This window comes from Paraflavitalea pollutisoli, from assembly GCF_029360705.1.
Taxonomy (GTDB): Bacteria; Bacteroidota; Bacteroidia; order Chitinophagales; family Chitinophagaceae; genus Paraflavitalea; species Paraflavitalea pollutisoli.
The window spans coordinates 1962279-2019949 of sequence record NZ_JARKMX010000008.1 but is presented as its reverse complement, the minus strand read 5'-3'; the positions used below and the strand labels follow the sequence as shown (position 1 = coordinate 2019949).

The following is a 57671-nucleotide window of genomic DNA, read 5'->3' as shown; positions in this document are numbered from 1 at the left end:
GCCGCGGCTCACGGTATTCAGTTTGGAGATCGTGTAGTCGTACGAATAGCCGGCGATAATGCCCTTGGCCACATGCAGGCCTGCCATACCGGCAAAGCCTTCTTCGTGCCGGTAAGCAGCGCCTACCCATACCAGCTGTTTGTATTGAAGTTTGGCATTCACATCTACGCCAAGCGGCATCGGCGATACATACCGCACCATCACCGAGGGCAGCAGGCTGAAGGCATCACCCAGCCAGAACCGGTAACCCGCCGTTACAAACGTATGGGGCACCAGCTTGCCTTCCATCGGTACCACGTTGTTGTCGGCCCAGGATATCTTCGAGGGCACGAGTTGCTGTACCGAAGCGCCTACAAAGAAATCCTGTCCGTATAACCACAATCCGGCATTCGCTTCCGGCTTCAGCTTGTTGATGGTACCCTTGCTCGTCACGGCTGGGTCAACCGTTGCGTCACCAAAATCAAGATCCCCCTGCCGCAGGCTCAGTTGCGATACACCACCACTGATACCCATGGCCAGCGATAGCTTGGTGGATAGCGGCACATGGTACGCAAAACTACCATAGGCCGTAAAACGATTCAAGGGCCCCGTACGGTCATTGAGTACCGTCAGCCCAATACCTGCATGGGCTGGCGCCGCCTCGTAGGTGCGGAAATAAGGATCACCCAGCACCGATTCATTGGAGGGAGCATACCCCGTCGCCGTAGTACGTCCATAGTCATCTTTCTTGAGGGGCGTATGCGCCGTAAAATACGTGGTGACCGGCGCGCCCTCTAATCCGCTCCATTGATGCCGGTGGCTCAGGCGGATATCGGTGTAGTTCTCGATGCCCGCCAGGGCCGGATTGAGGATATAATTGTTCAACACATACTGTGTATAATGCGGCAGCTGCTGGGCATCCGCGGGTACGCTGCAAAAAGCCAGCATACACAACGCCAGGTAGAATGGGTAGATGCGCATAGTGGTTATTTTAGAAGGGTGACAGCACCCGACAATTTCGGTTGTCCGTTTTTCAGATCGATCACATAGTAGTAAGTACCTGCCGGCAACACATAGCCCTTGTAGGACCCATTCCAGCCTTTGCCACGTTGGTAGCTCGATGCCTGGTACACGGGTTGTCCCTGCCGGTTGAATACCTGGATATCCACCTGCGCCACGGCACCCAGGTCGGGAATTTCCCAGGTATCGTGAATGCCGTCGCCATTGGGGGAGAAAGCATTGGGCACCTTCACCGTCTCGATCACCGATATCGTCACGGCATCTGTCGCCAGGCAACCTTTGGCCGTACTGGCTTCCAGTTGGTAACGGGTGGTGCTGAACGGACTAGCCACCGGTGTCGCAGTCGTGGCATTTTGCAGGCTCGACACGGGCGTCCAGCTGATATGCGTAACATCATCGCTGACCCTGCCCTGCAGCAAGGTCGTTTTCCCACGCAGGATCGTTTTATCGGGGCCAGCATCGATCACCGGCAGGGCATGAATGGCCAGGACGATCTCGTTGGAGGTGACCGAAGCTGGCGAGGCACAGGTCGCATTGCTGGCGAGCACACATCGTACGATATCACCGTTACGCAAAGAAGCGCTGCTCCATTGGGCGCCCGTGCCCGTGGGTTGCCCATTCACCTGCCATTGGTAGAAAGGCTGGGAGCCACCCTGCCGGGCCTGTGCCGTAAATTGAATGGCGACACCGGTACAGGTATCGTTGTGACTGGCATCGATCGTCAGGGAAGGAACAACGCTGGGGTTCACCGTGACCGTCACGTCTACGCTGTCGCGACAGCCAATAGGTGTGGTGCCAATATAGCGGATCACGGCATTGCCAGCCTGCACACCACTGACCAGGCCGGTATTCGAGATCGTTGCCACGATGGTGTTCAAACTACGCCACGCTCCGCCAACACCGGCCGTTGCATTCGCGAGTTGCGTGGTGGCGCCGCTACACAAAACGGCATTGCCCGTGATGGGTAATAGAACGGGCGGTTGCCCTACCGTGACCATCACAGCCATGCTGTTGATCGTAGGCGAGGAAACACAACCCGCATCTGCCGAAGGCGTCATCACCACGTGTACTACGTCACCCTTGACCAGGGTGGTGCTGCTGTAGCTGATACCGGCAGTGCCGGTGGGTTGATTGTTTTTAAACCACTCGAATGTCGGGGTAGTACCAGCCGGACCCGCATTGGCGGTAAACGTCACCCGGTCGCCCTGGCATATGGCGTTGGCTGAAGTAGACACTGAGAGCGTAGGCGTATACAATCCACGCACCGTTACGGATTGTTCCACACTATCCTGGCAACCCGCTCCCGTAGTCGCTACATAGCGGATCAGGGCAGTACCGATACCATTTCCCAGCAGCTTACCCGTACCGTCTATCGTTGCTATGGAAGGCGATAAGCTTTTCCATACACCACCAGTGCTGGCAGTTATGAGTTGGGTACTGCTTTGTAAACAAATATCGAAAAGCCCTTTGATGGGCGCCATCACGGGCAAGGGATGGATGGTAGGCGTAGCGGGGGCGCTTTCGAAACTGGCTTTGGCGAGACAGCCGGCATCCGGTGAAGGTGTCAAGATACAGGTGACCACATCGCCCTGCTGGAGATCGCTGCGCGTGTAGGTGACGCCGGTGGCGCCTGTTGGCGCTCCATTCACTTGCCAGGTATAGGTAGGCGTGGTGCCGCTGGATTGGCTCGAGGCCGTAAACAGCAGCGGCTTTCCCGTGCAAACAGCATTGGCACCCGGTGTCACGGTGAAGGTAGGCGTGACAATCGGACGTACCGTCACAGCAACAGGTAAACTCCTGAACGATGGCGCCGAAACACAACCGGCATCCGGAGACGGGGTCAATACGACATGCACCAGGTCACCTGGCTGAAGGGTGGCATTGGTATAGGTGAGCCCGGGTTGCCCTGTTGCCACATTGTTGACAAACCATTCCAACCGGGGCTGGTTACCAGCCGGGCCCGCCACAGCCGTAAAAGTGACCGGTTCTCCAGCACAGATCGTTTGGGCCGATGCCGATGCCGACAAGGTGGGTGTATACAGACTTTGTACCCCCACACGTTGTTCTACGCTATCCATACAACCCGCCGCCGCGGTCGACACAAACCTGATGAGGGCATCTCCTAAACCAACGGCGGTTATTTTTCCCATGGCATCGATCATAGCTACCGAGGGGGCCAGGGTTTTCCACACGCCCGCGGCGCTGGTAGTCGATAATTGCGTACTGCTATTGAGGCACAACACGAAGTCGCCGGTGATCGGTGCCATGACCGGCAGCGGATGGATGGTAAAGGAGACGGGCAGGCTTTCAAAGCTCGCTTTGGCCAGACAACCTACCTCGGCAGAAGGTGTTAGTACACCAATCACCACGTCACCAGGTTGAAGATCATTGCGGGAATAAGTGGTGCCGGTAGCACCTGTCAGTACGCCGTTTACCTGCCACGCATAGGTGGGGTTGATGCCACTTTGCTGACTGGTCGCCGTAAATACCAATGGCTTGCCTGCGCATACGGCGGCTGCGGAGGATTGGACAGTAATCGTGGGCGTTACCAACGGACCTACAGTTACTGTCGTCTGCACGCTGTCTGCACAGCCGTGAGCAGATTCGGCAATAAACCGAATAACAGCCTGCCCGGCGCTGATACCGCTGACTTTACCCGTGTTGTCAACCAGGGCGACGCCAGGGTTCAGGCTTTTCCAGGTATAGGTGGCATTGGTGGTGCTGTTGGTAAGCTGGGTCGTACTTTGATCGCAGACAGCAGTAGTGCCCGTAATGGGGGCTACCACGGGTAGGGGATGCACCGTTACGGTAATGGGCGTACTGGTAATGGAGGGACTGGCCTTGCAGCCAACATCCGGTGTTAGGACGATCTGTACCACCGCATTGTCTTTGAGGGTGTCGGCAGAAAAGCTTGTACCGGTAACGCCTGCAGCAACACCATTGACCAGCCACGCATAACCCGGTGAGGTGCCGGTGTTGGTGCCGCTGGCTGTAAAGGTCATGATCTTGCCCTTGCAGGCAGCCGTAGTACCAGGCAGTACGGTGACCGTCGAGCTGATCAAAGCAGCTACGACAATGTTGGCATCTATGCTATCGATACAGCCATTGGTGGAAGTGGCATAATACCGGATGGTAGCCGTGCCGGCGCCAACGCCCTGCAGCAGCCCGGTAGGGGCATCGATGGTGGCGATGGTGGGGTGTAAGCTGGTCCAGCGATGACTGGCTTTTACAGTGGCATTGGTAAGGGTTTCATTGTCGTTGAGGCAAATATTGGTTCGGCCCTGTGTGGCCTGCATCGCCAGGGCAGGATGCTGTGCCACGGTTACCAGGTTGCTTGTTGCGGTAGTGGCGGTTAGGCAGCCTGCATCATCATCTGGCTCCATCACCACACTGATCTCATCGCCGGCATGCAAGGTTGCCGGACTATACACAGCAGCGTTTGTTGGTGGTTGATCCACGCCGTTCAGCTTCCAGGTATAGGAAGGGGTGGTGCCACCAACCGTAATCGCAGCGGTAAACGAGGTGGTAGTACCCGGACAAAGAGTGGGCGCAGTGGGAGTGATGGTGACGGTAGGCGTGTTGGCGGGAGGAATGATGATATTGTTCGAAACCAGGAGCGTGCCATCATCCAGGATGATCTCTGCCCGGTAGGTGCCTGCGACGGTAGGCGTATAAGTATTCACAATGGCCGGGGTAAACTTTTGCACGCGGTTATTGAGCAGGTCGAGTACGATAAAAGCATTGAGACCATCCCGGTATACCGCCAGGGGTTGATTGAGTTGGTCAGCAGTAGCACCTTCTCCATTGTCGATCTGCGCCACACCGGTAGTGACGGGGCCTGGATCGATCGCCCAGCCCATGATGCGGTCATTGTCAGAGTCGGCGATATACAGCAGTCCGCCGGCGTCTACAGAGATGCCTGTGGGAAAGTGTAGTTGATTGAGGCCAATGCCCCAACCCGGAGGCGCAGGATTGCCGGCTACCAGTATCCCTCCAGCCGCAGTATTGGTGGGATCCCAGCTGGTGACCCGATGATTGCGGTATTCCGATACCAGCAGCCGGTTATTAAACATCGTAATCGATACGGGTTGATCGAGTTGAAACAAGCTGGCACCATTCGCTCCATTACCTGCTACCATTTCACCTGCAGCAACAGAACCATCGTTAACCGGATACCGCATCACCCGGTGATTATCCCGGTCTGCTACATAGAGCCTGTTCGTACCATCGACGTATACACTCAGGGGGGAGTTAAGTTGCGTAAGACCTTGACCATAGCCCCCAATGCCAGCCACTACCACGCCATCGGTGAGCGAGGTAGAACCCGGGGGAAACTTCAATACGCGGTGGTTGCCCATATCAGCCACATAGAGGTATCCGGTAGCATCGACGAAGATGCCGGCCGGGTCATTGAGCCGGTCCAGGCTATTGCCTTGTCCATTGCCGCCTGCAACGACTACACCATTGATGAAAGATGTAGACCCTGGCGGAAACTTCAATACCCGATGATTGTTGAGATCACTGACGTAGATATTGCCCGTGGCATCGATCGCCATGGCCAGGGCGCTGTCAAATTTGTTGAGGTCGCTGCCTTCCCCATTGCCACCGGCCACCGTGGTGCCTTGCCAGGTAGCTTGAACAGTACTAATCGGTGCATTGTCTTTAAACCATTCAATGGTTCTGATAGAGCGGGGGGTATTGGTGACCGTCAAGGTGCTGCCGGGACAGGGGGAGCTGGTGGTTAAAGAAATGGTTTGGGCCCAGCCGTCATTTGCAGCAAACAACAGCACAAGCAACCACATGGGCACAAAGGATAACCGGCGGAAGGAGCGTTCCATCGCAGTTATGGCGGTTTTGGTGTAAACTGAAATCCCTGACTGTACCCCTAATTTAACTGGTTTTTCGCGAGATACCTGCGGTGTTCGGATATTTAAGTAGTGCTACTGGAATTGGCCCGTTATTGCTAATTTTAGCAAAGAACCAGGACCCCATGGAACAGTTGCTCGAACACCTTCAGCATTTTTACCACCTCAGCGAAGAAGCCCGTGAAGCCCTGCCCGGTTATTTTACCCGGGTGGAGTTGCCCAAAAATGAATACCTGATCACCCGGGGCCGGGTGTGCAATCAACTGTATTTTCTGGAAAAAGGATGTCTGCGGGGATATTACAACCTGGAAGACAAAGAGATAACGTATTGGTTTGGTTTCGAGAACGACTTCGTAACCTCCTTTCACAGCTTCATTACGCGTCAGCCCGCCGTCGAAAACATCCAGACCGTTGAAGGCTGTGTGTTGTGGGCCATTACCAAAGATCAACTCAACGCCCTCTTCAATGAGCACCACGAAGTGGAGCGCCTGGTCAGGATAGCCTACGAAAAATACTATATCCGCCTCGAAGAGCGCTTCGTCAATGCGCAGTTCCGTACCGCCGCCGAGCGCTACCAGCAACTGCTGGAAGATGCACCCCATATCCTCGAACGCATGCCCCTCGGTCATGTGGCGGCCTACCTCGGCATCTCCCAGGAAACCCTCAGCAGGATCAGGAGCAAGAAATAGGCAACCATTACGGCGCACGCAAGGCAAGACTTATACTTTAAGAATTGTTCTTCGGATCATATGCCCGGCCTTCAGGTCTCGGATAAGGACGATATATACCCCCGGCTTTAGGGTCGATGCATCATAATCGAACGTCGTCGTAAAAGAGGTTCCGGATAAAACAGTTCTGCCCGATGCATCGGTGATACTCACCCACAAGCGGGTAAAGTTACCGGAGTAACGAATGTGCAGTGCATCGGTAACAGGGTTAGGACCAACGGAGATGTTCCCATTCAGCGCCGGATCATTGATCCCCGTAGAGATCACCGCAACTGGCTCTGAAAGAACACTGGGACATTGAAAAGGGCTGGTCACCATGACGGCATAATTGCCAGGTGTGGCCGCAGTATAGCTTGCATAGTTGGCCCCCGCAATGAGTTGGCCATTCAGGTACCATTGATAACTTAAAGCAGATCCGGTTGAAAGGGTATTGCCAGTCTGTACGATCACAGGCTTGGGTGGTTGTGGGTAAACCGTCACCAACTGTCCCTGCACGGACCTGGCTATGCATCCTGCAATACTCCGTACTTCAACCTGGTAATGTCCGGGGAGTGTAGTGGTAAACTCTTTTGAAGTGGCGCCCGCTACCAAAACATTATCGCGGTACCATTGAAAACTTCCGGTAGCGGAAGTGATTAGCCTGACTGATCCGCCTTCGCAAAAATTAGACTGTCCCGCACTTACGGTAACAAAGGGCTCTGACAATGCAGGTGCTACAGAAACAATAACGGTGTCATAAGCGATACAACCACCAGGGTTGGTAGCCGTCAGGGTATAATAAGTTTGATCATTCGGATTGACTGTTGGCTGAGCCTGATTGGCATTGTTTAAGAAATAGTCAGGGCGCCAGGAATACGATATGCCTGCAACAGGTGCCGCGCCGATGACCACCCCCTGGCCACCGGAACAAATCATCGTGTCACGGCCCTGGGCTATGGTAAACCGGCTACAGTCCTGGATACGGTTGGTAAGCCTGTAAACAAAGGAATTGGCCGAGCCGTAGTTTTCACTCATCCGCAGGTTGGTGCCGCCACACAACAAGATCTCTCCGGTAGGCGCGAGTGTCATGAGGCCGGGAAGGTCACGCCGCTTGTCGAGGTTTGAAAAAGTGAGTGTACCGCCATTGCCAAAGGTTATATCCTCCGACCCATTTTCCAGCAGCCTGGATATAGATATTTGCGATCCATCCTCCCAGTCGTTGGTCGATATGGAGGTGCCGTGAAGGATAATCTTTCCGTCTGCCTGCAATACAACATCACTATTGAACCCAATACCAATATTAGCTTTTACGCCGTTCTTGCCGAAAGAATAATCCAATTTGCCGGTGGAGTCAAACCTAGCTACGCATTTACCTGTAGAATGGGCGGCACCCGCCAACACGATTTTACCATCAGGTTGAACTGCAATCGAAGCCGATTGATTGACTGCGATTATTTTAGTGGAGGTGAGGCCGGCGTAGCCAAAAGTCGAATCCGGCAAACCGTTGCGTGTGTAGCGAGCGACACCAAAGAAAGGTAAATAATAAGGTGTATTGTCGCCCGTAAAAAGGATTTTGTCGTCAGCTTGCAGGCAGATTCTATTGGTCGTTATCTCTTCTTCCGTCGGGTTGATTTGGAAACGACGTTCCTCGATCCAGCCCCCTTTTCCAAAACTGCTGTCGATACGACCGTCTGGCAGGATACGACCAACCAATGGTCCATCTTTTATATAGGTTAGCCTGTTATAAGCACTCGCGGCTACGATAATCTTTCCATCCGATTGTAATCCGAGGCCATACGGCGAGATTTGCAGCGAGTCGGCACGTCTGATCACTTGCCGGCCACCGGCACCAAAGGCGGGATCCAACTGACCATTTTTCTTCAGTTTATATAAAACGCATTGCCTGCCCAGGCTGACAAGGTCTTTTTCCCAGGATAATATCACCAGGTTCCCGGCCTTGTCTTGTTTAATATTCAGCGCGTATTGCCCGTCCCGTTGTTGCAACAGGTCAGGATTGTGTGGATACCGGCCACGGGTGGTAAGATAAACGACTCCCTGCTCTCCAAAGGAAGAGTCTATGTTACCGCCAGGTTCATAACGCACCACGGCGACGCTGCTGTAAGGGCCATTAGAGATAGACCCCGCTGTTATAAATTTCCCGTCTTCCTGTGATAAGATATCTAACGCCACATCATCAACCGGCTGCTCGATGCCCACATATCGGCTGGTTACACCCCCAGTCCCAAAAGATCGATCGGCACTACCATCTGGCAGCAGCCTTCCGGCGGCAACACCATATCTTCCATTGGCAAAGTCGTAGCCTGCAACCACAACAGATCCATCTTGCCCCTGAGAGGCCACCAGGCCCTCGAAAGCATGGGTGCCGGTCTCGATGAAAGCCTGCCCCGATTGCCCAAAGCCCGGATCGAAATCTCCGTTGGGAAGGAGCCGGAGAACGCCAAGTTGCCGTACCCCCTGGGTGTTGATCAGGGTGCCGCCGAAAATAATCTTGCCATCGGGCTGTAGCTGAAACGACACGAGGTCTTCAGTAAAGAAACGGATATCAGGAACTTCCAGTTTCACCGTGCCATTGTTGCCGAAACTCAGGTCCAGCTGGCCAGACGGCAGCAACCTGGAAATTCTTACCTGGAAAGTATCCCTGTTGGAGGGACTATACCATATGCATTCATAGAGGCGTTCCTGCTGATCGACTGAAAAAAGGACGTTGTGGTGAACCGAGAAGCCTTCATTGGCAAGATACCCGTCTTTACCAAACGTACTGTCTAGCACACCATTGGATTTCAGGCGCATCACGTAAGGGCCATCTGAAACAAAAGGCCAGGTTCTATTGTAGCCCGCCACTACCACCTTATCATCTGCAAGCCGGTGCACCAGCCGCGGCATTAATTCATAGGCTGTTTTTTGATAATGGTTGAAGCTGCGGTCCAGCGTGCCATCAGGCAGTAACCTGAACACTCTTCCACTATGTTCTGTGGTTACCAGTAACTTGCCATCTGGTTGCCACTCGAAATCGCCCAGCCCGCCCGAGGTAAAATGAATACCCGTTCCGTTGAAGCTACTGTCTGGTCGTCCATCGATCATATAACGGCATATGGCCAGGTTGTCCGAAGAATATTCGGAACTTGTACCTCCAACCAGTAATCGTCCGTCGGGCAACTGAATGATCTTGGTAACGCGATCCATGCTTTCTGTACGCTGTAGGGGGGTATATACAATGCCATGGATACCAAAACTGCTGTCTGGTTGACCATCGGCCTTAAACCGGGTGAGGAAAAATTGGTGCTCCCGTTGGGTGCCTGTTACCATGGCCCCACCGCCGACCACCACCTTCCCATCGCGTTGAATACACAGGGCTTCTACATAAAAGGGCGGAAAGCCAAAGTTGCTGATCAACTTGCCACCGTTGGCAAAAGAGGTATCGAAGCGTCCGTCCTGGGCAAACAAGCCTTGAAAGAAAAAGAGAAAACTGAAGAGGAATGCGGTTCGGGTCATAAGGTCAGCGAACAAACGGGTAAATATCGGATTTGTTCAAGCGCCAAAATAGTGGCAAAAACTGACTGTTCAAAATAGGTGACCCGAAAAAAAAGGAAAAATTTCGTCTATTCATACCATATAGAGAATTTCCCTTTTGGCGCCTCACCTTTCAAACATCAGCAGTAATTGGGCCTCTTAACAGTTCAAAAGCCACTTTTTGACACTTGTCAAAAAAACGAGGTCGTCCCGCTGGTAGTTTTGGGTCACCTAAAACAAACATATGGAATCTAAACAGACCCTTGCTCCTTCAGCTGCCTTTATCGCCGCCTCCTGGGTGGCCCTCTTTGCCGGCGTAATTGCTTACAATGTAGGCTTATGGAATGCGGCTATGGAACTGAATGAAAAAGGATACTATTTCACGGTGCTCATGTTTGGTCTCTTCTCTGCCATCTCCGTGCAAAAGTCGGTGCGTGACCAGCTCGAAGGTATACCGGTTACCAACCTGTACTATGGCATCGCCTGGTTTACGACGATCTTGTCGATCCTGCTACTCACGATCGGACTGTGGAATGCCGAACTCACACGGAGTGAAAAAGGTTTCTACGCCATGTCTTACACCTTGAGTGTGTTCGCCGCCATCGCCGTACAAAAGAATACCCGCGATGCGAAAGCCAGCAAGGACGAAGACAAAAACAAGAACAGCAAATCAAATCCGGTCAACTATACCACCACGGCGGGCGATAAACAACATTTCTAAGCCATAACAAAAAGGGGCTGACACCAGTGATGGTATCAGCCCTTTTTCTGTAATATCCAAAACCGCCTACATCCCCGCAATAATCTTTTCATAGTAGTTTACACTATGCGGAAGGTCGATCTCCACCACCTTCACAAAATTGGCTTCCAGCAGGTCCAGTTTGAAACGGGAAGAGGCGGCAAAGGGTTTGGGAATATAATAGTAGATGGTGTTGCTGATGGTGATGCGGCGATTAAGCCGTAGCTGCCGTGCCCGGAAGGTAAGCAGCCACCAAAGATCGGTTTCTACAAAATCAAGCGTGGCACCTAGTATATGAATGTCTTTCAAAAAGAAGAGGTCGGCCCAGGATTGGATCGTTAATTTATCGGGCTTCTCCATTCTTTTAACGAAGGGCAATTTATTGTTCGATGCATTGGCGTAATTGGTAGCCGTTGCCACATAGTTCCGCATCTGTTGCAGTTGGCCGCCATAGTGTTCATACCCTAAATTGATGGTGATCGGGTAGCGGCAGTCTCCATGCAGGTGCCAGTAAGTGGTGCCGCCAATCGTATACTTCCTGAAAACGCTGTACAGTTTTTCCCGTACCAATCCTTCATTTTGCTTCGGCGTTTTTCCTTCCAGTAAAAACTCGTAGTTCAGGGTCATGACATGGGCCGGCGCCAACTGCTGGATCATCACATGCACCTGGTTGCGCGCTATATCAGATACTTGTTTCCCAATGAAGGTTTTCAACTCCACCTCTTTAACGATGGCCTGCGACTGCAGCGCGGCCGCAAAGATCTCTTCATAAAACAAGGGAAAAGGCTTGCTCTTGTCTTTCTTGATCGAGGTACTGCCGCAATAGTGAATGATCTTATCCAGCAGGTCTTCCCAACTAATGCCTTTCGACATCGTATTCACCCCATTGCCGATCAACAATGCTATGTCCTTCATGATTGGAAATTTGATGGGTAGTGCGCAATTGCACGCAGCCGAAACAGGACCCTAATGTAAACGCTCATGGCGGAAATACATACCGTAAAAACACGGTAATTATAAAAAGGCCATCCCCCCAATCCGCCGCTCCGGTCGAGCTATCGAGCAATTCGTCAAGGTAGCACCCAAACGTGCCGCCGCTTACCGGTACCTTACAGGCCAAATAAGCAAGCCCATGAAATGCTGGCCCTTCCTGTTATTCGCCGTGATCACCAGTGCCCCGGCCGGGGCACAGCGCATCCACGCCACCGATAAAACGGCCTGGAACCCTGCGCCCACTAAAGGGTATTCGTTACAGCGCGCCGCTTATTTTGGCTTCACCCCGCCGCAACAAGCCCTCATGCGCGCAAATATGGCGAAAGTCATGGAACAGCTACACCAGACACCCGTACTCCATCCGCCCAGGGGCTATGCTGCCAACCTCTACGCCACGCTCTGCGAGTACGACTGCGAAGGCAGTAAACTCCTCACCGGCGAATCGACCATCGTCTTTCTCCAATATACCCGCAAGCCCAATAGCACCGTGGTAGAGCGGGCGCCCGAAGGGCCTTCCCTGCACGTCTGGTTCAACAGCATCTCCCGGATCGTCAGTAACATCGGATTGGAAAAAGACGCCTTCTTCGAAGAGCCCTACGTCACAGATACCCGGCAGGGATTTTCCGTGTATGGCCCATTTGTGGCCATCACCCGGGGTGCTGAACCGCTCTTCGTACCCATCACGCGCGAACAGTATCTCAAGGCGGAAATCAAACAGGCTAAAGAAAGAGTAGAAGGAATCAGGAAGACGGCCGCCGAAGGGTCACCGTACCAACAATGGCTCAAAACAAAAGAGGAAGCCATCAAAGGCGCCCTCGAAGGATTTGCCTGGGCCGCCAAAATAGATCCCGCCAAAGCAAAGGCGGACAAAGAGAAATTCCTGAAAGGCATGCAGCAGCAGGAAAGTATGTACAAAGCCAGCGAAGCCGGCTACTTGAAAGAACAGCAAGGCATGATCGACAAAGCGACCAACGAATGGAACCACTTGCAGGAGGAACTCGCCAGCCTGACGCCCACACAAAAAGCAGCCCCGGTAACAGGCCCCGGCGGACGAACCTACGTTCAAGCCAATCCCAGGTACTTCAATACCAGCCTGCCGGCGTCATCGGTTCAACTGCTGGTGATCGACCTGTACAAGTACGGACAAGGGCATCATCTCTACAATACGTTTTCCGATGCAGATAAATACCTGTTCAGCACCCTACAGGAAACCGTTGACCTGAAAGCCCTGCAGGCATTGCTGCAATAGCTACAACCCAAACCGCATCCCCACATTGATAAACAAACTACGGGCATTGCCCACGTCTACCTGCGTATCACTCACCTTACTCAGCGACCATTCATACTGAACGTCCATGAACAGGTTAAAGATATCGGCACCAGCCCCGGCAAACAATCCCCAGGTGGCGGTCTTGAACGAGGCTTTATCCAGGTCATCCACCCCCGTCAGGAAAAAAGCCGATACACCCGCCATGGGGCGTACATTCACCAGTTTCTTCACCTTGCCCAGCAGGTTATAACCCACCGCCACCGGGATGCGGATACCGCTCATCTTGTATTCAATATCCTGGGCATTCGATTGGTTGGTCTGATATTCCGTGCTCTTGTGTGTCCAGTAAATACCCGGCTCCAGGTACCATTTGCCACCAATGGCCACACTGCCACCGATCTGGTAGCCTACCTGCGATTTATATTGACCCGTACCAGGGTCTTTGGAGAAGTCCGTAAAGTTGATACCCAGCGCAGGCTTGATCTTGATCTGACCCATACAGATAGTCGCATTCAAAGCCATGCACCCAATAAGTAGTAAATAGCGCATACAATGATTTTTTTTAGCCACCGGCCTTCACCAATGGGGTAAGTAAATGAATGATGGATACAGCAGCCCTGCAAATCGGGGACCAGCCTCCGGGGCAACCCGAAAAGAATAGTAGTCGATGGATAGCTAAGGTATTCTGTTTTAACCATTCCCCGAAAACGGGCTTGCCCGTACACGTAAATCCCCCGGCTTGCCAAAAAATAGTAAAGTCCCGGTGTCTACCGGGACTTTTGTTATGTAAGGGCCGAAAATGCCACGTCGCTATATGCCTATTGCCCCTCGCTGCCGCGTGGCCTGTCGATCACCTGCCGACCCAACAGATCATACTTTTGGCCCTTGCCGAGAAAAAAGAAGTCACCCGACACGGTACCAGTATTCGAATTGGCCGCCGTCGCGGGTGCCTGCTTGCCAAAACGTGCTGCATCATAGATCGCCACATACGAAGCACCGATCACCTCAAACGTATTCTGTTGTACCACAATGGCAGTACTTTCATCGATCCCGATGCCCAGCAATTCTGGCTTTTCTTTGATCAGGCCGATCAGGTCAAACTGCCGGTTACGCCGCAACACATGCTGGTCGATCGCAACGTTGTGAATAAAGTCCAGCCCTTCCAGGTGATCTCCCACCAGGATGGTATTGCCCTTCGTATCGCCCCGAAACAGGAAAGCCCCCTGGATCGTAGCACCGGCCGAAGTACCCCCAATCACACCGCCACGGGCCAGTACGTCTTTGAATGCCTCATGCGATTTGGTATGCAGGTAGGCATCCGCGATCTTCCACTGCCGGCCGCCATTGAACCAGACACCCGTGGCCTTTTTCAACGGCGCTACAAAAGCATCGGTATTGGCCACCTTCGGATCGCGGGTATGCAGGATCGTCACGTCCTTCACGCCCAGTGCTTCCAGGGCCTCTTTCTCCGAAGAGCGTCCCCGCGCAATCGCCGAATCATCACCCGCCGTAGGGATCACCACGATATGGGCATTGACGCCTCCCGCCGCTTCAATAAACCGGTTCCAGATCTCCGGTCCCAGTTTGCCGCCACCCACAATGACCAGTGTACCCCGCTCAGGCCCTACAAAACCGCCTGGTGCAGCAGAAGTAGTCCGCGCCGCTGCGGCAGTACCATTGTTGGCTGCCAGACCATTGCCCACGCTGCCACCTGCCTGGGCCAGGGCCGCACCGCCCGCCAGGAGCAATGCCGCCAGAAGTGATGAATTACGCATATGTATGATTGATTAGTGTACAATGATTGATTAGTAACCAGGATTAGGGTCCAGCGATTGATCCGCCAGCAATTCAGAAGCCGGGATCGGCCACACCAGCTTGTTAGGGTCGGTAACCTTTAGCACGGTGACCACACGGCCCGTACGTACCAGGTCAAACCATCGGTCTGCTTCAAAAGGAAACTCAAACCGCCGCTCCTGCTCGATGGCCAATAGCAGATCTCCTTCAGTAGTCGCGGTGGTGCCGGTCAGTCCTGCCCGGTCACGTACCGCATTCAGATCGGCGATGCCCTCCACCAGCTTTTGTTGCTTGATGCGCGCCTCTGCGCGGATCAGGTACAACTCCGCTACGCGGATGATATACGACGGGTCGGTACCCGCTGGATTGCGGTAATACAGCTTGCCATACCACAGATTGCCGGGAGGCGCTGTCTGCGCGATCAGCGAACTCCGGTTACCACCAATCGTGGCATTGTTCAAGGCTGTCACCAGTTCTGCATTCGGTGCCCATTCACGACGGCCCCCCAGCGCGGGCGGCAGGAACCAATTGTAATGCCCGTTCTTGAAAGAATTGGTATAACCGATCTCAAACACCGACTCTGCCGTCAGTGTCGCATTGTTGGCAAAGAAGGAGTTGTAGGGTTTCAGCAATTTGTAATTGGCTGCGTCGTCGATCACTTTGCTCGCAAAGCTCTCCGCTTTCGCCCAGTCCTTCCGGTAAAGATAATACCGCGCTTTGAGCGCGAACGCCGTCTTCTGCGTAACCCGGTTACGGGTGACCGTCGTAGGCAGCAACGGCTCCGCCGCCTCCAGGTCACTCAGCACCTGCGCATACGTCTGGTCCAGGCTGCTGCGTTTGATGCCCGACTGATCACTTTCCTTGTAAGTAGGCTTCAGGATCAGCTGCACACCACCCCAGCCACGCGCCAGGTCGAAATAAGCCAGTGCCCGGATAAAATAGGCCTCTCCCAGAAACTGGTTGCGCTTCGCCTGCGTAAACACCGGGTCTTTGATGTTGGGAATATTATCGATCAGGTAATTCGCCGACAGGATCGTGCGGTAGATCGCCGTCCACGACGAAGCAATATTACCATTGTCGGCCTGCAGCTGCCGGTTGGCGATCTGCTGCGGGGCCGATTGCGATCCCGTCCATTGTATATCGCCGCCCGACAAATAGGAGAGGGCAATAAAGTTGGACCCATAATACCCATCACTGCCCAGGCGATTGTACAAACCGTTCAGCGCAGTCTCCGCACTGCCCGCATCTGTAATGGCACTGCCCGCATCCACCTGCTGATCCGGTTGCACATCCAAAAACTTGTTGCACGAGGCCAGCAGCAATACCACCGGCAACGCTATGATCATTCGTTTCATCGTCTTCATCATTTAATAGTTAGAGAGTCAGGTTGAGGCCAAATTGAACCGTCCGTGGTTGTGGTGGAGTGCCCAGGTCATAACCCTGTACATTGGGGTCGGCGGTCACGTTCACCTCGGGATCGGGGCCCTGGTATTTCTTCCACAAAGCCAGGTTGGTACCACTCAGGTATATCCGCGCACTCGAAGCGCCTACCTTGCGCAGCAAACCCTTCGGCAGGGAATAACCCACCGTGAGAGAACTCAACCGTACAAAAGAACCGTCTTCGATAAACCGCGTGGTCGGACTCAGCGTATAATTCTGTCCCAACGTCGTGATCCTCGGTACATCGGTGATGTCACCCGGTTTCTGCCAGCGCGTCAACTGGTTCTTGTTGATTGCCCGGCGATCATCCCTCGTGCCGCCCGACTCATGGAAGAAGCGGTTGTTGTTATAGATCTTGTTACCAAACTGGAAGTTGACAAACACCGACAGGTCAAAACCTTTATAGCTGACACTGTTGTTCAAGCCACCAAAAAACTTCGGTTGGGCATTGCCCACGATCTGGCGATCATCCGCCAGGATCTTACCGTCCTTGGTAATGTCTTCATAAACGGCATCACCCGTCTGCGGATCGACATACAATTGCTTGTACGCAAAGAACGAATGCATGGAATAGCCCTGGATCATGCGCTCAGCCGCATACGAAGCATCGATGGGAATACTGAGCTTTTCGATCTTGTTGATGTTTTGCGCAATGTTGAAATTGGTCTGCCAGGTAAAGTCCCGGCTGCTGATGTTCACACTGCTGATGCCCAGCTCAAAACCTCGGTTACTGATTTCACCGGCATTGCCGGAAATAGATCCAAAACCCGTGCTGACGGGAAGCGGACGGCTCAGCAAGAGGTCCGTCGTATATTTATCGTACACATTCAGCTCTACGTTCACGCGGTCATTCCACAGGCCCAGGTCAAGGCCCAGGTTCACCTGCCGGGTTGATTCCCAGCCCAGGTTGGCATTGGCCAGTTGGAAAGGCACGGTACCGGGATTGTCGAGGTAGTTGGAACCTGCGGTCCACAAGCCACGCCACGCAAAATCACCAATGCCGCTTTGGTTACCCGTAAGCCCCACATTCGCCCGGATCTTCAGGTCGCTGATCAGGTCCACATCACGCAGGAAACTTTCTTCTTTCGCACGCCAGGCAAGACCCACCGAGGGGAAATAGCCCCAGCGGTTGTCTGTACCGAAACGCGAAGAGGCATCGGTACGTACATTCACTTCGGCAAAATATTTACCGCTGTAGTTGTATTCCGCCCGGGCAAAGAAAGAAGCCTGCCGGTTGCTGGTACGGCTGGAGGTAGCCGTAGTAGTCGCTGCAGAGGCGATCTGCTTGTAGGCATCACTGGGGAAATTGGTGCCCTGGGCCGACGTCACGGTAGACGTGCTGCCTTGTACCGAGTTGCCTGCCAACAGGGCCAGACTATGCTCCCCACCCACCTTCGCACGGTAGGATAGGGTGTTCTCATTGACCCAGATGCTGTTCTTGCTGATGCTCGATGTAGCCAGGCCCTTGCTCGCACTGCCGCGATTGGTCAAGCTGTTCCAGTATTCAAATTCGGAATAGTCGTTGTAATCGATGCTCCAGCTGCTGCGGAACTTCAGGTTTTTGGTAATGTCCACCTCGCCATACAGGTTGCCGATATAGCGGATACTCGTGCTGTTCATATCGGTATACTTGATGAGGATGTCCAGGTTGTCGAAGCCGGCCCACTTGGCATACGTGCCATCATCGTTGAATTTGGGCAGGTAAGTAGGTGTGTGCAGGGCAGCCTGCAGAATGCCGCCCTGCGGACCATCACCCACCCGTGCATTCGTACGGTAAGAGCGGGAGAGCGAGTTACTCGTTCCGATATGCACTTTATCACTCAGTTGTTGGTCTAGGTTCAGTTTCAGGCTCGCCCGCTGGTAATCATTGGTGCGCAGCGTTGCCTCTTGTTTGTTATACCCTCCGCCAATATAGTAACGGGTCTTGTCATTGCCGCCCGAAATATTGAGGTCATAGTTTTGCAGGATGCCGGTACGGAAGATATCGTTCAGGCGATCGTACGTAGGCTGTTCTTCCGGCAGGCCCCGGCCTCCTTCCGATTTGGGGCGGAAGGGCCGCGTAGCAGCAGGTTTCCCATCATTGACCCAGGCTTCGTTGATGATGGTAGCATGTTCCGGTCCACTCACCAGATCCCACAGTTCAGGAGCCCAGGCGGCGCCCACATAACCATTGAAGTTCACCTTGGCCTTCTGGTTGTACGTGCCGCGTTTGGTGGTGATCAGTACCACGCCGTTGGCGGCCCTGGCGCCATAGATGGCAGTGGCCGTAGCGTCTTTCAGTACGCTGATCGATTCAATATCCGATGGGTTGATATCCGCCAGGGGATTGTTGGCCTGCCCTTGCGTAGTGATCCGTTGTAGCGATTGGTTGTTGATGAACACGCCATCGATCACATAGAGTGGGTCATTGCCCGCGTTGATGGAAGTAGTGCCGCGGATGCGGAAGAAAATGCCATCACCGGGTACGCCCGTATTGGTGTTTACCTGCACGCCAGCAATACGTCCCTGCAATTGCTGGTCAAAACTCGCGGCTGGTTTGTTTTTGATGAGATCGGCTTTGATGGTACCTACAGAGCCCACCAGCGACTTTTTGTTCTGGGCACCATAACCCACTACTACCACTTCATTGAGTGATTTGGACCCTGCTGCCAGTGATAGCACCAGCGAAGAGCGGTTGTTGACCGGTTCTTCCAGTGAGCTATAACCTACATTGGAGATCAGCAGCACGTCGTTGCCCGCCACCTGGATCGAGAATTCGCCACTGGCATTGGTGGTAACACCCTGACCCGTTTGCTTCGATTGCACCGAAACGTCCTGCACCCCTTTGTTGGTGGATGCATCGCGTACAACACCTTTCACGGTGATCGCCTCCTGTGCCAGACCGATAAAGGGTAATAACAACAAAGACCACAGCAGCCAGCCCAATCGCCGTTGAGCCCGGCGGGTGCGTAGATTGGTGCGCAGGCCTCGACGGGAAGGGGTGGCAGGATGGTTATTGAATGCGCCTATCGGAGAACTGGCGTTCGCGCCGGCGTCATGCGTTGTTGGTAGACCGGTGCCATGACTCCGTCGCCCACGGTTGTCGACCTGGGCCACAGCGATTAGTAATGGTTGATTATGCATACGATTGATTTTTACAAGTGTTATTGATTGAGCAGCTTATTTCCATTTTTCTGGTTTGAACAGTACACGACCATCTCCCTTGATCACCCACGCCGTCACGGGATTGAGGTGATAGCCACCCATGTCGCGCCCACGAGCCTGCAACAACTGTTGCATAGTAGGTTGCGTATAGCCCGTGTCATCGGTCACGCGGCTGGCGATCTCCGTTGCCCGGCCATCCCATGGCCATAGGTACCGGAAATACGTGTGCGCCTTGTCGAGTACCGGTTCCTGCAGGCGCGCCGTTTGCCAGTGTTTGCCGGCATCGGTGCTGACCTCTACTTTCACTACTTTGCCACGACCACTCCAGGCCAGTCCGCGTATCTCGATCCAGCCCTTCTCTACCTGTTGCGGAAAAGAGGGGAACGTGATGATCGATCGCGCATCCATATCGAAACTGAATTGCCGGATCTTCCCATCCTTGATGGGCTCTGTATACTTGGAGGTCTCCTCCCGGGTCATCCAGGGTTTGTCACCTACTTCAATACGACGAATCCATTTTACATTGGTATTGCCTTCCCAGCCGGGCAGGAACAGGCGTGCTGGATAACCTTGTTCCGGCCGCAACGCTTCTCCATTTTGTCCATAAGCGATCATCGCATCTTCCCAACCCTTGTGGATCGGTACACTCCTTGTCATTACCGCAGCATCCGACCCTTCGGCCAGGAACCAGGTAGCTTTGGGATGAATGCCCACTTCGCGAAAAAGGGTCGACAGCATCACGCCCGTCCATTCGGCCTGACTCGTCAGTCCGCAGATATCCTGGGGTGTCATCTCTTCTTTGTTACCGCGGAAATTGCCCGAGCATTCGAGGAAGGCGATGCGCGATACGGAAGGAAAACGCTTGAGGTCACGCAGCGTAAATACCATGGGCCTGTCGACCATGCCATGGATAAGCAGTTCGAACTTAAGTGGGTCGATCACGGGCACACCGCCATGACTTCGCTCAAAATGCAGGTCACTCGGCGTGATGATACCGTGAAAGTCTTGCAGGGGTGACCGGGATGAAGTGTCGGTCGGTTTCTTTTTCAGTTGTTCGAAGCCAGACCGGGTACCGAGGGTGCCATGCACGGCTCCTTGCACCTTGGTTGCATCGGCGGGCACAACAGGAGCGCCGGCCTTGGCAACGGGCGTCGCAGCAGGCACTGCCGCCGGTACCAGCTGGCCGCCGCTGCTTTTGACGAGGGCGATGGCTACCGCAGAAGCAGCCGCGCCCAGTATCGTGCGGCGATGAATTTTCTTGCCTGCACCAGGTTCGGGTTGATGGTTATCGGAAGTCGACATAGTTAAGTGTTCGTTAGCGAATCTCCGGACCACCTTTCCGGTCATCGTTTACAAATAGGGCGCGGGCAGGCATCTGCACCTGGGGCAGACTACCTGCATCGATCACCGTGGTGGCATCGATGATCTGGTTGGCATGTAGGAGGTAGGCCGTGAGTTGGTATACCTCGGCATTCGTTAGTGATCCGGGTTCGTTGAAGGGCATGGCGCGCCGGATATAGTCGTATAGCGTCGTGGCATAGGGCCAGTAGTTGCCGATCGTTTTGGCCTTGGTGGTATCGCCCATAGCGCCCACCAGTTTTTGAAACGGACCTTCGGCGCCCGTTTTCCCATGGCAGGCAGCGCATTTCACCGCGTATACGGTCTGCCCTTCAGTGGCGGTGCCCGATCCGGCGGGCAGACCTTTTCCATCGGGTGCAATGTCGATATCGATAGAGTCGATGTAGGACGCTGAGGCGGTATGGCCAAACGCAAAGCTGGATGGCCAGTTGGATGTGTCTGGTGTAGAAGCGGTGGCCAACTTGCCGGGTGCAGCAGTGCCTACCGGCGAGCTGCCACAGGAAGTCATGGCGATAAGCCATACACACAGCAAAAAATAAAACAGACCTTGGTTGTTCATGTTGGTTGTTCCTTGTGATACTGCATCGGTTCACCGGAACACCTCTTAGTTGCTTGCGGGCGCCTTATCTCTATTGTTTATTAATGGCGACGCCCATTGTTTTTAGCCTAATGCGTTAGCCATATGCCCCTCGTTGTTTTTCTTTCCCTCGATGCCTCTATGCCTTTGTGCCTTGTTGCCTTCTCTAATAACTCCCCGCCTGCAAGGCACTGCGGGAAAGGGCGTAAGGCCTCGCCACACGATCGAGCACTACATAAATAGAATCTTTGTTTTCATTAATGCCCCGCAGGATGACCCGACTGCCATCCGTGGTTTGGTATTGCAGGATCATGCGATTGCGTTTTTCGGGTTTGTTGGCATTGGCGGCGAAGTCGCGGTCGCGCCGGGTAGAAGCGGCGCGTGGATGGATCTTGGTGCGCTCATCACCGATATGTGCTTTCGCCGCTGCCGGGATCCAGTTGTCGCCACCTGTATTCCCCTCGTTGCCTTTCTGCCTTGATGCCTCGTTGCCTTTCTTCCCCTAGTTGCCTTGTTGCCACTGTGCCTTGTTGCCTGTTTTCCCCGACTCGTCATTCGCTTCCGAGGTGCGGTTGCGCCGGTCGGGCGTTGCTTTGTATTTATCCTGCAGGTACAGCGTTTGCGTCACTTCATCGGCCTGGTAGTGAAACACCCGTTGTCCACCCGCCACACCCGATACTTCAAACGTGCGGTTGATGTCCCGTTGCGGATCACCGCCACCATTGGAGAGGTCTAGCGGCGTTGGTTTGTTGACGCGGAAGGTCAGTGTCGTCCAGTCTTCAAATGTCGCCTCTTGCCAGCGTACGGTGTCCGTCGGTGAGTAGGGGAGTAAGCTATTGTTGATCCGAAACTCCGTTACAGCGTAGTTGCCGCGCAAGGTCTTTACACCGGCAACAGCGGGTTGCTTGTAGGGATCGTACCAGAAATTGACCAATTGCAAATAAAACAGCACACCCAGGAATAGAAACAGGGTGAAAGCCTTCAACCCCACACGGGTGAAGCGTTGCCATTTTTGCGCAAATGCAGGGTAGATGTGTACGGGCGTCGTGAATTTTTCCCGTACGAGTAAGTTATAGATACGCGGTACATCGTCCACCAGCAGGAAAGCGGCCAGCAACACAAAATAGGAACTATATACGTGAACGCCACCATCGTACGCAAAGTTGACATAGACGATGGTGCCGAGGGCGCCGAGTAAGAGCACCGATCCAATGGTCGTGGTTCTGCGAAACAAGAGCATCGTGCCAGCCGTCAGTTCCACCACACCGGCGAATACCTGGTACCACGGTACGATGCCCACCGATAGCCAGTAGATCTTTTGTGCCGTCAGATCACCAAAGTTGGTGTTGAGTACGCCGAGAGAAGGATAAGGCATTTGCACGGGCAGGAGTTTGGTGAAGCCAAATCCGATGATCCCGATGCCTGCCCGGTAGCGCACCACCACCCGCAGCCAGTAGTAGAGGATATTGTATTCAGCGCGTTCCGTCTTGCGGGCGCGCACGATGGCGGTCCACCCCAGGCCACCGGCGATGGACACCAGCAAGGTGATGATCCATTGCGCATAACCAGCCAGCGGATTGCCGAAGATCGTATTGCCAAAGAAGGTAATGCCCGATCCAAAACGGGCGATATCATACAGGTCGCGGTAGTGCAGCGAGCTCCAGTCTATCCGGGCTACGAGTTTGTACCATTCCCAACTATTGGGCAGCGAAAGGATGATAAAGAAGATAAACGCGATGCGGAACAGTACGCGCTCGGAACCCTTCCAGGGCTTTGAGCTGATTTTGCCTGCTGTTTTTTCGGATGCCTGCACCCGTGGCGCTTCCTGCACGACCACCGGCGCTGCTGGTATATATTCAGTCACTGTCGACATATCGTTCTGGTTTGAGTAATTTATAATGGATACCAAAAATTCCGCGCTGCCTTTGAGCTTTTGTATTGCTACGTTGTTCCGGCGGATGCCGGGTTTGCCTCGTTGCCTTTCCTCCGCCTCGATGCCTCGTAGCCCTCCCTATAACTTCAACCCCTATCTTCTCCCTGCCTTCGCCGCTTCCTCCAGCAGATATTTTTTATCGATCCTGTCCAGTTGCACCAGCAGGGGCGTCTGATCATAATTCCTGCCGCGCAGCACGATCCTGCCGGCGGTGGGTTGCTCGTATTGCAGCACCAGCGTTTCGCCGGCATAATGTTTATTGCGGTTGCGCAACGTGAGGGTATGTTGTAGCGAGTCGACGGTATAGCTGTAATAATGCCGGGCAGCTGCTCCTTCCAGCTCATAGCGCCTTGCTGCATCGATGTCGTGAATGAAGTCGGTATTGCTAGAGTCGATCTTCACAGCGCGGTTAGACCGGATGCTGATCGTATTCCAGGTTTCAAATACCACATCCTGCCAGCGCACCGGGTCATCGGATGCATAGGCCAGGGTGTCTTCACCCAGGGTGAACTGTGAAACGTTGTAAAGGCCTGCTGTTCCGGACAAGCCTGGCTCCGTTGGATACTGGTACGATCCTGCTGCATAACCAGATCCTGTCTGGAATCCATACAGTACCACAAATACCAGTACGAACAGACTTTTACCGGCCACACGGCCATATTGCACGGCTTCGGTATACACCGGTTGAAAGCGATTCGGAGCAGTCGGTTGTTGTAGTACCAGCAAGCGATACAATCTTTGGGCATCCCACGCCAGCAGGAAAGCCGCGATGCTCAACAGGAAGAGACTGTAAATGTCTTCCCCGCCTTCATAAGCCAGGTTCGAGACAAATACATTGCCGAGATAGATCAGGATGATAAAAGCCGCGAGAGAGGCTGTTTTGCGATACAGCAACAGTAAAGCCAGCAACACTTCAATCAGACCGAGGAAGAATTCATACGAGGGTACCACACCCAGACTCAGGGAAAACAATTTCCACCGGGTGAAGTCGCCATAGGGCGTATTGAGATGGCTGATAGAAGGGTAGGGGGCCTGGATCGGAAACAACATCAGAAATCCATAAGCCAGCAAAGCAAGTGATAACCGATAACGCAGCGCTACCCGCAGCCAGTAATACCAGTTGTTGTATTCCCGGGTGCGGCCCTGGTCGATCAGTGTCCATACGATGGTGCCGGCAAGGGCCGCACCAGCCGCGATCACCCAGTTCCAGTAGGTGGGCCCGCCCTTCGCAAACAAGGGCGTGTAATGCGCGAGGTTAAACAACTCGCCATACGTTACGTGCAACCAGTTGATGGAAGCAACGTATTGGTAGAATTTTGTATCTAAAGGAAATACCTGCACCGTAAAGTACAGGAAGAAAAAACGGAACAGGTTCTTTTCATAAGCCTTCCACGCAACAGGCGGCTTGTCAAGTCGGTTGTTTGGCATACATGCAGGTGTTTTAATAGCCGGTTGGCTATCTCAATACGAGCCTGCTGCTGGTGGTTAACAGGAAGGCGCTAATCAGAGATCAGTAGGATTAATAGTCTACTGTATAGGTAGACAAAGTAAACTGATTTCCGCTTCTCTGCCAAATTTTCTGAAGGGCATTACGTCCTGTATTAAAGGGTTTCCCCTCTTTTTTAATCGCGGTCAATAAAAATCTTTTGAAGGTAGATCGGTATATTTTATATTTGTCTACAATAATAGTAGGCTTTGTGTGCTGTTGTCAACCACCGGCAATTAGTTACAAGCACAAAGCATACGAAAGGTTTCCCGAACCTGTCATTTGTTGTAGCAACGGCTGCAAGGGGATAGGTGAATACAAGATGCAAACCATATTGCGAACCCGGGCAGCAGTCGCTTACCGGTTGCAGCACAGTCGGTGGTTGATTGCGCTGTAGTCAGGCGGCTGTTGTCCGGGCACTCCTCAGGCAACCAAACAAATCATTGCGTGCCGGGCTTCCGGCCATCCAAAGCAAGCCAATGTCGTGATCGTCGGTGCCCCTTCGCGCCCATCTGCAGTATACCCAGTTGGTTTCGGTTCCAGTCGCGTAGCCATACCGGCTTCATCGATCCACACCAGGTTCAAAAAATGATCACCCCGCTTTACCAATTCAAGGATACCACCCCGCTCGGGCAGTTCCACCGTGTTGAAACCTTCCTGTAACCTGTTGGCTGCAATGATCAGCAACTCACCTGGTTTAGCGGTACGAGCTCCTGCACTACCACCTGTCGATGGCCGCAAAGCATAATGAAAAGTAACGTTGTCCATGATCTGTTGGTTGATGGCTATAAGGCCATAGTCCACCAAAGATCAGGCAGCCGGTGGCGTTGGCGCCACCGCATTTAACGAAACGGGTATTTAACTTAGTCAATCGGGGTATTCGTCGATTGGCGTCATGCTTGCATAAGTAGCCAATTCGCCTGCAAGCCTCCTGCATTGTTCCTGGTCGCGTTTTTCCTGGCTTATCAATAACTTCACTTCCTGTACCGCAGCAGCACACGCAGCTTGGTCGGTGTCGCTTGTCGACGCGCTGGTTAGCTCGTCCGCAGGCTGTTGGGCCACGGGTAATGAAGGATTGATGGGTTCGTCGGCCGGCAACGCCTTATCAGGCGGCCACACAGTGGCTGCTATAACTTCGGGCGATGTGCTGGATTCCGGGGCAGCGGGCATTTCCCCGGCACAGGGCACACTGGGTTCGATGTGGTCCATGCGTTGCTTTACCGGTTTGTTGGGTGTCACCGCTTGCTCCGTCATGCCTACCTGTAGCACACGCATCACGCCTCCGTTTATGCGCTCAAACGCTCCCGTTGCATGCTGTTTGAAGAATACAAGGCCGATTGCCTGCAACAGGACCATGCCCGGTGCAATGGTTATTTGTTGCTCCAGCCGGATCGTTTCCGCCACTGGTTCATCCAGGGCATAATGAGCAGAGCTGGTAAAGTCGAAATGAGCATCTTCGGTGTTGAAGTTGACGGCGCCTCCATTGGCCACCCACTGAAAATGCGTAGCACCTTCCGGCGCGTCGATCCTGCTGGTTGGGTCAAAGGGCTTGACGGTAAATTGCATCGTGCCTGTTTCCGTATCGATCGTGCTGCTGGTAACCACCTTGCACACAGTATGAAAGTTGGTGTCCTTGCGGAAAGCAAAATCTTCGATCTGCTCCAATTCCCCGGCGTGCATCCGGCGCTCTCCGCGACCATTGACAGGGTCTGTCCGGATGATGCGCGTGCACAACCCATTGACACGGGGCGATAAATGACCGTCGGCCAGCTTCATCAGCTTCGCCAGTGGCCACAATACCCGGCGTAGCAACATGCTGCTGCGGGCCGCATGCTTGAACTCCCAGGAGTTCTCCCGGGTGCGGGCGTAATTGTCTGCCTTCAATACCCGGTCGCGGGTGACCGTGCTTTTTTCTTTCACGAAATACTGTCCGTTACGTTTATAACCCGTAACGCCGCCGATCGATCCGGTAAATGGAAAAGCTCCACATTGTTTTGCCATACGATAAGGTTTTATTTAAGTATAAGACACGCAAGCCCCCTTGCTTGTTGCACCCGAAAATCAAATAGAAATTGTTGAATACGACTCCTGAATATATTAGATAATCTCTACCTCTATCCGGTCATCGGTTTGACAACATTCAATGTGTATCGGGTACCATAAGTGAAAGAAAAGTGCGCATGCTGCGCTAAAAATGGGCGAAGTTAGGATGCGGCCATAGGGCGGAGAGTATCTCTTAAGCCTGGAACTGTTCAAGGTCTCCACTACGGCCAGCCTGGAGATGGACATAGGAAAATGAGCTATTTCAGAGCATATCCAGAGCTATGCCAGACCATCGTTGGGCCTGTTAGCAGGCTATTAGCGTACAGTAAGCGGGGAGCAATAGTGCCCGAGCGGGCCAGGTAGTAGGATGTTCCGTGGCAAGTCCATGGCAACTGGTAGGATACTCCATGGTAAACCCGGATGACAAGCAGTGCAATAGTAGTTGAATAGTAGTTGACAAGTAGTCGGGCAAACCAGCCGGACGGGGGGAGCGGGTGCCATTAATGCCCGTATGCGGTCTTGTGGGGAGAGTTTGCGCGTCAGGGCTGGCGGTAATGGCGGCATCAGCCACCGCAGCAGCATAGGCACCGGTCGGGCGACCGGAAAGTGGGAATGTAAATATGCCTGGCTGACAGTTGTGCATACAAGGATGGATAGAAAATAGGCGCAAATATCGATCCATATAAAGATACGAAACGCACCAGCCAACCCCTTGACAATAACCGGATTTTTTTAGCCGCTTGACGGGCCCGTTCGGTCCCTGATGCAACCGAATGCGCAGCGGGGTGTACCATAAAAAGAGTACATTCAGGGTTATGAACAAATGCCTGCTGCTGTCGCTCGTTTTGTTGGGCGTATATACCTGTTTTGCACAACCTGCACCTGCCCGCAAAGACGCACGCCGTCCCAATATCGTGTACATCCTCGCCGATGACCTGGGGTATGGAGAGCTCGGTTGTTACGGGCAGCAGCGGATCAAAACACCCAACATCGATCTGCTCGCACAAAACGGCCTACGCTTCACCCAACACTATACCTTTCCCGTTTGCGCGCCCTCGCGATACGCGCTCATGACTGGTCAGCACTCCGGGCGCGCGTATATCCGGGGCAATGATGAGTGGACGGAGCGCGGTCCGGTATGGGATTTCAAAGCCATGGAGGCCAACCCCTTTCTTGAAGGGCAACGGCCCATTCCGGACAGTACCCGCACTATTGCAGAGATTTGTCAGGCTGCCGGTTATACCACGGGTATGGTCGGTAAGTGGGGGCTGGGGGCTCCCTTTTCCAGCGGCCAGCCCAATCGTCAGGGATTTGATTATTTCTATGGTTTCATCTGCCAGCGGCAGGATCATACCTATTATACCGGCCATCTCTGGGAAAACCAGGACCGGGTTGCACTCAGCAACAAGATCATCGACCCGGCCACCCGGCTACCCGATAGCCTCGATCCGCTAAACGTGGCCAGTTACGCCCCGTACCAGCAGCAGGATTATACGCCCGACTTCCTCATCCGGGCAGCCAAACAGTTTATCGATAAAAACAAAGACAAGCCCTTCTTCCTGTATTATCCCTCCCCCTTACCGCATGTGTCGCTCCAGGCACCCCAGCGTTGGGTTGATATATATCATGCGCAGTTTGGGGAAGAGCAGCCCTTCCTGGGTGGATCCTATTTCCCTTGCCGGTACCCGCGTGCCACCTATGCAGCCATGATCGCTACGCTCGATGAGCAGGTAGGCCAGCTGATCGCAGCACTCAAGGCGGCCGGTGTGTATGACAATACCATCATCATGTTTTGCAGCGACAATGGACCTGCGGGTAACCAGGGCGTTGATCCGGTATTCTTCAACAGCGGTGGTCCTTTGCCGGCAACACAGGGCCGGGGCAAAGGTTATCTCTTCGAAGGCGGTATCCGTGAGCCCTTTATCGTACAATGGCCGGGGAAGATCAAACCCGGTACCACCACCGATCACCTCTCAGCCAATATCGACATGATGCCCACCTTCTGTGCGCTGCTGGGCATCCAGCCACCCACCAACATCGATGGCATCAGCCTGTTACCCACGTTGTTGGGTAAGCCAGCTCAACAAAAGCAGCATGATTACCTGTACTGGGAGTTTCCGGAATACGGCGGACAGCAAGCCGTGCGTCGTGGTAAGTGGAAGGCCATCCGCGTGAACCTGATGAAGGGACTCGTTAAAACAGCCCTCTACGATCTTGATAACGATATACGGGAGGAACATGACCTCGCCAGTCAGCATCCCGAGATCGTAAAGCAGTTAGAAGCCATTATGTTGCGCGAACACCGGACGCCCGAAGTGAGTACCTTTCGCATACCAGTGCTCGAACATTGATCACTCCTGCTCCACCTTTGCTTACCCGGCAGCGCATCCCAGGCGCAGCCGCCGTCACTTGTTTGGGTAATCTGTAGGTTACCTTATAGAATACCACCAAAGTAGTAGTGGAAATCTGAAACAGACTCAATAATTTGCAGTAGATAACGATCAGGAACAATACTTCGACGATTAAGCATATAGCTTTCCGTGACAACAATGGCCCGGTCTTTGACTAATGATGTAAGTTCTCTTTGTAAGCAATTGCCAATTAGATGTTTAAAGTAGTGTGTGGGCTGAAAGGTCCGCCACAGGCCGGTTCCGGCGATCGCTTCCCCTCATTCCCTGCCGGCATACGCTGTGTTCATTAAATTATTAAATCGTGTTGCAGCGATCAGATCAAGTCAGAAAAATGAATTAATTTGTTATTCCTCTTTTCTAATTATCGACTAATAAATCATTAATCACTTTTAAAAACCTTCCAAGATGTCATTTAATGCAAAGCTAAAATTCGGCGGTAAGGATAATATCGATGTTCTTGCCTGCGACTATGCGCTCCGTCGTGATGTAGATGCAAAAGGTCGTCCCGCTAGTGGGGTGTATGGTGGTACCATCAATCTTACGGTGGAGTCTACTGATGATACCAGCATCATCGAAGCGATGGTCAATCAGTACAAGCCAGTCGATGGAAGCATTACCTTCAAGAAAAGCGATGAGGATTCTAAACTGAAAGAGCTCTCGTTCGAAAAAGGATATGTGATTGCCTTCCAGGAGAGTATCGATGTGAAAGGTGCCAAACCGATGCAGATCGATTTTACCATTTCTGCGCAGAAGATCAAGATCGGCAACGCTGAGCACAAGAATGAATGGCCTTCGTAATCCGGTCGATTACCTACTACCTGCACAACATTATTCGTCAGTACTTTTTGTAAGATCAACTCAGGCAGGCTTAGCCCCTTACTCTCCCGTTAGAAATCTTTTGGTGCATTCCGCACCGTTGTATACCTGACAGAAAACCATACCGTACTAGTTTTCATTATTCTGTTGATGTTTGCGTGCACCAAACATTGGCATCACTGCTATTTCCTTAACGCAGGCTACACGGGTACCCCGGTGGTGGCCTTATCCTTTTAGTGATCAGCGGCCTGCGTTGCGGTTATACCATAAAACCTGTTAAGATGCAAAACCAGGTCATTGCAGTCATAGAAGTGGAAGATCAGCGGATAGATTACTACAGTTCCGTGGTCATCAAACAACGTTTTAATGCCCACCACGAGTTCGAGATCCGTGTACGCCATGATGTGCTCGGGCAATCGGGCGCCTTCAAACTGAAAAGCACCCAGCAACTGATCGGCAAGTCGGTCGTTATCAAACTGGCGCAGGCCCACAACGCCACCGTGTCGTACGAGTTTCGCGGATTGGTGTGTGAGCTCAGCATGGAGCAGTCGGCCAACTTTACCAGCGACCTGGTATTGCGGGGATACAGTCCTACCATACTGCTCGACAACGGACCTCATTTCAAATCCTTTAATAAAAAGAGCCTCAAAGACATTGCCAGCCAGGTGACCGGCGATGCCGGTGTGTCCTGCGAAGTGGCGCCGCAGCACAAAGCACCGCTCGTGTACATCAGCCAGTACCGCGAAAGTTCCTTCCATTTCCTCAACCGGCTCAGCGCCGATTACGGTGAATGGTTTTACTACGATGGCACCAAACTCTATTTCGGCAAGCCATCCGGATCGCCGGAAATAGACATCACCTATGGGCATGATGTACGCGATATGCAATTCAAACTGCGTATACTGCCGCTGAACTTCAGCGGCTTCTCGCATAAGTCGAAGGAAGATAAAGTGCTCACCGCCCATTCGCCCGACCAGGTCGATGGGCTCGATGAGTACGCCGCCTTTGCCCTCAAAGAATCAAAGAAAGTATTCTCCAGCACCGTTAGCTTTCCGGTAAAGCCCCGGGTGGAAGACAACAGCGAACTGGCCGAAGTACTCAAGAAAAAGAAATCGGCCATGGCTGCCCGGCTGGAAGTGGTTTCGGGCAAAAGCGAGAACCCGGCCATCGCCATCGGCTCCGTCGCCAATGTTAAATTCTCCCAGTACGAAAGCGATTCTTTTTCCAAAGGTGATTATGGTAAATTCCTGATCACGGCCGTCGTACATTATGTCGGTGAGAACAGCAACTATTACAACAGCTTCGAAGGGATACCGGCCGGCATTGGTGCCGTACCGGTAGACGAACTGGATACCCCCATTGCCGAGCCACAGGTGGCCACCGTGATGGATAATGCCGATCCCGACAATGCCGGCCGGGTACGGGTGCAGATGTTGTGGCAGGAAGCCGACGGACAACAAACCGATTGGATACGCGTCATGACACCCGATGCCGGTGGTGGTAAGGGAGGCGCAAAGAACCGCGGACTGGTCACCGTGCCGGAAAAAGGCGACCATGTGCTCGTGGCTTTCCGTTACAACGATCCCGATCGCCCATTCGTGATGGGCAGTCTCTTTCACGGCAAGACCGGCGGCGGTGGGGGAGCAGGCAATAAAGTAAAAAGTCTCACCCATGTATCCGGCAGCGTGGTGACCCTCGATGGCAACACCATCTCGGTGATCGATGCCGGGGGCAATAAAGTATTCCTCGATGGAGCCGGTAAGATCAATGTCAACTGCTCGGCCGAGATCACCCTCGAATGCGGCAGCTCCAAGATCTTCATGGATGCTGGCGGCAATATCAAGATCACAGGTAAAGACATCAATATACACGGCAGTACCGTGGCGGAAATGAAAAGTACGGCTTCTATGAAAGTAGAAGGCACCAACGCGAGTGTGAAAGGTACTGCTACCGAGATCACCGGTGAAGCGAAAGTGGATGTAGGATCACCCGCTACCAGTATCACCGGCGAGTCGACCCTCTCCATGAAAAGTACGGGTACCGTGAATGTAGAAGGCACTGCCATGACCAATGTGAAAGGCGGTACCGTAAACCTTAACTAATCGAATGCATGCTGGCCGAACACAATCCTATTGCAGAACTGATCCATAAGATACAAGCGAAGTGGATAAAGGAGGTATCTCCTTTTCCGCATCTTCAGCTGGTACGCTGGCTATATAAACCGGAAGAAGCACGCCTTTTCGAAGGGTTTCTTCAACTCGAAGCTACGCCGCACGGTGCACTGCCCGAAGTGGTCGTCACCTTGCTGACTCCGTTTGAAGGGGAAGACCGTCATGCCGGAGCGCTGTACCACGACTGGATGAAAGCTTTGCGGGAAGATAAAGCGGCTCAACAACTATTAACGCCCGAACAACTGCATGCTATTGAAGGGGTGGGGGCACCTGGCAACGGACAGCCGGATGCCAGCCTGCGGTTGCTGAGCATGTTGCGGCAGTTTCAGCAATCCCTGCCCGGTGGCGATACGCCGCTGGTGGTGGCTTTGCTGCCGCGCAGCATCCACGACCTGGAAGGGTACCGGCTATGGCTTATACACCTGCTGAAGAAAGGCATCCCCTCGCAGGTCACCTTTATGGTCTTTGACCATATCGGCGCTTATTACCTCGACAGTGTCGTGAAGAAAGATCCCGACCACACCAAATCACTCAGTGTGATCCTCGACCTCGATGGCGCCGTCAGTAAGATCGCCAAAGCGGGCAACCCCCATTCGCCACAGGCAGGTCTCAACGAATGCATCCTGGAAATGGGGAAGGGGGTTCAGCAAAACAGTGTGGCTACGGTAGACCGATGGGGCGAACGGGCGCTGCTGCTGACCCAGCGATCGGGTATGAAAAGCCTTTTCGCCACCGCGCACCTGGTCTATGCCGGCATGCTCTTCAATTTCAAACAGTATGAGAAGATCGATGCGCTGCTGCAGAAAGGATTGCAGCTGGCAACGCAGGGGATGGCCAAAGAGGCGGGGGCGTGTAAACCCCTGTTGATCCAGGCGCATGGTTACAGTGCTGCCAGCCTGCAATTGCAAAAGAAAATGACAGCTGCTATCGCCGCATTTCAGCGGCAGGGCGATACGGCCCTGGAGTACCAATTGCCCGGATTGGCGATCAACGCCTACCGGCAGGCCTATACACTCAGCAAGAAACAGGAGCCCGAGCAATATCCCTCCCTGCTGCAGAAGGCGTTCGATACCGGCCGGCAGCTTACCGTGGAGGAGCAGCGTACCAGTGCATTGGGTATGGTAGCCGCTGACCTGCTGGAATGGTACGATGCGAGACAACGTTTTGATGACATGCATCAACTTGACCGGGACATGAAAAAGATACTGGGCGACGATTGGAAAGAAACCGCCAAAGCTGGTTACGAGGCGGCTGTACGACAGGCAACCCGCGAAGCCGTGACTTAAATCTTATTGTATGTTACCCGCCAATAAACATCTTTTACCAATACTGGGCATCGATATCCACTTCGTGATCATTCTCGGAGCACCCGTGCCCATTCCACATCCTTTTATCGGGCTGGTATTTGATCCTTTCGATTGGGTGCCCAAGATCGGCGCCACCGTGAAGGTCAATAGCGTACCGCGCGGCAATGCCGGTACAGATGGTATGTTGGCCATTCGGGTGCACATACCCATGGGTGGTCCCTTCGCCATGGCACCCATGATCGGTCATGACTCCAAAAACTTCTTTGGAAGCAACCGCGTGGTAGCGGAAGGGTCTTATTTCAGCGGCGCGGGCTTTATGGTGATGTCGTGTAACGATGTAGGGATTCCTTTGTCCATTACGCCCGGCAAAAAGTTCAAACCCATTCCTTCCTTATACTTGCCCACTTCGGTCGCTATCCCCATCCCATTGGGCAAGCCGGTGATTGTAGGTGGCCCCTATGTGCCCGACCTCATGGGGATGCTCATGGCCCTGGCCATGTCATTTGGCTTCGGCGCGCTGATGAAGATTGGCGGTAAGGCGCTCAAGAAGGGACTAACCGCCCTCAATCATGGAGTGCTGAAAAAATTCAAATGCACGGAAAGCCTGTCTAAAAAATTCTGTAAGCATGGTTTCGAACCCGTAAACCTCATCAATGGCAGTGTGCTGTATGAAGGAGTCGATTTTGAACTGCCAGGCCCTATTCCCATTCGTTGGGAACGCAACTGGTATTCCGATTCGGGGTACGAAGGATTGTTGGGACATGGTACGCACCTCAGTTATGATCTTACGCTGCTGGAAATGCCGGGGGATCATTGCATCGGCATCACGTTGCCCGATGGCCGAGCCACGGCCTTTCCGCTACTCGCTGAAGGCGATTCTTTTTACAACCGGGCCGAAAAGCTTACGCTTACCCGTGTCGGCCACAAACAATATACGTTGTTCGAGCATGGCAGCCGCCTGACCTATCATTACGCATGCCGGTATGACAATGTATTCAAACCTGTTCGCCTTTCCAATGTGGCTGGGCTGGCTGTTCACTTCTACTACAACCGCAAGCATGTGCTGGAAAGGATGGTGGATACGGCCGGCCGGGAAATATTCATTTCCCTGGATGCGTTTGACCGGATCGTGAAAGTGGAAGGAGCGCACCGTGGCGAACGACGTACGTTCGTTGAATATGCCTATAATGAAGCTGGCGATCTGACTGCTATTGCAGACGCCTTGGGCAGTACCACCCATATCCGGTATGCCAACCACCTGATGGTGGAAAAAACAGACCGGAACGGACAAACATTTTACTGGGAATATGATGGGCCGTCCACCGGTGCCCGCTGCACGCATACCTGGGGAGAAGGTGGATTGCTGGAGGGTTTTATCGAATACAACGAAGGATACAATGTGGTGGTCAATTCGATCGGCGAAAAGCGCATCTTCTATTACGATGACAATGACCTGTGCATCCAGGAAACGGATGCCACAGGCAATTCGCTGTTACATGAATACACCGATACGCCGGAACTGTACCGGGAGATTGACGAGGAAGGGAATATAACCGGTTTTGTATATGACGAGCGCGGCAACCTGGCCGCCCGGCAAAATCCGGACGGTGCTGTCACCACGTTGCTGTATGATGAAACCGGGTTGGTAAAGATGATTACAGACCCCGTTGGCAATGCCACTGTTTATGTGCACAAAGACGGACAGTTACGGTCTGTAGTAAAAGCCAGCCGGTCGGTAACCTCCTATTATTACGATGAACTGGGGCGGCCCACCGTCATCGAAAATGAGCGGGGCAAAAGGACCTATCTGCAATACGACAACGATCACAACCTGATCGAAATGTCTTTTCCCGGTGGCGCTACGGCTCGCTGGGAATACGATGCCTGGGGGCATTGTACCATTGTTGTTAACCCGGAAGGGCAAACACAGGGTTTTACCTATGATGCGCTGGGCCGTGTCGTGCGCATCCGCAACTACGATGGCAACAAGGTACAGTTTCGCTATGATGCTTACCGGGAAGTCGTGTATGCAGAAGATAACAATCGGAAAATGAAATTCGAGTACACGCCATTGGGTAGTATTACCATGATGGAAGAGAATGGCGTGCGGGTGTATTATAACTATGATACCGAAGACCGGATGGTATCGCTGATCAATGAGAAGCGGGAGGTGTACCGATTCAGGTATGACCACCGGGGTAAGGTGGTGGAAGAAACGGGTTTCGACGGCGGTGTAAGGCGTTACGAACGAAACAGCGCCGGGCGTATTACCTCCCTCCGCCAGCCTGGCGGTCAGCATACCCGGTATGAATATGATCTCGCCGGGCGCGTTGTGCGTATTGAATATCCTGATGGAACCTGGGATGCTTATACTTACGATGCAGCAGGCAGACTGGTAGAGGCAGTCAACGAGGTCACTACGGTGACGATGGTGCGCGACAGCGGTGGCCGCGTAATTCAGGAAACCCAGGAAGGGTATGTGGTGCAAAACCGCTACGACCATGCCGGTAAACGGACAGCCCTTACGAGTGGCCTTGGCGCTTCTTTACAGATCGATCGCAATGAGGCTGGCTTTGTTGACCGCGTGCAGGCGGCCAACCGTGAAGGGGTACAGTGGGAAGCGAAACTCGCCTACAATATACTCGGATTGGAAACGGAGCGATTGTTGCCTGGCGGCGTCATTGCAACGTTCGACTATGACAAGGCCGGGCGTCCCCTCGAGCAGGGCGTGCGCAGTAACGGACATGCCTTGCGCCACAGAATTTATACCTGGAATGTCAGCGAACGTTTGCAGAGTATGGTCAACGGCCTTACCCGGGGAACGGTGCAATATGGGTACGATGAGTTTGCCAACCTTGCCTGGGCGAGGTACGAAGACAATACCACCGAATACCGGACAGCCGACAAGGCAGGCAACCTGTATCATTCCAAAGAACAAACCGACAGCGAATATGGCCCGGGTGGTAAATTACTGCATGCCAACGGTGTGGTTTTTGCGTACGACGATGCGGGCAATCGGATCTCCAAACGAACACCCGATGGACAGGAGTGGAAGTATACCTGGAGGGGTAACGGACAATTGAAGGAAGTGCACCGGCCGGATGGTAAAACGGTCACTTTCGAATACGATGCGTTGGGGCGAAGAACTGCCAAGTTGTTTGACGGGAAGATCACCAGGTGGGTGTGGGATGGCAATAAGCCCCTGCACGAATGGACCTACCCGGTCGGGGAGCGACCGGTAACTGTGATCGACGAGTGGGGCATGATGGTGCCAAGTAAGCCGGAGCCAACCCATGAAGTGATCACTTGGATATTTGACGAAGGCAGTTCCAGGCCGGCGGCTAAATTAACCGGCGACCAAACCTATAGCATCGTCACCGACTACCTGGGTACACCGGTAGAAATGTTTGACGGAGAAGGCCGACAAACCTGGAGTGTAGAATACGATATTTATGGTGGCATCCGCAAACAGTATGCGGGTGCAGCTGGTGATTGTCCGTTTCGCTACCAGGGACAATATGAAGATGCGGAAACTGGCTTGTCGTACAACAGGTTCAGGTATTATTCGGCCGAAGAAGGAGCCTATATCAGCGAAGACCCGGTAAGGATGCTGGCAGGCAGAAGATTTTATAGTTATGTGGCCGATCCCAATAGTTGGATCGATCCGTTGGGGCTGGCGCCGGTACCTGTGCAGACGCCGAGTCAGGCAACGCCCTTGCAATCCGTGCCGTCGAATGCCGACCTGCAGGCAAAGGCGGACGCTATTGCCGATGCCAACCCCAATTCGAAAGGCTGGAAAACAACAGCGGTGGGGTATGCTACAGATGCAGATGGAAATGGATATCTTATTGTGGCATCGAGCGATAAACACCTGAGTCCCGCGCAGCGCGATGCGCTGGACCTGAACAAGGGCGAACTACGGGCATCGGGGCTTGGCCATGCTGAAACGACGATCATTGATTATGCGAAGGCCAATAACCTGAATGTTGAAGCCATTGCAGCCAGTAGGCCCATATGCCCGGAATGTGCCAAGGCACTCGATGCAGAAGGTATTGAACCGGCAAGTCCACTCAAGAAAGTAAGTTGTGGTTAATATATTTGGAAAAAGTTTTAAAGCTAATATGGAAACAATCGTATTTACCAACCAGGAACAGGCTTTGACCGACAGCGATCTGCAGGCATTTGAAAAGTTGATCAATGCAAAACTTCCACCAGATTTTATCGACTTCTACCGGCAACACAATGGCGGTATTCCACAAAACGCCAAATACAGCTGGGGAGATGAGCTGGTGGTGCCGCTAAAAGGCTTCTATCCCATCACCCATGGAAAGGAAACGATCGAATCAAAGCTGGCAGCCTTCAAAGCGCAGGGAGTTGATTTTGGTAACAAGATACCTTTCGCCTGGAACCGGTCCGAGTTCCTGTTTGGATTTTCAGTGTCTCCTGATGATTATGGTTATATCTATTCCTGGAAGCCAAAATTCCCGGAAAAATTAACGGGCGAGTTTACTTATCATTGCAGTAACCTCAAGACCATGCTGGATGGCCTGTCTATGCGGTTTACGAAATAACTACCCATGAGCAACACATTATTGGCAAGATACCAGCAAGGTGAAGAGATAGCCGTGTGGCAGGAAATACATGCAATGGATGCTGAAGGGCAACAAGCAGTGTGGAGCGATGTGGAAGCAGTGGTGCAGGAAACCATGGAGCGCGTGCGTTTCAATGCCGATTTGCTATACGATACCCTGCGGGCAAAAGGCTATTCGTTCGAGTCTGACACACCCCGTACGCTGCCTGATGCGGACACTGCTGAGCATGTCGAGGGCGTGAAAGAAGTGGCAGGAGAATTTGGCGAACTACCCTTGTCGCTGGAATACTTCTGGCGCATCGTTGGCGCGGTCGATTTCCGGCACTCCTGGAAGCAGCCTGCCAGGTTCCATATGGCTGACCCGCTTTACGTAGATAACGTTGAGCACCAACTGGCCTATATGGCCAACGAAGGAGAAGGCTGGGCAGAGACGATGGAGGAAAATGTGGAAGAAGGAGAGCCGGCTTATGTGGAGATATCGCCGGATATATACCACAAGGACAATGTCAGTGGTGGTATGGCTTATGGTGTTGTGTTGAGTGAACAGGCTGTTGCAGATACGCGCATGGTGAATATGCCGTATGGGGATCTGTATTTTGTGGATTACCTGCGACACTGCTTTAGCCAGGGCGGGTTTCCCAACATCGCGCAGGAAAACCCTGGTAGTGAAGCATGGGTAAACGACCTGAAGGCCGGACTGAAACCTATATAATGCCGTGCCGGCATGGCGTCATAAAAAAGTATCCTCCCCCAACACCGCATTCATGTCGCTGGTCGTATCGGCCAGGCGGGTGAATCGTTCGGCCTCTGGTAATACAAACTCCGTCACGACATCTACCTGGGCGGGAAGCAGGTAATCGAGCAACGCTTTCAGTACGCGACGGCCACGGCCCTGGTGCATAAACTCCTGTTGAATTCGCTGTGGCACGGGACCTACCTGCACGATGATCTCTTCCAGTCCATCATCAAAAAAAGCATTGCCTGTCGTAAGGTTGATGCCGAGTTGCGCATCGCCCATCTGGCTAAACGTGGGCGCAGCCATTTGCTGTGGCGGCTGATGTTGCAAACATAGTTGCACCGGTACCTGTAAAATGATCTCCAGCACATCTTCGATGATGCGGTGCTCATCGCGGATATCGTGAATGATGGGCAGCAGGTGCAGGAAGATATCGGCCTGCCGTGTATCGAGCAGGTCGAAGATGGGCCAATAGCCGGCAAACAAGGCTACGAGGTCGCTGTATTGGGAACGTTTGTCGAGCCTGGTTTCATACAACGCCAGTTGCGTACGCAAAAAATGCAGTCCGCCTTCAAACGGCAAAAAGAAGCGGCGCGCATGACGCTCTTCTTCCTCCCGCTGCTTGATGGCTTTTAAGATATCAACTTCCGATCGCAAGGTCTGGTGTGGGGTGGAGGCATGAAAAAGCCGCTGCGGGAGCATATCGTAGAGCCCTTCGCGCGCCGCCTGGATCAGTGTATACACGCGATGATCGTATTCCGATTCTTCCTCTTCGATGCCTTGTACATCTTTGCTCACGGTACGCCTGCGGGCACTGATCGTTTGTATCAGCAGCCTGTCGGGATCAGCTCCCTGCTCCAGCATCTCCGCCGCCAATACCTCAGCTTTGAGGTCTTTGTAAGTATACTCGAGTGCACTGAATATCGGTTCTTTCATGTTGTTACTTGGTTGATGGGTTAGGCTTGTAACAGTACCCGGTAATAATTGCTGGTGCCGGAACGGGTTTGCAATTTGGTCCGCAATTGTTCCCGCAACAGGTCCCAATCCTTTTCCAATAAGGTATGTTGGTTGGTGGGGGTCAACAACACATCGATCGTGCGGCGGAAAGACTGTTGGGGACCGGGGTCCATCTCGATCCCTTTCTCTACCCGCACGGCTTTGAGCCGGTCGCCCAGTTCGTAGAAACAGAAATGACGAATGTCTTCTTTCGTGACGATCCGGTCGCGCGACATGATACCATAGCGGAAAGCGTTGACCCGCTCTTCCGGACGCAGACGGTGCTTGCCGCCTACAGTGGTCGTCACCAGCACCAGGTTGTCGGGTCTCACTTTTACACCTTTCTCCAGTTGCAGCCGGGTACCCGCCCGCAGGTTGTTGGCGGTTTCTGCCAGGGTGGTCCAGTATTCCACATACATCACATCACTGTCTTCAAATGGTTTTACCACCAGGTAATGCGGCAACTCGGTGCCCGCCGCACTATTGCCCTGCATCTTCTGTTGCATGATCTGTATTTTCTGGTTCATTTCTTTCAGGGTAGTGGCAATGAAGTCATAGCCCAGTCCGGCAAAAGCTGCGCTTTCACTGCGCAGGAGTTCCAGCAGGTAACTGATCATTTCCCGTGCATTGCGGGTATCGAAACGTTCTACGCCGCCGGTTCGCAAGGTGTAGGTGCCCATTTGTTCTTCCTCCATTTTACGGTAGGGCACCGAACGGAAGGCATGGCTTTCATCCGACAAGGTTTTGATGGCCAGGAAATGTTCGTGGTCGCGGGTCTTTAGCGGAATGATATGGCTGCCACCCTTCAACCGGTGCTTCAATTCAAAGGAGCGTTTGTTGATGACGGGGAAGGCATTGGGATATACATACAGCTCGTCGAGCAGGTCTTGCCGCACGGCCGCCGGAAACACGATGGTGATCCACAGCAATTTATCGGTGATCTTTTGTAGTTCGGTTACCGGAAAGGATTGCTGGAACGAGGCAGGAAACAGCCCGTTACCGGGTGGTACCTCGAGCCGGTCGATCGTGAGGTAACGCGACGTATAATAATGACGGATATCCTTTTCGATCAGGGGCAGCAGGTCGTATTCCATAAATACGGGTTCCTGCGGACGGCCCGTTTCCTCGGTGTTGCTATCAGGTATGCCGGGTGTTACCGATAATGCCTGTCCATTGACAGCTACTTTGGCCAGTGGTAGTAATTGATACAGTTGCTGGGATAGCTGCAGCTCGAGGTTGCGGGTATCGAAACACAGGGAGAAGGGTTGCAGGTGGGAGAGGGCAGCATTGACCTTCAACCCCAGGTGCAGGGTATTGTTCTCCGGCAATCCATGCCCGCGGATCATCAGTTGCTTGTTGAAAGTGGGGCCATAGGTATACAGGTTGTTACCGGTAGCGAGGTAGGCAATCGATACATCCTGTAAGGTCACGGCGTGGATAGGGGTAAAGTGGACCGGGATGGTAGCACCCGACCCATCATTGGCCAGGGAAGGCAACTTGACCGGTACGAAAAAGCTGCTGCTGCTGTCCAGTGTTTCCGTCGCTTCCGTCGGCATGGCATGCAGCAGGGCATGCGCCGGGGCCGGGGCTGTCAGTGAATCCGGGGCCAGCAGGCCGGCAATCTTTTCCAGTATCCGCACCTGCGCGTCCCGGGTCTCCTGGCCTAGCATGTACAATTCATTCGCCATCGCCTCCAGCATCAGCTTCACCGCGGGGTCCAGGTCTTCGATCTGCCGGATATTCCAAAAGGTGAGGGCATGGCGCAACATCCTGTTCTTGATAACATCTTTCGAGCTATTCACTTCAGGTAACATAGTGGTGTCAGTTTATTCGATCGATAAAGGACTGAGAAACATACTGGTGTCGTATTGAAAAGGGATACCCGTCTTGGCGATCGTGCCGACGACCTGGATATTGACCCGCTTCTTCATTTCGGTACTTTGTTTAAACAGGCTATACTTCTCCAGGTCGCTGATGGTAACATTGATGGATACATCGGTGAGCCGGAGTTCATGACTGGTAACCGAACGGATCAACGATTTGCGCAAACCTTCTTCCCAGGCCGCTACGCTGGAGATCAGCTCGAAGTCGAGGTTCCAGATCTCGCAACCAAAGCTGGGATCGCTGCGGTGCTCGCCATAACGGGCCGTTAGGATCATTTCCAGGTTCTGCCGAATGGAAGCAGCCAGGTCACAAGTGGTTAACTTGTTGCCTTTCATGACTGCATCAAGTTGTAGTGGAATTTTATAGTAGGTGCTCATAGACCACAATTGTCAATTGATCAATGATTAGACGTAATAATGGATTTTCGGTGCTTCGGGTAAGTGGGTATTTGCGGATCCGGGCTACACTTTGACGTTGAACAGTGCGTTTGTAGGGGTGTCGTTATAGTTGATTATCAAATTTTTCGCCGTTAGTACGAAGCCTAAATTTAATAATGGAAATTTAGGATAATTCGGTTACATTCTCTATATTTAGCTTCACTTAAAAATCAAGGCATTCGCTGTAAGCCTTGTCAAATCTGCCCCCGCACCCTATTCTTAATCCCCCTTTACTCGCTTAGAAAAGATCTGTTCATGTGCTGTGATCATACAGCCACTAATTAAATACATGTCTACTATAGTCCTTAACGAATCCATGAAAATGGCGGTGGAAATTGCGCAGTCATTGGCCAGGGAATATCACAATGAATATTTCTATCCCCCGCATTTATTGCGGTCGCTCCTGCATAACGAAGTGGGATTGAAAGACTTTCTGGAGTCGATCGGTAAAGATGCCGGTTATATAAAGGAGTGGGCCGAAGAGCATATCGACACCTTACCCAAAGTGGGGAAAGCAGCTGCTACCGTGACGGGCGATAAGATCATTAAACAGGTATTCGATGAAGCCGATCATACCCGCATCAAACTGGGGTTGGAAAAGGTAACGCCGATCGCCGTATTGGCAGCGCTCGTAAAACCAGGTATTGCTTTTACAGGCGCCCAACTCAAATCACTGCCCATCCTGGAGAAAGAAATACTCGATGCCTTCATCAGCGAAGGCAGTGTGCAACAAGCAGTTGGTGCAACGGATAAGGCTACCGCGCCAGCATCGGCCGGTGCCCTGTATAAATATTGTATCGAACGAACGGCGCTGGCGAAAGCCGGTAAGACCGATCCCATCATTGGGCGCGACAAAGAAACCCGCATGATGATGGAGATACTGGGGCGTCGTACCAAACCCAATGTGATGATCATTGGGGAAGCAGGGGTAGGTAAAACGGCGCTCATCGATGGCCTTGCCCTTGATATTGTGAATGGTAAAGTGCCCGAGCGACTCGCTGAAGCACAACTCTTTGAATTGGATCTCGGAGCGCTCATTGCCGGTGCTTCTTATAAGGGAGAGATTGAAGACCGCCTCAAGAATATCCTCAAAGAAGTTAAACAGTTTTCCAAAGCCATCCTGTTCATCGACGAGATACATGTGTTGCTGGATAGCAAAGGAGGGAGTGTAGGGGCCGGCGCTGCCAACCTGCTGAAGCCCGAGCTGGCCCGTGGAGAGATCACCGTGATCGGCGCTACCACCAATGATGAATACCGCAAGTACATCGAATCTGATCCGGCCTTCAACCGCCGGTTCGAAATACTGCAGGTAGGCGAACCTGATGAAGCCGCAGCCATTCGCATGGTAGACCGGCTGGCTCCGCGCTTTGCGGAGCATCATGGTTTAACCATCGATAAGGATACCGCGAAGGAGTGTGTGCGACTGGCCAGGCGTTACCTCAAAGACCGTCGCTTGCCCGACAGTGCTATTGACCTGCTCGATCGTACCATGGCCGCCATCAAACTCATGGTCGATACCAATAAACAGGATATCAGTCAATTGAAAGATGAATACGAGCGGTTAAAGAACAACGGGCAGGTGACTCCCCAGGAATTGTTTTCCGATTACAAATGGCTGGATACGGTGATCCAAAGCAAGATCAGCCCGGTATTGCTGGGCAAGCTGGAGGATCCGGCGCAGACCGACAAGTTTGAAACGGCAGAAGAGTTTGATACTTACCTGTCCAATTGCCTCACACAGCTCGGGGTGCTCGCCGATGACCACAAGAGCGATGTCAACAAAGAAGATCTCGCGGCCGTCGTGTCGTACAAGACGGGTATTCCGCTCGGTAAGATAAAAGTACAGGAGCAGGAGAAGTTGCTCAATATGGATAGTTACCTCAAGCGCCGGGTAGTAGGGCAGGACCATGTGATCAGGTCCATAGCCGAATCCGTGCTGCAATCGCGCAGCGGGTTGAATAAAAAGGGGCAACCGATCGGATCATTTTTCTTTATGGGACCAACAGGTACCGGAAAAACAGAGCTGGCAAAATCTTTGGCAGAGTTTCTGTTTAATGATGAAAAAGCCATGATCCGGTTCGATATGTCGGAGTTCAAGGAAGAGCATTCTGCCGCTTTGCTCTATGGCGCCCCACCTGGATATGTAGGTTATGAAGAAGGAGGTATGCTGGTCAATAAGATACGCCAGAAACCTTATTCCGTATTGCTCTTTGACGAGATCGAGAAGGCGCATGCTTCCGTGTTTGATACCTTTCTGCAGATACTGGATGAAGGGACGCTGCACGATCGGCTGGGCAAGGAAGGTGACTTCTCCAATGCGCTCATCATCTTTACTTCCAATATTGGCAGTGAATGGATTACAGGTCAGTTTGACCAGGGAATCATACCCGACTCGAACAAACTGATGGAGATCATGTCGCAATATTTCCGTCCCGAGTTCCTCGCGCGGTTGACGGAGATCATACCTTTTGCGCCGATCAATGAAGGAAGCCTGGTGCGGATCTTCGACATACAGATGAAGGGATTGCTGGAGGCATTGACCAAACAAGGTATTGGTTTGCAACTAACTGATGATGCCAAACGCTACCTGGCCATGAATGGCTTCACGCCGAAATATGGTGCCCGGCAAGTAGCCGGGGTGATCCGCAACCGCCTGAGCCGGCCCATCTCCAAGTATATCATTGGAGGTGAGGTGAAAAAGGGGCAACAAATACTGGTAGGCCTCAACGCGGAAGAGTTGGCCTGGACCATCGAATAACGAAATGGTACGAAGTGGGTATAGTCCACGATTTGATTAATAACTAATTTACATAGCTGCAAAACCATCCATTATGCCACAAAACAAAGCCGGTATTGCTACTACCATATTAGCGCCCGAGCCTGCTGGAGAGGGATTCATTGAGATATCTCCGAATAAGACACTCTTTATTCAAAAGCTGACCAACGAAGATCCTCCCTTGCCGGAGATCGTCAAAGGGTTGGAGACGGTGGAGAAAGTATTCGATCACTTCAAGCCTAACGTCGATGTGGAATTGAACCGCGAAGATGGTTCGACCATCAAAGAGAACTTCGCCTTTTCGGGCCTCGGTGACTTTGAAGTAAAGTCACTGGTTAATCAGAGTAACTACCTCAAGAACCTGAGCCTGGAAAATGATGCTTACCTGAAAGTGATCAGTCAGCTCAAACAAAATCAGTCGCTCAACAACGTGATCAACAATCCGGAAACACGGGCTGCTTTCGTCAATGCCCTGAAAGCACTGGCAGCAGAGTTGGAAACCGTTGAAGCCCAGGAGTAACCCTCTACCATTAACCGAACGTATTGAATATCGAACTATTAAACGCTCTATATGGAAAACGAAGTAAAAAGCACCAGCCAGCAGGCATATAAAGAAGCCGACAATAAAGTAGCTGAGCAGGTGCCTGCACTGGAAACCTCGGTAAAAGGACTAGCCAGTAAAGGTGGATTTGATTTTCTCGAAGCAGTTGTAGATGGCGTCGATAGCCTTAATCCGGCCCGTAAAGCAAAAAGGAATATCTTTCTCACCGATCCGGATAAGAAGTCACAGCGGGCCGACCTCAAGAAGAAATTGAACCTCTGGGTCGATCTGCTGTCGGAAAACAATACGGTAGCCGAGATGGTCGACAAGGCTGCTGAGCGTTCACAATCTGCCGATAAACTGCTGAAGGGAAATGTGCGAAAAGTATTGTCGGCTACCCGTGAACTGGAAACCAATTACCGCACTGTACACCTTTTTTATAAGAATACCGAATCGACCAAGCTCAAGAACGTCAACATCATGAACGCCCCCTTGCGCGAGTTGACGAACCTGACCGAGCCCAAGTTCATCGAACATGTTGCCCACGAGCTCAAGACCAACTATGACCGGCTCGATATGCGGCACAACTATTCGCTGATGGTAATACCCGGTTACCTGAAAAACAATACCACCCTCGATAAGTGGACCAAGATGGCTTACAACAACAAGGTGATGCTGGTGACCGACTTCATCAATGTGGAGTCGCCTGGTGAAGCCCTGGATATCTTTCAGGATGCCAACCTCACCAGTGGGGATGCCCACAAGGCCAACGTGATCATGACCTGTAATTATATGGTATGCCGTGGCAAGAACAATGAAGTAGAGGAAGAAGAAGACCTGTATGTACCCGGATCGGCAGCCCTGGCGGGTAAAATGTATTGTACCAAATTATCACAACCGGTAGCCGGCAAAACCTATGGCTCCATCGATGAAGTGGATGCGATCCGCTTCAGTACGTTAAAAGAAGATATCTCGATGCTGGAAGATGCGGGCCTGGTGCCCTTGGTAGGAGAGTGGGGCAGGGTAATGCCTTATTCGGCCAAGACGCTCTTCAATGGTGACAATATTGGTATGAAGACGTATTCAGTAGTACGCGTGTTCGACTTCATCGCCAAGGTATTGTCCGATTTCCTCAACCGCCGTGCTTTTGAACTGTGGACCACACAAATGGAAAAGAACCTGCGCTCGCAGATCGTCAAGTTCCTCGATGGGATACAAGGCCCCGATAAACTGATCGAAAAGTTTCAGATACTCCGGTTCGAAAAAGATGATACACAGCCCGATCATGTATTCCTCGATATTCACATCACTCCTTTCTTTCCGGCCAAGAGCTTCCTGGTAAAACTGGATGGCTACAAAGGTGACAATGGCGAAGAGTGGAAGGCAGAATTGAAAGAAGCGAAGGATAAAAAATAGCATGAATGCTGCTGTACAACTATGACACTCAAATTCTTTTATACCTACTTAGGCATATTCCTGGCCAGCTCGGTGTTCATCGGCCTGGCTGTCAAACAACTGGTGCCTGGTTTTACGTCGGGGGGTAAAAGACCTTACCTGTTTGGCATCATCTCCTCGGTGATGGCCTCGGGTGCTGCTTTTCTTTCCTCGGTCATATCCAGTCATTCCTTTGTTGTTTTTTGGATACTCGCATTGGTTTATTTCCTGTTTGGCGTGATCTACCTGCTGATTGGCCGCAAGTATTTCAAGGCTGGCGGACAAAGAACCAGTAAGGTGATTGTTGGCGAACTGATCTTTGGTCTATCATTGATCTTCTTTACCATCGTGATCTTTTCGGCACTGCAATACTTTGTAGCCGACAAAGGGTTTCTGTTTTATCCCATGCTGATCAGCACCTTTTCGTTTTTCATTCCCCTGTTGTTCATGTATACTTATGAGGCTGCGATGGCCATCCCGGCTGCCGAGTTCAAAACCTGGCAATATCCGTTGGAGGTGCAGAACCTGGAGATGCGCGACGAGGCCCAGGGAGAGAAGTTGCTGGCAGTATTCTTCGAGCTGTCCAACAGTCCGGGAGACAAGGGAAAGAACAAGTTTACCGCCAAGGCGCCCGAGCATATGACGCTGGGAGAATTGTATTACCACCTCATCAATCACTATAATGAAGTGCGGAGCGAAACGCCCATCGTGTTTGAGGACCGGAGCCATGAGGCCTACCACTGGTGGTTCAGGCGAAAGCGCAAGTGGTACCAGCTTAACAGGGTGCTGGATCCGGAAAGGTCGTTTCGGGACAACCGGATCAAAGAAAGCGCGGTGATCGTCTGTGAGCGTATTACAAACAGTTTATAACACCATCCACCATGCGAGACTACCCCAAACATTATCCGGTCAACTGGATCGATGGGATGAAGATCAATAAAGGGCATTTTATCGCCCAGGACAATGCCTGGACGGATGCCTTGCAAGAGGTCGGTGCCTTAAATACTTCTCCAGTCCGCTTTGGTATATTACCTGCCAGCTATCCCGGAGAGGATACCTGCAATGTAAAGTTGTCGCTCGACAACCAGCAAACGTTACGGGTATCGATGCTGGCCTGCCAGGCAGTAACGCCCGGCGGGGTGCGCATCAACCTGCCTGCAGCCTCCGGCTTCAGCCGGGCTTCCGCCGATGGTGTGCCCGCCTTATCGTTTACCTTTTCCTTCCAGGAAGCAAAAGCGGCTGCACAGTGGTGGGTGATCCTGGCGGTCAACCCGTTCGAGAAACAGCCGACCGGCACGCCCGACCTGGCCGAGAATCCACCGCGTTACCCGTATGTACAACCCACCTACACGATCCAGGTGGTGAGTGATGGCGAATATAACCAGTACATGTTTCATCCCTATGTTGTCACGGTGGGCAGGGTAATCGTCAACGGCAACAGCATTACGGTCGACTATGATTATATACCGCCCTGTTATTCACTCAGCGCCTCGCCCGACCTGGTGAACCTGCATGCCGAGATCGATCAGTTTCTTTCGCGTCTGGAAGTGTTGTGTTCGCTGGTCGTACAAAAGATATTCATCAAGGACCAGCAGAATGATATTTCCAAGTTGGTGTTGTTTCTCTGCGACCGGGTGATCCTTTACCTGGGGCAGGCCATCACCCATGTGCGGTGGACGATGCTGCACGAGTCACCGGCAAGCCTGTTCATGTGTGTGGCCAACCTGGCCCGCATCATGAAAAATTCCATCGATCTGCGTACGGGCTCGGGCAAGGAACTCATGGTCAATTACCTCAGCGACTGGAGCGAATTGAAGCAGGGTGAACTGGAGAGTATCCTGACGGCGATGGCGCATATTCGCTATGACAACAACGACATCAACCGGAATATCGGGCAGATCACGTTGTTTGTCGAAACAACCCGGCGTCTCTTTGAAAAGCTCAATACGCTCGAGTTCATCGGTAAGCAGAAAGAGACCGGACCATTTGTCAAAGAAGAAAAGCTCGACAAGCCCGAACCGGCCGAGATCAATACCCGGCGCAGGTTCTTTGGCAGCAAATAACGACAGTCGGCCGTGCAAGGCGTTGCGACACGGTTGCCTGAACTGGGTGCAATAAACCTATTCAACAGTCTAAAAACTATTGTATGCCTCCTATCAACCAGGACGCGAGAAGAAAGTCCTTTATGTACTTCCTGCTCTTTTTCGTGATCACCATTGGTGTCATCACCACGACCATTCTCTTTAGTTTCCAGGTGCCTTTTAAAGAAAACCAGAAGCTGCGCAAGGAGATGGACAGGGCGGAGAATGAAAAGGCTTTTCTGCAATCCTTCGAGATCAAGCTGGAAGAAACGATGAACCTGCTGGATTCCGTCAATCTCTCCGCAGAGAATGCTTACCTGATGGACAGCAAGATCAGCCGCAACATCGACCAGATGCTGACGATGAGCAGCAGTGATTCACTGTCCATCAAAGGAATGATCAATGTGATCATCGATAACCTGAAGAACCTGCAATTGGCCAAGAAGCAGTTGCGGGATGTCAATAATGGCGCACTGGAGCTGGAAAAGAAAGACAGGCGGATCGAAACCCTGGAAGGGGAGGTGCGCAATTATCAGCAAATCTTATTACAACAGCGGCAGCCCAGCCGTTGAGCACAACAAGGATCATCATGAAACCATCTACCATCTTTACGCGGCGTGTGGCCGGTCTCGACTACAATGTATGGATCACCATGATCGTGTTGATCCTGTTGTCGGCAGGCCTGTTTAGTTATACCCTCATCAACCGGGAATCGAAAGAAACCTGCGATCCGCTCGATATCTATGTCAATGGTCGTACGGTGACCGATACCATTAACCTGCATACCGGTGATCCGGTGAGCTTCCGCATTGCTTATGTGCCCGATACCAGGGTGACCTGGGATTTCGGAGATGGGGTAACCGGTGAGGAAGGATTTCATGCCATCCATACCTACAAGCAGGAGGCAGTATTTACGGTACGCGCCTCCATCAACAATGAATGTGTATACACCCGGAAAATAACCGTGAAGACACCGGTGATCATACCGGAGTATGGCGAAGACATTATTGGCGAAAATGAAGCCTTTACAGGCGAAGTGTTAGAGTTTACCACGGCCCGGCCTGCCAAGAATTACGAATGGTATATCGAGAACAACGCGAATTTCCCCAAGCAGAGTGGCTCCAAAGCCAGCTTCAAATTCAAGTTGCAGGGCAATTACGTGGTGACCCTGGTGCTTGACCAGGATCGTCAGAAGAAATATTCCAAGACGGTCGTGGTGCAGGATGATCCGCTGTTGAACCAGGATATCAAACGCAAGCCACTCGAGATACCGGCCGATCCCGGAAAGGTAGAGCAGCCGAAAGATACCCAGGTGATCAGCCTGCCCGAAACACCTCGTCGCCCGGCGACGAAGGTGATCAGCGATGATAATTTCCGTAGCCTGGTGCAGTCGGTCGTGTGTGAGAAGATGATCAGCAGTGACTTCAAACAATACCTCTGTGATGGCGACAATACGGTGGTAGTGTATAACGGCAAGCGCACGACCTTTGGGGCTATGTGTGCCGAAGTGAAGGGCAAGAAACTGAAGGTGGAGTCGGTAGTGGCGGGCAGGGACAATGACAATTGTGTTACCTCGATTACGGTGACTGTCGATAAGAAAGGCTGGTTGGGTAAAAATCCTTGTAAGTAAAGGGGCAAACCGTCATTCGTTAACGGATTGTAAACGTACCAGCGTCGCATCGACAAAACGATGTAAAAAACCGTCAGGATCAGCGGGTTTGGAGACGTCGACATTAAAACAAAAACCATATTTTTTAATGTGGGAAACCCACAATCCTATGCGACCCGTAAGCGTCTAATAGGTGCATTTTCTCATATTAGCAGTTAGTTTTGGTCAGCCTGGGTCTCTACCCGGGCTATTTTTTTGTGTGGCCGACAGTAAGAGGCTGCGTGCTGCGCTGCAAACCTATCACGGGGTGACTTTTTCAAAGGCATTGAAAGCATTGCGCCGCCCAATCCCCGGGCGCTCCCTGTGCTGTAGACCCTGTGCCGGCCTCCTGAAAAGGCTGTTTACCTGGCTCTCCCAATGCCGCAGGTTTTGACTATCTTCGCGGCTCTTTTTTCATTTATGAAGTATTCTCAATGGATCGGCGTCGCCGCCGCTGTCGTGCTGGTTATTAGTTGTTTTATGTCCTGGACTTATTATCCAGACCTGGATAAGACCTTCAACGGTTTCTTCTCCGAGGGCAATAACTACGGTAAACCCGGAAAGGTATTTACCGTGCTGGCAGCTGTAAGTGTAGTATTCTTCCTGATCCCCCGCATCTGGGCCAAGCGCTGGAACCTGCTGATCGGCGCCCTCATTGCGGCTTTTGCGATCAAAACCTATATTGTCTTTACGAGTTGTTACCGTGGTCTTTGCCCTTCCAAGTTGGCAGGCCTTTGGATCATGCTGGTGTCAGCTGCCACGCTGCTGATCATGACCCTGCTGCCCGACCTGAAGGTGGTAGAGGACAAGAAATAATCACCCTCCGGGAACGAAGAGCCAGATAGGCATAAAAAAGCCGGCTACCAATAAGGAATGGTGCCGGCATTGGTTGTTTTAGCAGGGATCAATATTCTTCGGTCAATGTTTTGATTGGTCCGGTATACGAGCCGGTTACTCTTTCGCCATCGAAGTCGAGGTCGAAATTGACGGTAACCCGTTCGCCGCTCACGGTAACGGTCACCGTGCCGCCAGAAATATAGTCGGTAAAGGTGCCCGAGTTGATATCCGGGTATTGAATGTTCGCAGCCATATAAGCATCGAAGAAATGCTGGTTGGCCTGGAAATTCGGATCGGTTTCATACCTATACGTAAAGGTGCCATTGGTCGGTGCCGGTTGGTCGAAGAGAATGCCGACGGCACTCACTTTGCCACTGAAATTACTATTGGTGAAATCGGTGGAGGCGATAGACAACTCACCATAGCTAAACTGACCATTGCTGTTCAGGTGGCTGGTGTACATGGCCTTATTGGTCGTGTAAGTTTTACCTGCGTGGGTGAATGAACCCCTGGGGTCATCTTCTTTGCTTTTCACACAGGCAGTCAGCAGGAGTGTAACGCTCAATAAGAGCGCCAGGGAACGGATGGTAGTTTTCATGATACTGAGTTATAAGGATTCAGAACAAAACTATAAAAATAGCTCTATGGATTAAAACGTTTGCCGATGAAAAATGGTATCCGGAAGCCAGTTTTTTTACACGCCTGGGGAGATCTTGTGCATAAGGCAGGGTATAAAAAAGACCAACGATCATCGTCAGTCTTTTATATAAGGTAAAGCCTCAAATATAGGCCCAGTATGAGAATAATCCGGTATTGGGAGCGTTGTGCCGTATTGGGAATCGCTTCCTAATCCAGGATATGCAGGCTGTCGGCAATGATCTGTACAGCCTCCAGCACCTCCTCACGGTTAATACACAACGGTGGTGACAGGCGTATCTTGTCACCGTGGGTTGGCTTGGCCAGCAAGCCCCGGTCTTTCATCGCCAGGCAAAGGTCCCAGGCTGCTTCGGGATTGGCGTGTTTGATCACGATCGCATTCAGCAAGCCTCTGCCACGAATGAGTTGAATATGGGGCGATTGCATAGCCGCCAGTTCATCGCGGAATAATTGTCCCATGGCTTCGGCATTGTCGGCCATCTCTTCGTCTTTCAGTACATCCAGCGCCGCCATCGCTACCTTACAAGCCAGTGGGTTGCCACCATAGGTAGAGCCATGTTCGCCTGGCTTGATGTTCATCATCACTTCATTGTCGGCCAGTACGGCAGAGGCCGGAAGCACACCACCACTCAGGGCTTTACCAATGATGAGGATATCTGCCCGCACCCCTTCATGGTCACAGGCCAGCATTTTTCCGGTACGGCAAAGGCCTGTTTGTATCTCATCGGCGATAAACAACACACGCGCATCTGCGCAGTATTGTTTCGCTGTTTTCAGGTAACCATCATCGGGAATCACCACACCTGCTTCGCCCTGTATAGGCTCCACCAGGAAGCCCGCTACGTTTTTATCCTGCAGGGCTTTGCTGAGGGCTTCCAGGTCGTTATACGGCACTACCTCAAAGCCTGGCATAAAGGGGCCGAAACGATCGTAGGAGCTAGGGTCCGTACTGAAAGAGATCACGGTGCTGGTGCGGCCATGGAAATTGTTGCCGCATACCAGGATCTTTGCCTGGTTGGCCGGAATACCCTTTACATCATATCCCCACCGGCGACAGAGCTTGATAGCCGTTTCTACGGCTTCCACGCCCGTATTCATCGGTAGTACCTTATCGTAACCAAAGTACGCTGTAATGTATTGGGTGAACTCACTCAGCAGTTCGCTGTGAAAGGCACGGGAAGTGAGTGTCAGCTTTTGAGCCTGCGCAATCAGTGCCCGGATAATGGTAGGGTGGCAATGACCCTGGTTGACGGCGGAGTAGCCGCTCAGGAAATCAAAATAACGCTTATTGTCTACATCCCAGAGATAAACACCTTCGCCCCGGTTCAGCACGACTGGCAAGGGGTGGTAGTTGTGTGCGCCGTATTGGTCTTCCAGGTCCAGGTAATATTGTGTCTTATCGGAATGCATGGTAGCAGGTTGCATAATTCAATAAATAAGCGTGATGAAATGAGCATGTAGGGAGATAGCAATAATGGCCGGCATGCGGATGCCGGCAGCCGAAGGGCGGTGTTAGTGATTGAGCAGATCGAGGTGCTGCTGCAGAAAGTATACTATGTAAATGCTGTTGTTGATCGTGTTCAGTTAAGGCACGAAGATACGAAAAGCGCCCGGCTTATCAAGGGGTACCCATTACCATGCTGTGAAAGTATTAGCTGGCCAGTATATAACTCTTGTACGCAGGAAACAAGCCCTCGGGGACTTTCCCGGCGGGGAAAATGCCGTAGAAGCTGGAGCCACTGCCCGTCATCGATGCATACACAGCACCACCTGCATACAGGGTGTCTTTCACCTGCTGCAGGGCCGGATGGAGGGCGCAAACGGGGGCTTCAAAATCATTGACCAGTTGGTCTTTCCAACGTTCTACCGGTTCCTGCACGATCTCTGCCAGCGGACGTGCACCCGGTGCTGGTGTGATCTGCTGAAAGGCCCAGCCCGTATTGATGTGTACCTCGGGGTACACGAGCAGGAAGCTGTATCCCGACAAATCGAGTGGGATAGCCTCCATTACTTCGCCGCGGCCGGTAGCTACACAAGGTTTGTTGAGGATAAAGAACGGACAATCGCTGCCCAGTTGCAAGGCATAGTCCAGCAGTTGTTCTGTTGAAATACCGAGGCGGTATTTGGTATTGAGCAGTTGCAGGGTAAAGGCCGCGTCGGAGGAGCCGCCACCCAGTCCGGCCCCCATGGGAATGGCCTTGTGCAAATGAAGCTGTACTGGTGGTAATTGCGGATAGTCTTTTTTCAGGAGGTGCCAGGCTTTCACACAGAGATTGTCGGCAGCGTCACCCTGTACCAGCAATCCGGTGAGGTGAAGGTCGACGGTGCCGGAGCCGGAGCCTGCGTGCAGCGGAAAGCCCTGTGCCGATACCGGGGTGCTGATCGCTTCCAGCGCATCGCGCAGGGGGAGGGGATAGAATACAGTTTCCAGGTCATGAAACCCATCCGTCCGTTTGCGAGTGATGTGCAGACCCAGGTTGATCTTACAAGGGGGAAACAGGATCATTACCGGCCTCTTTTACGACTGTTGATCTCGTCGCGGATGGCGATGGCGCGGATATAATCTTCCTGGTCGAGTACCTCATTGAGGAGGGTATTGAGCTCCTCGAGGGTCAGCGTGCGGAGGTCGTCGGTGCTGCTGGCAGCAGTTTCCGTAGCCACGGCTTCCTTGGGCTGTTTCTTTTTGCCGGAGGGGTCCTCCATGAGGATGCCTGCACTTTCCAGGATATTATCGTACGTATAGATAGGACAACCGAAGCGAACGGCCAGCGCCAGGGCGTCGGACGTACGGGAGTCGATCTCTACAGTATCGTGTTCACTGACGCACACCAGCTTGGAGTAGAAAATACCTTCCTGGAGGTCGCAAATGATGATCTCCTGAAGGTCGATGGTGAAGGCATTCATGAAATTCTTCATCAGATCGTGCGTCAGCGGCCTGCTGGGGTGCATTTTTTCGAGGGCCACGGCGATCGCCTGTGCTTCAAAACCGCCGATGACGATGGGCAAACGGCGCAGCCCGTTCACTTCACCCAATACGACTGCATAGGAATGTGTTTGAGTGATGCTGTGTGACAGCGCGACTATTTCCAGCTCAATTTTTTTCATACGAAAGCACGAAACTAAGGGTTTTTTGCTAAAAATAAATGCGGTTGTCAATCAACCGCATTTACGTCCATTATTGTGTGGAAATGGTTGATAATTATGCCACTCCCTTCAGTTTTTTAACCGCTTCAATGATCTTGGGTACTACCTCAAATGCATCCCCTACGATACCATAATCGGCTGCTTTGAAGAAGGGCGCTTCGGGGTCTTTATTGATCACCACGATCACCTTGCTCCTGTTCACACCAGCCAGGTGTTGGATGGCGCCGGAGATACCGATCGCAATATACAGGTTGGGCGCAATGGCCAGTCCTGTTTGTCCTACGTGCTCGTGGTGGGGGCGCCAGTGTACATCGGCCACCGGTCGGCTGCAAGCCGTAGCGGCGTGTAACAAATGAGCCAGCTCTTCGATCATACCCCAGTTTTCGGGGCCTTTCAGACCGCGACCACCGCTTACCACGATCTCCGCTTCGCTCAGCGGTACTTCGCCGGTCACTTTATTGACCTGGGTAACTTTTACTTTGGAGGCTTCTACGGTGGCATTCAGTGCAGCCACTTCAGCAGTGCCTTCACCCGCTTCGATCTTGAAGGCATTGGGGTTGAGGGCGATTACCTTGATGGGGCTATTGATGGCCACATTGGCAAATGCTTTACCGGAGAATACCGTTTTCTTAACCACGAAACCATTGCTGGTATCGGGCAGGGCAGCAGCGCCTGTTACCAGACCTGCTTTCAGGCGGGCAGCCAAACGGGGCGCCAGGGCCTTACCATCTACATTATTGGAGAAGATGACCACATCGGCATTCGCAGCAGTAACCGCCTGGGCGATGACACCGGTGAACACCTGCGCGTCGAAATGATTGAGGGTGTCGTTGGAGACGTGGTGGATCTTCTTCACACCGTATTTACCCAGTGCCGCCAGATCTTCTGTCACCGTACCCAGTACCACGGCTTCGGCAGTGGTACCCAGTTGTGCAGCCAGCTTGGCGCCGTAGGTAAGGGCTTCCAGGGATGCTTTTTTTACATGGCCTTCGGCCTGATCGATATAGATGAGAACAGACATATTGCTAATTTGAAAATGAGTAATGGGGAAATTTGAACAGGAAAGACAGCTGACCGCAGTCAGGTGGTCTTATCAAATTTGCTTCGCTTCTTCGTGCAGCAACCTGACCAGTTCAGCAGGATTGTCGGCAGGGATCAGCTTTACACCAGCCTTGGCAGGTGGCAGTTCAAATCCGGCGATGGACGTCAGCGTGTCGGCTGCCGCAGGCTCCACCACTTTCAGGGGCTTGGTACGGGCACCCATGATACCTTTCATATTGGGAATGCGTTGCTCGGCCATCCCTTTCTGGCAGCTTACTACCAGGGGCAGCGCCGCTTCGCACACTTCTTCACCACCTTCTATTTCGCGGGTGATGGTAGCGGTAGTACCGTTGAGGTCAAATTTGGTAGCGAGGGCTACATAGGGCAGGTTGAGCAACTCAGCCACCATACCACCAATGGAAGAACCATTGTAATCGATGGTCTCACGACCGGTGAATACGAGGTCGTAGTTACCTTGTTTGGCTACTTCGGCGATCTGGGTAGCGATATAGAAACTGTCCTGGCTGTCGGCATTCACGCGGATGGCTTCATCACCACCCAGGGCCAGTGCCTTGCGGATGATCGGGTCGGCCTCTGCGCCGGCTACGGTCAGCAGGTGCAACACCGTGGACGGGTCTTTTTCTTTCAATTCAATGGCGCGTACGAGCGAATACCACTCGTCGTAGGGATTGATGATCCACTGCACGCCATCCGTTGCGAATTTCGTATTGTTATCGGTGAAGGCTATTTTTGCCGTTGTGTCCGGCGTTTTGCTGATACAAACTAAAATCTTCATAACGTTTATTTTTTGTAGCCCTGCGGGAGCAATCGTGCCAGGGCGGGAATTAAGGTTGTTTATGCAACCAATCCTTATACAAATATAAGTGCCGCAAAGATAGTTTTGAAATATTTAATGGGGCAATTAAGATGGACCGAATTGACAAATTGAAGACTTTTCTACAGGCCAATCCCGACGACGCATTCCTCAAGCATGCGCTGGCATTGGAATATGTGAAATTGGGCGACGAAGCCGGGGCCCGGAATTTATTTGAAGAGATCCTGGCCCGCGACCCGCTATATGTGGGTTCTTATTACCACCTCGGCAAATTGCTGGAAAGGGTGGGGCAGCCGGCCGAAGCGCTCGACTGGTACGAAAAAGGGATGGCCGCGGCCCGCCAAGCCGGCGACCGGCATGCGCTGGGCGAGCTGCAGGGGGCTTATGATGATCTGGCGGATGTGTGAGGAAAGGGGGGCAGCAAGGTAAGAAGGCTGTGGGAAACAGG

43 protein-coding genes (1 of these 43 only partly in view) are annotated in these 57671 nt (G+C 52.5%); 19 read left to right on the top strand and 24 right to left on the bottom strand.

All coding sequences use genetic code 11. The features are described 5' to 3' along the window. On the bottom strand, positions 1 to 960 hold the 5' portion of the coding sequence (locus P2W70_RS21895) for a PorP/SprF family type IX secretion system membrane protein (protein ID WP_276483667.1). 72 nt of this gene lie to the left of the window's left edge; only the first 960 of its 1032 coding nucleotides appear in the window; it begins with the start codon at positions 958 to 960; the stop codon falls past the left edge of the window. A 5-nt stretch (positions 961 to 965) separates the two neighbouring features. After that, positions 966 to 5837 carry a T9SS type B sorting domain-containing protein gene (locus tag P2W70_RS21890; protein WP_276483666.1) on the bottom strand — a complete coding sequence of 1624 codons (4872 nt, stop codon included), beginning with the start codon at positions 5835 to 5837 and terminating at the stop codon, positions 966 to 968. A gap of 152 nt (positions 5838 to 5989) precedes the next feature. Between P2W70_RS21890 and P2W70_RS21885 the strand changes: the two genes are divergently transcribed. Next, complete coding sequence (locus P2W70_RS21885) at positions 5990 to 6553, top strand: Crp/Fnr family transcriptional regulator (protein WP_276483665.1); 564 nt, start codon at positions 5990 to 5992, stop codon at positions 6551 to 6553. Between the two features lie 30 nt (positions 6554 to 6583). On the opposite strand, the gene P2W70_RS21880 is transcribed toward P2W70_RS21885, so the two are convergent. After that, complete coding sequence (locus P2W70_RS21880; RefSeq protein WP_276483664.1) at positions 6584 to 10084, bottom strand: T9SS type A sorting domain-containing protein; 3501 nt, start codon at positions 10082 to 10084, stop codon at positions 6584 to 6586. A 262-nt stretch (positions 10085 to 10346) separates the two neighbouring features. Between P2W70_RS21880 and yiaA the strand changes: the two genes are divergently transcribed. Continuing rightward, a complete protein-coding gene (gene yiaA, locus P2W70_RS21875) occupies positions 10347 to 10823 on the top strand; it encodes an inner membrane protein YiaA (protein WP_276483663.1) in 477 nt (158 codons plus the stop codon). Between the two features lie 66 nt (positions 10824 to 10889). On the opposite strand, the gene P2W70_RS21870 is transcribed toward yiaA, so the two are convergent. Next, positions 10890 to 11756, bottom strand: coding sequence for a hypothetical protein (locus P2W70_RS21870; RefSeq protein WP_276483662.1), 867 nt, complete (start codon positions 11754 to 11756; stop codon positions 10890 to 10892). A gap of 217 nt (positions 11757 to 11973) precedes the next feature. Here P2W70_RS21870 and P2W70_RS21865 point away from each other — a divergent pair, with 217 nt between their 5' ends. Next, a complete protein-coding gene (locus tag P2W70_RS21865; protein ID WP_276483661.1) occupies positions 11974 to 13083 on the top strand; it encodes a hypothetical protein in 1110 nt (369 codons plus the stop codon). On the opposite strand, the gene P2W70_RS21860 is transcribed toward P2W70_RS21865, so the two are convergent. The 11 genes from P2W70_RS21860 to P2W70_RS21810 all read right to left on the bottom strand — a co-directional run bounded on the left by P2W70_RS21860 (position 13084) and on the right by P2W70_RS21810 (position 26838). After that, positions 13084 to 13653 carry a porin family protein gene (locus P2W70_RS21860; protein ID WP_276483660.1) on the bottom strand — a complete coding sequence of 190 codons (570 nt, stop codon included), beginning with the start codon at positions 13651 to 13653 and terminating at the stop codon, positions 13084 to 13086. Positions 13654 to 13922: 269 nt separating this feature from the next. Then, a complete protein-coding gene (locus P2W70_RS21855) occupies positions 13923 to 14879 on the bottom strand; it encodes a cyanophycinase (protein ID WP_276483659.1) in 957 nt (318 codons plus the stop codon). Positions 14880 to 14909: 30 nt separating this feature from the next. Then, a complete protein-coding gene (locus P2W70_RS21850; protein ID WP_276483658.1) occupies positions 14910 to 16253 on the bottom strand; it encodes a RagB/SusD family nutrient uptake outer membrane protein in 1344 nt (447 codons plus the stop codon). Positions 16254 to 16272: 19 nt separating this feature from the next. Then, positions 16273 to 19461, bottom strand: coding sequence for a SusC/RagA family TonB-linked outer membrane protein (locus tag P2W70_RS21845; RefSeq protein ID WP_276483657.1), 3189 nt, complete (start codon positions 19459 to 19461; stop codon positions 16273 to 16275). Between the two features lie 36 nt (positions 19462 to 19497). Continuing rightward, positions 19498 to 20784, bottom strand: coding sequence for a sulfite dehydrogenase (soxC, locus tag P2W70_RS21840; protein ID WP_276483656.1), 1287 nt, complete (start codon positions 20782 to 20784; stop codon positions 19498 to 19500). Positions 20785 to 20797: 13 nt separating this feature from the next. Continuing rightward, a complete protein-coding gene (locus P2W70_RS21835; protein ID WP_276483655.1) occupies positions 20798 to 21400 on the bottom strand; it encodes a c-type cytochrome in 603 nt (200 codons plus the stop codon). 184 nt (positions 21401 to 21584) lie between these two features. After that, a complete protein-coding gene (locus tag P2W70_RS21830; RefSeq protein WP_276483654.1) occupies positions 21585 to 21731 on the bottom strand; it encodes a hypothetical protein in 147 nt (48 codons plus the stop codon). 189 nt (positions 21732 to 21920) lie between these two features. Continuing rightward, entirely contained in the window at positions 21921 to 23291 is a 1371-nt protein-coding gene (locus P2W70_RS21825; RefSeq protein WP_276483653.1) for a hypothetical protein, read from the bottom strand. Positions 23292 to 23444: 153 nt separating this feature from the next. After that, complete coding sequence (locus P2W70_RS21820; protein WP_276483652.1) at positions 23445 to 24779, bottom strand: DoxX family protein; 1335 nt, start codon at positions 24777 to 24779, stop codon at positions 23445 to 23447. Between the two features lie 481 nt (positions 24780 to 25260). Next, positions 25261 to 25605, bottom strand: a complete 345-nt coding sequence (locus tag P2W70_RS21815; protein WP_276483651.1) for a hypothetical protein — start codon at positions 25603 to 25605, stop codon at positions 25261 to 25263. Between the two features lie 99 nt (positions 25606 to 25704). Further along, a complete protein-coding gene (locus tag P2W70_RS21810; protein ID WP_276483650.1) occupies positions 25705 to 26838 on the bottom strand; it encodes a hypothetical protein in 1134 nt (377 codons plus the stop codon). A gap of 857 nt (positions 26839 to 27695) precedes the next feature. Here P2W70_RS21810 and P2W70_RS21805 point away from each other — a divergent pair. The 7 genes from P2W70_RS21805 to P2W70_RS21775 all read left to right on the top strand — a co-directional run bounded on the left by P2W70_RS21805 (position 27696) and on the right by P2W70_RS21775 (position 38888). After that, a complete protein-coding gene (locus P2W70_RS21805; protein ID WP_276483649.1) occupies positions 27696 to 29231 on the top strand; it encodes an arylsulfatase in 1536 nt (511 codons plus the stop codon). Between the two features lie 465 nt (positions 29232 to 29696). Beyond that, a complete protein-coding gene (tssD, locus tag P2W70_RS21800) occupies positions 29697 to 30089 on the top strand; it encodes a type VI secretion system tube protein TssD (RefSeq protein WP_276483648.1) in 393 nt (130 codons plus the stop codon). A gap of 299 nt (positions 30090 to 30388) precedes the next feature. Further along, complete coding sequence (locus tag P2W70_RS21795; protein ID WP_276483647.1) at positions 30389 to 32209, top strand: type VI secretion system Vgr family protein; 1821 nt, start codon at positions 30389 to 30391, stop codon at positions 32207 to 32209. Between the two features lie 8 nt (positions 32210 to 32217). Beyond that, positions 32218 to 33564: a hypothetical protein gene (locus tag P2W70_RS21790; RefSeq protein WP_276483646.1), complete on the top strand. Its 1347-nt coding sequence runs from the start codon at positions 32218 to 32220 to the stop codon at positions 33562 to 33564. Positions 33565 to 33574: 10 nt separating this feature from the next. Then, a complete protein-coding gene (locus P2W70_RS21785) occupies positions 33575 to 37678 on the top strand; it encodes an RHS repeat-associated core domain-containing protein (RefSeq protein ID WP_276483645.1) in 4104 nt (1367 codons plus the stop codon). A gap of 28 nt (positions 37679 to 37706) precedes the next feature. Next, on the top strand, positions 37707 to 38156 hold the full coding sequence (locus P2W70_RS21780) for an SMI1/KNR4 family protein (protein ID WP_276483644.1): 450 nt from the start codon (positions 37707 to 37709) through the stop codon (positions 38154 to 38156). A gap of 6 nt (positions 38157 to 38162) precedes the next feature. After that, positions 38163 to 38888 (top strand): hypothetical protein, encoded by a 726-nt coding sequence (locus tag P2W70_RS21775; RefSeq protein ID WP_276483643.1) that lies wholly within the window; start codon positions 38163 to 38165, stop codon positions 38886 to 38888. Between the two features lie 18 nt (positions 38889 to 38906). Here the strand turns inward: P2W70_RS21775 and P2W70_RS21770 are convergent, their stop codons facing one another. From P2W70_RS21770 to P2W70_RS21760, 3 genes are read right to left on the bottom strand one after another with little or no spacing between them, the layout of a single operon-like run. Beyond that, positions 38907 to 39848 carry a type VI secretion system baseplate subunit TssG gene (locus P2W70_RS21770; RefSeq protein WP_276483642.1) on the bottom strand — a complete coding sequence of 314 codons (942 nt, stop codon included), beginning with the start codon at positions 39846 to 39848 and terminating at the stop codon, positions 38907 to 38909. Positions 39849 to 39868: 20 nt separating this feature from the next. Then, positions 39869 to 41722, bottom strand: coding sequence for a type VI secretion system baseplate subunit TssF (locus P2W70_RS21765; RefSeq protein ID WP_276483641.1), 1854 nt, complete (start codon positions 41720 to 41722; stop codon positions 39869 to 39871). Between the two features lie 12 nt (positions 41723 to 41734). Beyond that, positions 41735 to 42169 (bottom strand): GPW/gp25 family protein, encoded by a 435-nt coding sequence (locus tag P2W70_RS21760; protein ID WP_276483640.1) that lies wholly within the window; start codon positions 42167 to 42169, stop codon positions 41735 to 41737. Positions 42170 to 42518: 349 nt separating this feature from the next. Here P2W70_RS21760 and P2W70_RS21755 point away from each other — a divergent pair, with 349 nt between their 5' ends. From P2W70_RS21755 to P2W70_RS21720, 8 genes are all read left to right on the top strand, one after another. Further along, the gene (locus tag P2W70_RS21755; RefSeq protein WP_276483639.1) at positions 42519 to 44987 is read left to right on the top strand and encodes an ATP-dependent Clp protease ATP-binding subunit; all 2469 of its coding nucleotides are present in this window, start codon (positions 42519 to 42521) and stop codon (positions 44985 to 44987) included. A 73-nt stretch (positions 44988 to 45060) separates the two neighbouring features. Further along, positions 45061 to 45525, top strand: a complete 465-nt coding sequence (locus P2W70_RS21750; protein ID WP_276483638.1) for a hypothetical protein — start codon at positions 45061 to 45063, stop codon at positions 45523 to 45525. Positions 45526 to 45576: 51 nt separating this feature from the next. Then, positions 45577 to 46962 (top strand): type VI secretion system contractile sheath protein TssC, encoded by a 1386-nt coding sequence (locus P2W70_RS21745; protein ID WP_276483637.1) that lies wholly within the window; start codon positions 45577 to 45579, stop codon positions 46960 to 46962. Between the two features lie 21 nt (positions 46963 to 46983). Beyond that, complete coding sequence (locus tag P2W70_RS21740; protein ID WP_276483636.1) at positions 46984 to 47850, top strand: TssN family type VI secretion system protein; 867 nt, start codon at positions 46984 to 46986, stop codon at positions 47848 to 47850. Positions 47851 to 47861: 11 nt separating this feature from the next. After that, entirely contained in the window at positions 47862 to 49043 is a 1182-nt protein-coding gene (locus P2W70_RS21735) for a hypothetical protein (RefSeq protein ID WP_276483635.1), read from the top strand. A gap of 83 nt (positions 49044 to 49126) precedes the next feature. Then, positions 49127 to 49633, top strand: coding sequence for a type VI secretion system TssO (gene tssO, locus P2W70_RS21730; protein WP_276483634.1), 507 nt, complete (start codon positions 49127 to 49129; stop codon positions 49631 to 49633). Between the two features lie 17 nt (positions 49634 to 49650). After that, on the top strand, positions 49651 to 50691 hold the full coding sequence (locus P2W70_RS21725; RefSeq protein ID WP_276483633.1) for a PKD domain-containing protein: 1041 nt from the start codon (positions 49651 to 49653) through the stop codon (positions 50689 to 50691). 438 nt (positions 50692 to 51129) lie between these two features. Continuing rightward, positions 51130 to 51525: a hypothetical protein gene (locus P2W70_RS21720; protein ID WP_276483632.1), complete on the top strand. Its 396-nt coding sequence runs from the start codon at positions 51130 to 51132 to the stop codon at positions 51523 to 51525. Positions 51526 to 51613: 88 nt separating this feature from the next. Here the strand turns inward: P2W70_RS21720 and P2W70_RS21715 are convergent, their stop codons facing one another. The 6 genes from P2W70_RS21715 to P2W70_RS21690 form a co-directional block, all read right to left on the bottom strand. Continuing rightward, positions 51614 to 52144 carry a hypothetical protein gene (locus P2W70_RS21715; RefSeq protein ID WP_276483631.1) on the bottom strand — a complete coding sequence of 177 codons (531 nt, stop codon included), beginning with the start codon at positions 52142 to 52144 and terminating at the stop codon, positions 51614 to 51616. Positions 52145 to 52392: 248 nt separating this feature from the next. Then, positions 52393 to 53613, bottom strand: a complete 1221-nt coding sequence (gene rocD / locus P2W70_RS21710) for an ornithine--oxo-acid transaminase (protein WP_276483630.1) — start codon at positions 53611 to 53613, stop codon at positions 52393 to 52395. A 241-nt stretch (positions 53614 to 53854) separates the two neighbouring features. Continuing rightward, positions 53855 to 54709, bottom strand: coding sequence for a 4-(cytidine 5'-diphospho)-2-C-methyl-D-erythritol kinase (ispE, locus tag P2W70_RS21705; protein ID WP_276483629.1), 855 nt, complete (start codon positions 54707 to 54709; stop codon positions 53855 to 53857). Further along, on the bottom strand, positions 54709 to 55308 hold the full coding sequence (locus P2W70_RS21700) for a bifunctional nuclease family protein (RefSeq protein ID WP_276483628.1): 600 nt from the start codon (positions 55306 to 55308) through the stop codon (positions 54709 to 54711). The genes ispE and P2W70_RS21700 overlap by 1 nt, the downstream gene beginning before the upstream one ends. 94 nt (positions 55309 to 55402) lie before the next feature. Next, positions 55403 to 56368 carry an electron transfer flavoprotein subunit alpha/FixB family protein gene (locus P2W70_RS21695; protein ID WP_276483627.1) on the bottom strand — a complete coding sequence of 322 codons (966 nt, stop codon included), beginning with the start codon at positions 56366 to 56368 and terminating at the stop codon, positions 55403 to 55405. Between the two features lie 72 nt (positions 56369 to 56440). Further along, positions 56441 to 57184, bottom strand: a complete 744-nt coding sequence (locus P2W70_RS21690) for an electron transfer flavoprotein subunit beta/FixA family protein (RefSeq protein WP_276483626.1) — start codon at positions 57182 to 57184, stop codon at positions 56441 to 56443. A gap of 131 nt (positions 57185 to 57315) precedes the next feature. Here P2W70_RS21690 and P2W70_RS21685 point away from each other — a divergent pair, with 131 nt between their 5' ends. Continuing rightward, positions 57316 to 57630, top strand: coding sequence for a tetratricopeptide repeat protein (locus P2W70_RS21685; RefSeq protein WP_276483625.1), 315 nt, complete (start codon positions 57316 to 57318; stop codon positions 57628 to 57630). Positions 57631 to 57671 lie beyond the last annotated feature (41 nt).

Bases quoted from the DNA above. Each gene is read 5' to 3' on its own strand.
- P2W70_RS21890 (WP_276483666.1), bottom strand. From the start codon at position 5,837: ATGGAACGCTCCTTCCGCCGGTTATCCTTTGTGCCCATGTGGTTGCTT.
- P2W70_RS21885 (WP_276483665.1), top strand. From the start codon at position 5,990: ATGGAACAGTTGCTCGAACACCTTCAGCATTTTTACCACCTCAGCGAA.
- P2W70_RS21880 (WP_276483664.1), bottom strand. From the start codon at position 10,084: ATGACCCGAACCGCATTCCTCTTCAGTTTTCTCTTTTTCTTTCAAGGC.
- yiaA (WP_276483663.1), top strand. From the start codon at position 10,347: ATGGAATCTAAACAGACCCTTGCTCCTTCAGCTGCCTTTATCGCCGCC.
- P2W70_RS21870 (WP_276483662.1), bottom strand. From the start codon at position 11,756: ATGAAGGACATAGCATTGTTGATCGGCAATGGGGTGAATACGATGTCG.
- P2W70_RS21865 (WP_276483661.1), top strand. From the start codon at position 11,974: ATGAAATGCTGGCCCTTCCTGTTATTCGCCGTGATCACCAGTGCCCCG.
- P2W70_RS21860 (WP_276483660.1), bottom strand. From the start codon at position 13,653: ATGCGCTATTTACTACTTATTGGGTGCATGGCTTTGAATGCGACTATC.
- P2W70_RS21855 (WP_276483659.1), bottom strand. From the start codon at position 14,879: ATGCGTAATTCATCACTTCTGGCGGCATTGCTCCTGGCGGGCGGTGCG.
- P2W70_RS21850 (WP_276483658.1), bottom strand. From the start codon at position 16,253: ATGAAACGAATGATCATAGCGTTGCCGGTGGTATTGCTGCTGGCCTCG.
- P2W70_RS21845 (WP_276483657.1), bottom strand. From the start codon at position 19,461: ATGCATAATCAACCATTACTAATCGCTGTGGCCCAGGTCGACAACCGT.
- soxC (WP_276483656.1), bottom strand. From the start codon at position 20,784: ATGTCGACTTCCGATAACCATCAACCCGAACCTGGTGCAGGCAAGAAA.
- P2W70_RS21835 (WP_276483655.1), bottom strand. From the start codon at position 21,400: ATGAACAACCAAGGTCTGTTTTATTTTTTGCTGTGTGTATGGCTTATC.
- P2W70_RS21830 (WP_276483654.1), bottom strand. From the start codon at position 21,731: ATGATCCTGCAATACCAAACCACGGATGGCAGTCGGGTCATCCTGCGG.
- P2W70_RS21825 (WP_276483653.1), bottom strand. From the start codon at position 23,291: ATGTCGACAGTGACTGAATATATACCAGCAGCGCCGGTGGTCGTGCAG.
- P2W70_RS21820 (WP_276483652.1), bottom strand. From the start codon at position 24,779: ATGCCAAACAACCGACTTGACAAGCCGCCTGTTGCGTGGAAGGCTTAT.
- P2W70_RS21815 (WP_276483651.1), bottom strand. From the start codon at position 25,605: ATGGACAACGTTACTTTTCATTATGCTTTGCGGCCATCGACAGGTGGT.
- P2W70_RS21810 (WP_276483650.1), bottom strand. From the start codon at position 26,838: ATGGCAAAACAATGTGGAGCTTTTCCATTTACCGGATCGATCGGCGGC.
- P2W70_RS21805 (WP_276483649.1), top strand. From the start codon at position 27,696: ATGAACAAATGCCTGCTGCTGTCGCTCGTTTTGTTGGGCGTATATACC.
- tssD (WP_276483648.1), top strand. From the start codon at position 29,697: ATGTCATTTAATGCAAAGCTAAAATTCGGCGGTAAGGATAATATCGAT.
- P2W70_RS21795 (WP_276483647.1), top strand. From the start codon at position 30,389: ATGCAAAACCAGGTCATTGCAGTCATAGAAGTGGAAGATCAGCGGATA.
- P2W70_RS21790 (WP_276483646.1), top strand. From the start codon at position 32,218: ATGCTGGCCGAACACAATCCTATTGCAGAACTGATCCATAAGATACAA.
- P2W70_RS21785 (WP_276483645.1), top strand. From the start codon at position 33,575: ATGTTACCCGCCAATAAACATCTTTTACCAATACTGGGCATCGATATC.
- P2W70_RS21780 (WP_276483644.1), top strand. From the start codon at position 37,707: ATGGAAACAATCGTATTTACCAACCAGGAACAGGCTTTGACCGACAGC.
- P2W70_RS21775 (WP_276483643.1), top strand. From the start codon at position 38,163: ATGAGCAACACATTATTGGCAAGATACCAGCAAGGTGAAGAGATAGCC.
- P2W70_RS21770 (WP_276483642.1), bottom strand. From the start codon at position 39,848: ATGAAAGAACCGATATTCAGTGCACTCGAGTATACTTACAAAGACCTC.
- P2W70_RS21765 (WP_276483641.1), bottom strand. From the start codon at position 41,722: ATGTTACCTGAAGTGAATAGCTCGAAAGATGTTATCAAGAACAGGATG.
- P2W70_RS21760 (WP_276483640.1), bottom strand. From the start codon at position 42,169: ATGAGCACCTACTATAAAATTCCACTACAACTTGATGCAGTCATGAAA.
- P2W70_RS21755 (WP_276483639.1), top strand. From the start codon at position 42,519: ATGTCTACTATAGTCCTTAACGAATCCATGAAAATGGCGGTGGAAATT.
- P2W70_RS21750 (WP_276483638.1), top strand. From the start codon at position 45,061: ATGCCACAAAACAAAGCCGGTATTGCTACTACCATATTAGCGCCCGAG.
- P2W70_RS21745 (WP_276483637.1), top strand. From the start codon at position 45,577: ATGGAAAACGAAGTAAAAAGCACCAGCCAGCAGGCATATAAAGAAGCC.
- P2W70_RS21740 (WP_276483636.1), top strand. From the start codon at position 46,984: ATGACACTCAAATTCTTTTATACCTACTTAGGCATATTCCTGGCCAGC.
- P2W70_RS21735 (WP_276483635.1), top strand. From the start codon at position 47,862: ATGCGAGACTACCCCAAACATTATCCGGTCAACTGGATCGATGGGATG.
- tssO (WP_276483634.1), top strand. From the start codon at position 49,127: ATGCCTCCTATCAACCAGGACGCGAGAAGAAAGTCCTTTATGTACTTC.
- P2W70_RS21725 (WP_276483633.1), top strand. From the start codon at position 49,651: ATGAAACCATCTACCATCTTTACGCGGCGTGTGGCCGGTCTCGACTAC.
- P2W70_RS21720 (WP_276483632.1), top strand. From the start codon at position 51,130: ATGAAGTATTCTCAATGGATCGGCGTCGCCGCCGCTGTCGTGCTGGTT.
- P2W70_RS21715 (WP_276483631.1), bottom strand. From the start codon at position 52,144: ATGAAAACTACCATCCGTTCCCTGGCGCTCTTATTGAGCGTTACACTC.
- rocD (WP_276483630.1), bottom strand. From the start codon at position 53,613: ATGCATTCCGATAAGACACAATATTACCTGGACCTGGAAGACCAATAC.
- ispE (WP_276483629.1), bottom strand. From the start codon at position 54,709: ATGATCCTGTTTCCCCCTTGTAAGATCAACCTGGGTCTGCACATCACT.
- P2W70_RS21700 (WP_276483628.1), bottom strand. From the start codon at position 55,308: ATGAAAAAAATTGAGCTGGAAATAGTCGCGCTGTCACACAGCATCACT.
- P2W70_RS21695 (WP_276483627.1), bottom strand. From the start codon at position 56,368: ATGTCTGTTCTCATCTATATCGATCAGGCCGAAGGCCATGTAAAAAAA.
- P2W70_RS21690 (WP_276483626.1), bottom strand. From the start codon at position 57,184: ATGAAGATTTTAGTTTGTATCAGCAAAACGCCGGACACAACGGCAAAA.
- P2W70_RS21685 (WP_276483625.1), top strand. From the start codon at position 57,316: ATGGACCGAATTGACAAATTGAAGACTTTTCTACAGGCCAATCCCGAC.